Origin of the sequence: Peteryoungia wuzhouensis (assembly GCF_003205195.1) — a bacterium.
Classification (GTDB): Bacteria; Pseudomonadota; Alphaproteobacteria; order Rhizobiales; family Rhizobiaceae; genus Allorhizobium; species Allorhizobium wuzhouense.
In genome coordinates this window covers 57672-114946 of sequence record NZ_QJRY01000010.1, presented here as the reverse complement: position 1 = coordinate 114946, position 57275 = coordinate 57672, and the positions used below count along the sequence as shown (strand labels likewise).

The 57275-nt window shown below is 60.2% G+C and carries 54 protein-coding genes and 2 pseudogenes (2 of these 56 cut by a window edge); 28 read left to right on the top strand and 28 right to left on the bottom strand.

Features of this window, described 5'->3' with window-relative positions:
* The 6 genes and pseudogenes from DMY87_RS22135 to DMY87_RS22110 form a co-directional block, all read right to left on the bottom strand.
* Positions 1–886 carry the 5' portion of an ABC transporter substrate-binding protein gene (locus DMY87_RS22135; RefSeq protein WP_110793802.1) on the bottom strand. It extends 458 nt beyond the left edge of the window, so only the first 886 of its 1344 coding nucleotides appear in the window; its start codon is at positions 884–886; its stop codon lies off the left edge, out of view.
* Between the two features lie 97 nt (positions 887–983).
* Positions 984–2051 carry a branched-chain amino acid ABC transporter permease gene (locus tag DMY87_RS22130; protein WP_110793801.1) on the bottom strand — a complete coding sequence of 356 codons (1068 nt, stop codon included), beginning with the start codon at positions 2049–2051 and terminating at the stop codon, positions 984–986.
* Between the two features lie 4 nt (positions 2052–2055).
* Positions 2056–2937 (bottom strand): branched-chain amino acid ABC transporter permease, encoded by an 882-nt coding sequence (locus tag DMY87_RS22125; protein ID WP_110793800.1) that lies wholly within the window; start codon positions 2935–2937, stop codon positions 2056–2058.
* Positions 2938–2947: 10 nt separating this feature from the next.
* Positions 2948–3724, bottom strand: a complete 777-nt coding sequence (locus DMY87_RS22120; protein WP_110793799.1) for an ABC transporter ATP-binding protein — start codon at positions 3722–3724, stop codon at positions 2948–2950.
* Complete coding sequence (locus DMY87_RS22115) at positions 3721–5145, bottom strand: LLM class flavin-dependent oxidoreductase (protein ID WP_110793798.1); 1425 nt, start codon at positions 5143–5145, stop codon at positions 3721–3723. The genes DMY87_RS22120 and DMY87_RS22115 overlap by 4 nt, the downstream gene beginning before the upstream one ends.
* A gap of 366 nt (positions 5146–5511) precedes the next feature.
* Positions 5512–5753 (bottom strand): annotated as a pseudogene (locus DMY87_RS22110) (PLP-dependent transferase); the annotation flags it as partial.
* 205 nt (positions 5754–5958) lie between these two features.
* On the opposite strand from DMY87_RS22110, the gene DMY87_RS22105 reads away from it, so the two are divergent.
* The 9 genes and pseudogenes from DMY87_RS22105 to speB all read left to right on the top strand — a co-directional run bounded on the left by DMY87_RS22105 (position 5959) and on the right by speB (position 13575).
* Complete coding sequence (locus DMY87_RS22105) at positions 5959–6924, top strand: aliphatic sulfonate ABC transporter substrate-binding protein (RefSeq protein WP_110793797.1); 966 nt, start codon at positions 5959–5961, stop codon at positions 6922–6924.
* A gap of 13 nt (positions 6925–6937) precedes the next feature.
* Positions 6938–7774 carry an ABC transporter permease gene (locus DMY87_RS22100; protein ID WP_110793796.1) on the top strand — a complete coding sequence of 279 codons (837 nt, stop codon included), beginning with the start codon at positions 6938–6940 and terminating at the stop codon, positions 7772–7774.
* 1 nt (position 7775) lies between these two features.
* The gene (locus tag DMY87_RS22095) at positions 7776–8534 is read left to right on the top strand and encodes an ABC transporter ATP-binding protein (RefSeq protein ID WP_110793795.1); all 759 of its coding nucleotides are present in this window, start codon (positions 7776–7778) and stop codon (positions 8532–8534) included.
* A gap of 160 nt (positions 8535–8694) precedes the next feature.
* The gene (locus tag DMY87_RS22090; protein WP_110793794.1) at positions 8695–8892 is read left to right on the top strand and encodes a hypothetical protein; all 198 of its coding nucleotides are present in this window, start codon (positions 8695–8697) and stop codon (positions 8890–8892) included.
* Positions 8893–8900: 8 nt separating this feature from the next.
* Positions 8901–9038, top strand: a complete 138-nt coding sequence (locus DMY87_RS24310; RefSeq protein ID WP_165826419.1) for a hypothetical protein — start codon at positions 8901–8903, stop codon at positions 9036–9038.
* A 45-nt stretch (positions 9039–9083) separates the two neighbouring features.
* Positions 9084–10517 (top strand): FAD/NAD(P)-binding protein, encoded by a 1434-nt coding sequence (locus DMY87_RS22085; protein ID WP_110793793.1) that lies wholly within the window; start codon positions 9084–9086, stop codon positions 10515–10517.
* A 144-nt stretch (positions 10518–10661) separates the two neighbouring features.
* Complete coding sequence (gene ssuD, locus DMY87_RS22080; protein WP_165826423.1) at positions 10662–11831, top strand: FMNH2-dependent alkanesulfonate monooxygenase; 1170 nt, start codon at positions 10662–10664, stop codon at positions 11829–11831.
* 42 nt (positions 11832–11873) lie between these two features.
* A complete protein-coding gene (locus DMY87_RS22075; protein ID WP_110793791.1) occupies positions 11874–12416 on the top strand; it encodes a flavin reductase family protein in 543 nt (180 codons plus the stop codon).
* Positions 12417–12608: 192 nt separating this feature from the next.
* Positions 12609–13575 (top strand): annotated as a pseudogene (speB, locus tag DMY87_RS24670) (agmatinase).
* 6 nt (positions 13576–13581) lie between these two features.
* Here speB and DMY87_RS22065 read toward each other — a convergent pair.
* From DMY87_RS22065 to DMY87_RS22050, 4 genes are all read right to left on the bottom strand, one after another.
* Positions 13582–14439 (bottom strand): ABC transporter permease subunit, encoded by an 858-nt coding sequence (locus DMY87_RS22065; RefSeq protein WP_110793790.1) that lies wholly within the window; start codon positions 14437–14439, stop codon positions 13582–13584.
* A complete protein-coding gene (locus tag DMY87_RS22060; RefSeq protein WP_110793789.1) occupies positions 14436–15227 on the bottom strand; it encodes a taurine ABC transporter ATP-binding protein in 792 nt (263 codons plus the stop codon). Before DMY87_RS22060 ends, DMY87_RS22065 begins: the two co-directional genes overlap by 4 nt.
* Positions 15228–15301: 74 nt before the next feature.
* Positions 15302–16315: a taurine ABC transporter substrate-binding protein gene (tauA, locus tag DMY87_RS22055; protein ID WP_110793788.1), complete on the bottom strand. Its 1014-nt coding sequence runs from the start codon at positions 16313–16315 to the stop codon at positions 15302–15304.
* 673 nt (positions 16316–16988) lie between these two features.
* A complete protein-coding gene (locus DMY87_RS22050; protein ID WP_110793787.1) occupies positions 16989–17888 on the bottom strand; it encodes a LysR family transcriptional regulator in 900 nt (299 codons plus the stop codon).
* Between the two features lie 100 nt (positions 17889–17988).
* Here DMY87_RS22050 and DMY87_RS22045 point away from each other — a divergent pair, with 100 nt between their 5' ends.
* From DMY87_RS22045 to DMY87_RS22030, 4 genes are read left to right on the top strand one after another with little or no spacing between them, the layout of a single operon-like run.
* Positions 17989–19092 (top strand): 4-oxalomesaconate tautomerase, encoded by a 1104-nt coding sequence (locus DMY87_RS22045; RefSeq protein ID WP_110793786.1) that lies wholly within the window; start codon positions 17989–17991, stop codon positions 19090–19092.
* A 31-nt stretch (positions 19093–19123) separates the two neighbouring features.
* Positions 19124–20104 (top strand): Bug family tripartite tricarboxylate transporter substrate binding protein, encoded by a 981-nt coding sequence (locus tag DMY87_RS22040; protein ID WP_110793785.1) that lies wholly within the window; start codon positions 19124–19126, stop codon positions 20102–20104.
* A 1-nt stretch (position 20105) separates the two neighbouring features.
* Positions 20106–20627 (top strand): tripartite tricarboxylate transporter TctB family protein, encoded by a 522-nt coding sequence (locus DMY87_RS22035; protein ID WP_110793784.1) that lies wholly within the window; start codon positions 20106–20108, stop codon positions 20625–20627.
* A gap of 1 nt (position 20628) precedes the next feature.
* Complete coding sequence (locus DMY87_RS22030; RefSeq protein WP_110793783.1) at positions 20629–22134, top strand: tripartite tricarboxylate transporter permease; 1506 nt, start codon at positions 20629–20631, stop codon at positions 22132–22134.
* Between the two features lie 199 nt (positions 22135–22333).
* Here the strand turns inward: DMY87_RS22030 and DMY87_RS22025 are convergent, their stop codons facing one another.
* From DMY87_RS22025 to DMY87_RS22015, 3 genes are all read right to left on the bottom strand, one after another.
* Entirely contained in the window at positions 22334–25525 is a 3192-nt protein-coding gene (locus tag DMY87_RS22025; protein ID WP_110793782.1) for an efflux RND transporter permease subunit, read from the bottom strand.
* A gap of 125 nt (positions 25526–25650) precedes the next feature.
* Positions 25651–26844 carry an efflux RND transporter periplasmic adaptor subunit gene (locus DMY87_RS22020; protein WP_110793781.1) on the bottom strand — a complete coding sequence of 398 codons (1194 nt, stop codon included), beginning with the start codon at positions 26842–26844 and terminating at the stop codon, positions 25651–25653.
* Between the two features lie 50 nt (positions 26845–26894).
* On the bottom strand, positions 26895–27692 hold the full coding sequence (locus DMY87_RS22015) for an alpha/beta hydrolase fold domain-containing protein (RefSeq protein ID WP_110793780.1): 798 nt from the start codon (positions 27690–27692) through the stop codon (positions 26895–26897).
* Positions 27693–27829: 137 nt separating this feature from the next.
* On the opposite strand from DMY87_RS22015, the gene DMY87_RS22010 reads away from it, so the two are divergent.
* The gene (locus DMY87_RS22010) at positions 27830–28741 is read left to right on the top strand and encodes a LysR family transcriptional regulator (RefSeq protein ID WP_110793779.1); all 912 of its coding nucleotides are present in this window, start codon (positions 27830–27832) and stop codon (positions 28739–28741) included.
* 163 nt (positions 28742–28904) lie between these two features.
* Here the strand turns inward: DMY87_RS22010 and DMY87_RS22005 are convergent, their stop codons facing one another.
* The 6 genes from DMY87_RS22005 to mepA form a co-directional block, all read right to left on the bottom strand.
* On the bottom strand, positions 28905–29540 hold the full coding sequence (locus tag DMY87_RS22005; RefSeq protein ID WP_110793778.1) for a 2,3-bisphosphoglycerate-dependent phosphoglycerate mutase: 636 nt from the start codon (positions 29538–29540) through the stop codon (positions 28905–28907).
* 21 nt (positions 29541–29561) lie between these two features.
* A complete protein-coding gene (gene dapB / locus DMY87_RS22000) occupies positions 29562–30386 on the bottom strand; it encodes a 4-hydroxy-tetrahydrodipicolinate reductase (protein WP_425353523.1) in 825 nt (274 codons plus the stop codon).
* A gap of 2 nt (positions 30387–30388) precedes the next feature.
* Positions 30389–32185: an ABC transporter ATP-binding protein gene (locus tag DMY87_RS21995; RefSeq protein ID WP_110793777.1), complete on the bottom strand. Its 1797-nt coding sequence runs from the start codon at positions 32183–32185 to the stop codon at positions 30389–30391.
* A 98-nt stretch (positions 32186–32283) separates the two neighbouring features.
* Entirely contained in the window at positions 32284–33327 is a 1044-nt protein-coding gene (locus tag DMY87_RS21990; protein WP_110793776.1) for a glucokinase, read from the bottom strand.
* Between the two features lie 27 nt (positions 33328–33354).
* Positions 33355–33735 carry a methylglyoxal synthase gene (locus DMY87_RS21985; RefSeq protein ID WP_110793775.1) on the bottom strand — a complete coding sequence of 127 codons (381 nt, stop codon included), beginning with the start codon at positions 33733–33735 and terminating at the stop codon, positions 33355–33357.
* 85 nt (positions 33736–33820) lie between these two features.
* Positions 33821–34882, bottom strand: coding sequence for a penicillin-insensitive murein endopeptidase (mepA, locus tag DMY87_RS21980; RefSeq protein WP_110793774.1), 1062 nt, complete (start codon positions 34880–34882; stop codon positions 33821–33823).
* A gap of 211 nt (positions 34883–35093) precedes the next feature.
* Here mepA and DMY87_RS21975 point away from each other — a divergent pair, with 211 nt between their 5' ends.
* The 9 genes from DMY87_RS21975 (at position 35094) to DMY87_RS24305 (ending at position 44543) form a co-directional block, all read left to right on the top strand.
* A complete protein-coding gene (locus DMY87_RS21975) occupies positions 35094–36944 on the top strand; it encodes an extracellular solute-binding protein (RefSeq protein ID WP_110793773.1) in 1851 nt (616 codons plus the stop codon).
* 133 nt (positions 36945–37077) lie between these two features.
* The gene (locus tag DMY87_RS21970; protein ID WP_110793772.1) at positions 37078–38172 is read left to right on the top strand and encodes a microcin C ABC transporter permease YejB; all 1095 of its coding nucleotides are present in this window, start codon (positions 37078–37080) and stop codon (positions 38170–38172) included.
* Positions 38172–39308, top strand: a complete 1137-nt coding sequence (locus DMY87_RS21965; RefSeq protein WP_110793771.1) for an ABC transporter permease — start codon at positions 38172–38174, stop codon at positions 39306–39308. The genes DMY87_RS21970 and DMY87_RS21965 overlap by 1 nt, the downstream gene beginning before the upstream one ends.
* Positions 39305–40942 (top strand): ABC transporter ATP-binding protein, encoded by a 1638-nt coding sequence (locus tag DMY87_RS21960; RefSeq protein WP_110793770.1) that lies wholly within the window; start codon positions 39305–39307, stop codon positions 40940–40942. The genes DMY87_RS21965 and DMY87_RS21960 overlap by 4 nt, the downstream gene beginning before the upstream one ends.
* Before the next feature lie 12 nt (positions 40943–40954).
* On the top strand, positions 40955–41917 hold the full coding sequence (locus DMY87_RS21955) for a 2-hydroxyacid dehydrogenase (protein ID WP_110793769.1): 963 nt from the start codon (positions 40955–40957) through the stop codon (positions 41915–41917).
* Positions 41918–42012: 95 nt separating this feature from the next.
* The gene (locus tag DMY87_RS21950; protein WP_110793768.1) at positions 42013–42309 is read left to right on the top strand and encodes a hypothetical protein; all 297 of its coding nucleotides are present in this window, start codon (positions 42013–42015) and stop codon (positions 42307–42309) included.
* 116 nt (positions 42310–42425) lie between these two features.
* Complete coding sequence (gene pncB, locus DMY87_RS21945; RefSeq protein ID WP_110793767.1) at positions 42426–43730, top strand: nicotinate phosphoribosyltransferase; 1305 nt, start codon at positions 42426–42428, stop codon at positions 43728–43730.
* Between the two features lie 99 nt (positions 43731–43829).
* Positions 43830–44294, top strand: coding sequence for an SRPBCC family protein (locus DMY87_RS21940; RefSeq protein ID WP_110793766.1), 465 nt, complete (start codon positions 43830–43832; stop codon positions 44292–44294).
* Between the two features lie 87 nt (positions 44295–44381).
* Positions 44382–44543 (top strand): hypothetical protein, encoded by a 162-nt coding sequence (locus DMY87_RS24305; protein ID WP_165826415.1) that lies wholly within the window; start codon positions 44382–44384, stop codon positions 44541–44543.
* 18 nt (positions 44544–44561) lie between these two features.
* Here DMY87_RS24305 and DMY87_RS21935 read toward each other — a convergent pair whose 3' ends face one another.
* From DMY87_RS21935 to DMY87_RS21895, 9 genes are all read right to left on the bottom strand, one after another.
* Entirely contained in the window at positions 44562–45548 is a 987-nt protein-coding gene (locus DMY87_RS21935) for a type II secretion system F family protein (RefSeq protein ID WP_110793765.1), read from the bottom strand.
* A gap of 12 nt (positions 45549–45560) precedes the next feature.
* Entirely contained in the window at positions 45561–46565 is a 1005-nt protein-coding gene (locus DMY87_RS21930; RefSeq protein WP_110793764.1) for a type II secretion system F family protein, read from the bottom strand.
* 4 nt (positions 46566–46569) lie between these two features.
* Entirely contained in the window at positions 46570–48054 is a 1485-nt protein-coding gene (locus tag DMY87_RS21925; protein WP_110793763.1) for a TadA family conjugal transfer-associated ATPase, read from the bottom strand.
* 26 nt (positions 48055–48080) lie between these two features.
* The gene (locus DMY87_RS21920) at positions 48081–49370 is read right to left on the bottom strand and encodes a CpaE/TadZ family protein (protein WP_110793762.1); all 1290 of its coding nucleotides are present in this window, start codon (positions 49368–49370) and stop codon (positions 48081–48083) included.
* Between the two features lie 34 nt (positions 49371–49404).
* The gene (locus DMY87_RS21915; RefSeq protein WP_110793761.1) at positions 49405–50127 is read right to left on the bottom strand and encodes a CpaD family pilus assembly protein; all 723 of its coding nucleotides are present in this window, start codon (positions 50125–50127) and stop codon (positions 49405–49407) included.
* A 19-nt stretch (positions 50128–50146) separates the two neighbouring features.
* On the bottom strand, positions 50147–51703 hold the full coding sequence (locus DMY87_RS21910) for a type II and III secretion system protein family protein (protein ID WP_425353522.1): 1557 nt from the start codon (positions 51701–51703) through the stop codon (positions 50147–50149).
* 14 nt (positions 51704–51717) lie between these two features.
* Entirely contained in the window at positions 51718–52533 is an 816-nt protein-coding gene (gene cpaB, locus DMY87_RS21905; protein ID WP_110793760.1) for a Flp pilus assembly protein CpaB, read from the bottom strand.
* A 113-nt stretch (positions 52534–52646) separates the two neighbouring features.
* Positions 52647–53159: an A24 family peptidase gene (locus tag DMY87_RS21900; RefSeq protein ID WP_110793759.1), complete on the bottom strand. Its 513-nt coding sequence runs from the start codon at positions 53157–53159 to the stop codon at positions 52647–52649.
* A gap of 128 nt (positions 53160–53287) precedes the next feature.
* Positions 53288–53470 carry a Flp family type IVb pilin gene (locus DMY87_RS21895; RefSeq protein WP_110793758.1) on the bottom strand — a complete coding sequence of 61 codons (183 nt, stop codon included), beginning with the start codon at positions 53468–53470 and terminating at the stop codon, positions 53288–53290.
* A gap of 530 nt (positions 53471–54000) precedes the next feature.
* Between DMY87_RS21895 and DMY87_RS21885 the strand changes: the two genes are divergently transcribed.
* The 5 genes from DMY87_RS21885 to DMY87_RS21865 all read left to right on the top strand — a co-directional run.
* Positions 54001–54348, top strand: coding sequence for a pilus assembly protein N-terminal domain-containing protein (locus tag DMY87_RS21885; RefSeq protein WP_110793821.1), 348 nt, complete (start codon positions 54001–54003; stop codon positions 54346–54348).
* Between the two features lie 154 nt (positions 54349–54502).
* A complete protein-coding gene (locus tag DMY87_RS21880; RefSeq protein WP_245409009.1) occupies positions 54503–55093 on the top strand; it encodes a TadE/TadG family type IV pilus assembly protein in 591 nt (196 codons plus the stop codon).
* Positions 55090–55707, top strand: a complete 618-nt coding sequence (locus DMY87_RS21875) for a TadE/TadG family type IV pilus assembly protein (RefSeq protein ID WP_110793755.1) — start codon at positions 55090–55092, stop codon at positions 55705–55707. Before DMY87_RS21880 ends, DMY87_RS21875 begins: the two co-directional genes overlap by 4 nt.
* Before the next feature lie 89 nt (positions 55708–55796).
* The gene (locus DMY87_RS21870; RefSeq protein WP_110793820.1) at positions 55797–57017 is read left to right on the top strand and encodes a phosphopentomutase; all 1221 of its coding nucleotides are present in this window, start codon (positions 55797–55799) and stop codon (positions 57015–57017) included.
* A protein-coding gene (locus DMY87_RS21865) for an adenosine deaminase (RefSeq protein WP_110793754.1) crosses the window boundary here: on the top strand, positions 57014–57275 show its 5' portion. 707 nt of this gene lie beyond the right edge of the window; the window shows 262 of its 969 coding nt (coding positions 1–262); the start codon lies at positions 57014–57016; its stop codon lies beyond the right edge, outside the window. Before DMY87_RS21870 ends, DMY87_RS21865 begins: the two co-directional genes overlap by 4 nt.

Here is a 57275-nt window from a genome sequence, read left to right as displayed (position 1 = left end):
TGCCCGGCGGGAAGACGGAGACGGCGAGGTAACCCTTGGCGGCAGCGCCTGCCGGACGGGCATCGTCTTCCGAACCACTCCAGATGTCGCCGATGATGCGATCAACGGGGAAGCCGACACGGGCTGCCGTCTTGATCGCAACCGGTGTCATGACGCCCCAGCCACGCAGGAAGACCCAGTCGGCGCCAGCGCGACGGATCTGCTGCCACTGCGACTGCTGCTGCTCGCCCGGATGCGGAACCGGGATCTGGATGTCCTCGAAGCCGTATTTCTTCGACAGGATGGAGAGCGGTTCGATGGTGTCGCGGCCATAGCCGGAGTCGTGATAGAGGGTCGCGATCTTCACGCCCTTGAGCTTGTCGTAGCCGCCGGCCTGAGAAGCAATGTAATCGACGATGATCTGTGCTTCGCTCCAGTAGTCGAAGACGAGCGGGAACTGGTAGGGGAAGACGCGACCATCGGTGGCGATGTTCTGGCCGCCGCCGGGGCTGACGATCGGAACCTTGTCGATCCGCGCCTTGTCGGTGAGGGCCACGTCGAGACCGCTCGAATGCGGATAGATCGCAGCCGTCAGGGCGCCGTTGAAGCCGTTCTTGTAGCGCTCATAGCATTCGATGCCGCGCTCGATCGTATAGGCGGTTTCGCATTCCTGGATGAGGATCTTGACCCCGTTCACGCCACCTTCGACTTCGTTGACATAACGGAGATAGTCGATGTTGCCCGCGCCGAAGGGAATGAAGGACGGTGCATAAGGGCCGGTGCGATAGGTGAAGAGGGGATAGAGCTGCTGACCGGTCGCGTCCTCGGCCTGGGCCGGGACGATCAAGGCTGTGGCTGCGACGATGGCGCTGGCGGCCAGCGCGATTGTCTTTCGAAAGACGGACATGGGGGAACCCTTCCTGGTTGACGTTGCGTTGTTGAATGCAGGCATTCATGCGCCGGGCGACGGTTGTCATCGCGTGCCCGAGGTGTTGCAGACCTTGTTAGGTGGCCAAGCGTCGGCGCAGAGCGTCGAGGCCCCTTCTTATCCAGGCGGACAAGCCGTCCGGCTCCTTGATGAGGATGAAGATGATGATCACGCCGAAGATGACGCGCTGCAGGTTGGTGATTGCGCCCTGGTCGCCGAGATAGGCGATGTCGGAGGCGAGCACGAGATTGTCGAGCAGGATCGGCGTGAGCACGATGAAGGCTGCACCGAGGAAGTTTCCGAAGATCGTTGCCGTGCCGCCGATCAGCACAATGAAGAGGATCTGAAACGACTTGTCGAGGTTGTAGGTATATGCATCCGCTGTGCCGAGATAGGCAAAGCCCCAGAGCACGCCGGTGATCCCGAGGAAGAAGGAGCTTACGGCATAGGCCTGCAACTTGCGCCGGACCACACGAATGCCGAGCACGGCGGCGGCCGTTTCCTGGTCACGGATCGCCGTCCATTCCCGTCCCAACCGGCTCTTCACCACGAGAAATGCAAGACCGATCAGGATGGCGGTGACCGTCACCACGAGCAGATAGCGACCGGTGGCGGACTGAAGGTCGTAACCGAGGAATTCCAGCCGTGGTGCCGAGATCGTCAGTGACTGGCTGCCGTTCGAGAACCAGGGATAGTTGGTGAACAGCCACTGGAAGAAGAACTGGGCGCCGAGTGTCGATGCGCCGAGATAGAAGCCCTTGATGCGCAGGGCCGGCAGACCGAAGAAGGTACCGGCCACGGCAGCGATCAGGCCGGCCAGCAGAAGGACGACGGGCAAAGGCAGGTCCGGTGCGCGCAGGATCAGGTTGTAGGCGGAAAAGACGCCGATCGACATGAAGGCGGCCGAGCCGAGGGACACCAATCCAGCATATCCTTGCAAGAGGTTCAGCGAGATACCCGCCAGACCCATGACGATGGTCGGAATGATGATCGAGCTCAGCCAGTAATCGGTTGCGATGGCCGGAACCAGGCCAAAGGCGACGAGAATACCGACGAGGACGAGTGCCACCCGCCAGAGAGCGGCTTTCGAACCGGTATCGATGACGGGGACGAGCTTCGGCGTTGTATCTTGCACCGTGGACATGGGATCAGACCCTTTCGATGTCGCGGTCGCCGAACAGGCCGGCGGGGCGCACGAGGAGGAAGGCGACGGCGAGGATGTAGGCGAACCAGGTCGATACGCTGCCGTTGACGATGGGGCCGAGATAGGTGTCGGCCAGCGCTTCGCCGGCGCCGACAATCAGGCCGCCGACGATCGCGCCGGGGATTGATGAGAAGCCGCCGATGATAAGGACAGGAAGGGCTTTCAGGGTGACCAGCGAGAGCGAGAACTGAACCCCTTGGCGCGCGCCCCACAGCAGACCAGCAACGAGCGCAACGACGCCTGCGACACTCCACACGATCCGCCAGATGGCGGGCAGACGGATGCCGATCGACTGGGCTGCAAGGGTGTCATCGGCGACGGTGCGCAGGGAGATGCCCATCCGGGTCTTGCTGAAGACGAAGGCAAGCACGGCGACGAGTGCGACAACGATCAGGGAGGCCGTGATGTCGAAACTGCTGATGAAGATCCCGCCGTAATCCTGGGCGATGTCCTCTATGCCGAGGTCGAGCATATGCACATCGGTGCCGAGGAAGAACTGGGCAGCACCGTCGATGACGAAGGAGAGACCGAGCGTCGCCATGAACAGTGTCAGCGGGTCCCGGTTTCGCAAGGGGCGCAGAACGGTCGCCTCGATCGCCACCGCGAGCAGGATCATCAGCAAGGAGGTTGCCAGGATGGCGACCCAGAAGTTCAGGCCGTTCTCGACCAGGGTGACGAAAACCAGCGCCGCGAGGAAGACCATCGCCCCCTGAGCGAAGTTGAACACGCCGGAGGCCTTGTAGATCAACACGAAGCCGATCGCGACCAGTCCGTACATCAGCCCGGCGAAGAGGCCGGCGATGAGCGTTTCGAGAAAATAGCTCATGATGGCGTCCTCAATGAACCGTGCCGAGATAGGCGGCGATGACGTCTGGATCGTTGCGCACCTCGTCCGGCGTGCCGTCGGCCACCTTGCGGCCGTAGTCGAGGACGACGACATGGTCTGCGAGACCCAGCACGATACCCACGTCATGCTCGATGAGGACGATCGTCGTGCCGAAGGACTTGTTCAGCTCAGAGATGATCCGGCTCATCGCCTTCTTCTCATCCTGGTTCATGCCGGCCATGGGCTCGTCGAGCAGCAGCAATTTGGGTTCGGACACCAGCGCGCGGGCCAGATCGACCCGCTTCTGGGTGCCATAGGACAGCGTGGAGACCACGCGGTCCCGATCCTTCTCCAGGCCAAGAAACGCGATGATGCGGTCGGCGCGCTCGGCAAAGCTGCGCCGCTCGTCCCGGTCGCGACCGAAGCGGAAGACGTTTTCGACAAAGGTCGCGCGACCGTGGCGGGAGAGGCCGGCGAGTACATTTTCGCGTACCGTCAGGCGGCGGAAAAGCGCATTGTGCTGGAATGTCCGGCCGATGCCGAGCCGGGCGGCAAGCCCTGGCTTGATCGCCTCGAAATGAGTGCCGTCGAGAACGACGTCGCCGGCATCGGCCCGGTAGATGCCGCTGATGACGTTGAGCAGAGAGCTCTTTCCCGTGCCATTGGGACCGATCAGGGCGCAGATCTTGCCCTTTTCCACCGAAAAGCTCAGTGCGTTCAACGCTTTCACGCCACGAAAGGACAGGGAGACCTGGTTGAGTTCCAGAAGGTTGCTCACGCCGGTCATCCCTTCACTGTCTTGAGGACAGGGGCATCGCCGCGAGCGGCGGCCTCACGGCGCTTGACAGCTTCGATATCGCGGTAACCGTCCGCCGGGTGGTTCTGCGGCAGATAGGGACCATCGCCGAAGAGTTTTTCCCTGAGGGTGCCGGGCTTGTAGGCGGTTGGATAGACACCACGGCGCTGCAGTTCCGGGACAATGAAATCGACGACATCCTCGAAGCTGTCCGGCGTGACCGCGTAGGCGAGATTGAAGCCGTCGACATCGGTGTCGTCGACCCATTCCTGCAGGATGTAGGCAATGCGGCTTGGAGAACCGACGATCACGGGTCCGAGCCCGCCGATCCCACCGAATTGTGCCAGTTCGTCGATGGTCCAGGCCTTGTCGCCGCCGGCGAGATGCTCGACCACCGACTGGATCGCGTTGGTCTCAACCTTCTTGACAAGATCGGTGGGCGCATACTGGCCGAAGTCGATGCCGCTCCAGCCGGACATGAAGACAAGCGAGCCATCCCGCGATACGTAGCTCTGGTATTCCTTGAACTTCGCCTCGGCCTTCTCGTCGGTCTCATCGGTGATGATGGTGAGGAGGGTGTAGATCAGGACCTTCTTCGGATCACGGCCGGCCGCCGCCGCCCGCTCGCGGATTTCCGAAACATAAGCCTTCAGCACAGACTTGGTGGGGGCTGCCACGAAAACGCATTCGGCGTGCTCGGCGGCGAAGGCCTTGCCCGGCCCTGAGGCGCCTGCCTGATAGAGGACTGGCGTCCGCTGCGGCGAGGGCTCGGTCAGGCCATAGCCGGGGACGTCGAAATACTTGCCCTTGTGGGCGATCTCGTGAACCTTCTCCGGATGGGTGAAGACGCGGTTTTCGCGGTCGCGAACCACAGCCCCTTCTTCCCAGGAGCCTTCCAGCAGCTTGTAGAGCACCTCGACATATTCGGCAGCGACGTCGTAGCGGTTGTCGTGCCGACGCAGGCCACCTTCGCCGATGTTCTTGGCACCACTCTCGAGATAGGAGGTGACGATATTCCAACCGATCCGGCCCTTGGAATGGTGGTCGGCGGTCGCAATGCGCCGGGCGAATGTGTAGGGGTGCTCGAAGGATGTCGATGCGGTGATCCCGATGCCGAGATGTTCGGTGGCGAGCGCAATCGGTGCCGCCAACTGCAGCGGGTCGTTCACCGGTAACTGCGCTGCCTGATGAATGGCGTGGTAGTTCGACCCCTTGTAGACATCGTAATAGCCGATCACGTCGGCAATGAAGATGCCATCGAAGATGCCACGCTCAAGCGTGCGTGCCAGATCCTGCCAGTAATCCAGGTCCTTGTATTTCCAGGATTTGTCCCGCGGATGCGCCCATAGGCCCGGCGATTGATGGCCGACGCAATTCATGTCGAATGCGTTGAAGCGGATAGGCTTGGTCATGACGCGTCCCCTGTCAAACTCTGGCGGTGCCTGAAGCTAGGGACTGTTTGATCGTCAATACAGAAATTCTATCATATTTATATACAATAAGTGGGAACAAAAACGCCCTGCCGGTTCATTTGGCGAAAAAGTCCATATGGCGACGGCCGGTCGGAACCAACAAGCCGGCAGCCAAGAGCCGTGGAACGCTGCGACCGCGCGGTCGCTTTGCTGCGATCGGCAATCGGAGAATTCGGGTTTAGCAATCCAGCTCAATCTCGTCATCCGTCAGAACCGGTGGGATCGGCGCGTACATTGGCTATGGCAGCAAACAAAGACGGAGCGGCCAGATGGCCGCCCCGCTTCCGATGGTTGTGTTTGCGGCTGTTATTCTGACGCGGCCTTGAGGCCGTGAGCGGCGGCCAGGCCACGTTCGAGATCGGCCAGGATGTCGTCGATAGGCTCGATGCCCACCGAGGGGCGGACATAGCCCGGCGTAACCCCGGTTTTCAGCTGGATTCTATGGTCAACTGCGAATGAGTGGTCGAGGCCGGGTGGATGGCGAGGCTGCGGGCATCGCCGATATTGGCGACATGGTGGTGTAGTTCCAACGCATCAATGAAGCGACGTCAGGCCTCTAAGGGGGGGCTGCCCTGGCGGGTTTCGTCAGGGCAGGTCGGACTTCTGGACGTTTGGTTTTGGAAACGGCGCGTATAAGCTTCTGAGGATGCCGAGGTATTTATTCCAAGTACCGCTGTTAAATTAGAACGAGCCCCCTTCATATTGTCCATTGAATTTATAGATTGAATTCCATCAATTTTGATGGAGAGACGAATGAAATCGCTACTCGGTGTTGCCCTTGGTGCCCTGATGTCAGCCACTGCGCTTGGTCAGGCTTTCGCTGCCGACCTGTCCGAAATTCGCATCGATTGGGCGACCTATAATCCTGTCAGCCTGATCCTCAAGAAGGACGGTCTTCTCGAAAAGGAATTCGAAAAGGACGGTATCAAGATCACCTGGGTGCAGTCGGCAGGTTCCAACAAGGCTCTGGAATTCCTCAGCGCATCTTCGATCGATTTCGGCTCGACGGCTGGTGCTGCAGCCCTGATCGGCCGGGTCAACGGCAATCCGATCAAGTCGATCTACGTGTATTCGCGGCCTGAATGGACCGCGCTGGTGACCCGCAAGGATACGGGCATCACGTCGGTTGCCGACCTCAAAGGCAAGTCGATTGCCGTGACCCGCGGAACCGATCCGCACATCTTCCTGGTGCGAGCGCTTGCCGAAGCAGGCCTCTCCGAAAAGGATGTGACCCTCGTCCTGCTGCAGCATGCGGATGGCAAACTCGCCCTACAGCGCGGCGATGTCGATGCCTGGGCCGGTCTCGATCCGCTCATGGCCTCGGCGGAAGTCGAAAATGGCGATGTGCTGTTCCATCGCAAGCCGGAGAACAATAGCTGGGGCATCCTGAACGTGCGCGAAGACTTCGCCCAGGAGCATCCGGAGATCGTGTCGCGCGTGCTTGCCGCCTATGAGGCGGCCCGCAAGGAAGCCATCGCCGATCCGGCAGCTTTGGAGGCTGCGCTCGTCGAGGCGACCAAACTTCCTGAAGCCGTCATCGAGCGCCAGCTCGAGCGCACGGACCTCAGCCATTCACGCATCGGCACTGACCAGCAGGCAACGATTGAGGCTGCCGGGCTTGCGCTGCAGGCGGCCGGGGTTCTGAAGCCCGAGGTCGATATCAAGGCTGTCGCCGGCGAACTCGTCGACCCGTCCTTCGGTAACGGTCTCAGCCAGTAATCGGACGGAACTCATGGCGATCCTCGACACCGCGCCGTCGGTCCAAGTGAGCACGAAGATCGAGAGGCCGGGCAACCGCCTCTCGATTGTTGCGCATCCTGCCGCCGGGCTCCTTGTTCCCTGTCTGCTTCTGCTGCTGTGGGAGATGCTGGTCAGAACCGGTGTCGTCGGTGGTCGGCTGATGCCGGCGCCGTCACAGATCTTCCAGACAGTCTATGCGCTTGCCGTGACGGGCGAACTTGCCGGCCATGTCGGGATCACTCTGTGGCGCGTGGCCGTCGGTTTCGCCGGTGGCGCCGTTGTCGGCACGGTGCTGGGTGCTCTGACGGGTTATTCTCCGCTGCTGCGTCGGCTCCTGGATCCTAGCCTCCAGGCCCTTCGCGCTATCCCGTCGATTGCATGGGTGCCGCTGTTCATCCTCTGGTTCGGGATCTTCGAGGCCTCCAAGGTTGCGCTGATTGCGGTCGGCGTGTTCTTTCCCGTCTATCTCGGGGTGTATGGCGCGGTGCAGGGGGTGGACCGCAAGATCGTTGAAGTCGGTCGCGTGTTCCGTCTGTCCGGCTTCGAATTGGTCCGGCGGATTCTCCTGCCCTCGGTGCTGCCGGATTACATCCTGTCACTGCGTGCAGGGCTGGGTCTCGGCTGGATGTTTGTCGTCGCTGCCGAATTCATGGGGGCCTCGCAGGGGCTCGGCTATCTCCTGGTCGACGGCCAGCAATTGGGCAAGCCGGACCAGATCCTCGCTGCCATCCTGGTCTTCGCGATCGCCGGCAAACTGACGGATAGCCTGTTGCTCCTGGTCTCGGCCCGCTTCGTTCGCTGGCAAGACAACCATATGCGAGGACGCTGAGATGCTCGAGCTTCGCCATCTCGCCAAAATCTATCCGAACGGGGTGCATGCCCTGGAGGATTTCTCCTTGAGTGTCGGGCAAGGGGAGGTCGTCGCCATCATCGGTGGCTCCGGTTGTGGCAAGAGCACGCTGCTGCGTGTCATCGCCGGGCTTGAGGTTCCATCCCGTGGCGAGATCCGGCTTGGCGAGCAGGCGCTTGTCGAGCCGGACGCGCGGGTCAATATCGTCTTCCAGGAGCCGCGGCTGTTTCCGTGGCTGACAGTGGCCGACAATATCGGCTTCGGTCTTCGGCACCTCGACCGATCGGTGCGCGATGCGCAGGTCGAGGCGGCCTTGGCACGGATCGGGCTCCCGGGGTATGGCGGGCGTTGGGTGCGGGAGCTTTCCGGTGGGCAGACACAGCGGGTGGCGCTTGCGCGCGCGCTTGTGACCCATCCGAGCGTGCTGCTTCTGGACGAACCCTTCTCGGCGCTCGACGCCATGACCCGGGCCGGTCTGCAGGATCACCTCTCGGACCTCTGGCAGGAAAACGGCACGACCATGCTGCTTGTCACCCATGACATTGAGGAAGCCGTTGTTCTCGCCGACCGGATTGTCGTGATGCGGCCCTGGCCGGGGCGAATTCTCGATGTGGTCGACGTGCCGCTGCCGCGCCGCCGGGACCGCAATTCCAGCGATTTCGGAGAACTCAAAAGGCATCTGTCCACGCTTCTGGAAACCTCAATGGGGTCACAACAGTCGGTGTTGGCTCAGGCTTGAGTTTCGAAGCTGGACGGAAAGTGCCATTTAAGCCGATCATGCCGAACCAAATTTGCCGAAAGCGTGGTGAATATAGAATACTAATTTGGTAGATTAAGTTGACTGGAGCGCCAGTCGCGGCAAAACTGTGACGGTAACCGCTGAGAAGGAGGCACATGACATGCCCATTGGCTTCAATCTTTTTTCGTTTGATTTCTTCGAAGCATTTCGGCGCGGCCAGCAGGATGCGGCATCGTTCGATCCGGACCGCGACGCTCCGTCGAGCAGTCGTTCGGATGAAAATTCCGATGATGACGATGCCCGTCGCCGCGCCGCCGATCAGGCCTTCTGGGGCCTGGGCTATTTCCCCGTCCTGTGAGGTCGACCATGGCCTATGTCGGTTATCCGTCGAAGCGAGCGGTTTCAGCCAATTCACCAAAGCGCTGGGGCGTGGATGGGGTGGCAGGTAAAGTCGCGCTCGCAGCGTCGCTGCTTTTCGTAGCGATCGCCATCCTTGGCCTTTGATCGCATGCACCGCTCGGCACACGGCCGGCGAGATGGAAAATCAGAATGAGTAAACCTTCCCAGCCGTTGATCGTCGCGATCATCGGAGGCGGTTTTACCGGTGCAGCGGTCGCCGCACATTTGTTCGAAGGGGATTTCCCCGTGTCTGACGTCAAGGTCGTCGTGGCTGAACCACGTGACCAGATCGGCAGGGGGCTTGCCTATGGCGCCACCGATCCCGCCCATCGGATCAATGTGCCTGCTGGCAAGATGACATTGTTTCCAGATCGGTCGGAGGATTTCAGCCTCTATCTCGATGGCCCTGCCAATGGAGATCACGACCCCGGCCTGATCGCCGCTGACGGCCTTGCTTACCCCAAACGATCGGTTTTCGGGGATTATGTGCATGCGCGTCTGCGACCTCTGCTGGATGCGGCGCGCGTAGAGCACTGGCAATCGGCGATCGTGTCTCTCGTGCCGGAAGGTCGCCAATGGCGCCTCACAGGAACTGATGGGAAGACGCTGGTCGCCGACCTCGTTGTCCTTGCGGTCAGCCATCCGGCGCCGGCCCTGCCGAGAACACTTCTTCCCTTGAAGGATGATCCGAAGCTTATTGCGGACGGCACTGTTCCAAATGCGCTCGATGCGGTGTCGCCTGATGACCGCGTGTTGATTGTCGGTAATGGCCTGACCTCTGCCGATATGGTGGCCTCCCTACAGCGTCTGGGGCATCGCGGCGCAATAACATCCATTTCCCGGCGAGGTCTACGCTCGCGCGGACATGGTCCTGTCGGTCAGGAAGCGTTCGGCGATTTCGTTTCTAAGCCATCTGTTCGTGCCAGTGCGCTTCTGTCGCGCATCCGCAGAGCGATCCGCGAGGCTGAAGTCCAGGGACTTAGCTGGCACAGCGTGCTTGACGCTGTCCGGATCCAGGGGCAGCAGATCTGGCCGAGCCTGACACTTGCGGAGAAGCGGCGTATCGTCCGCCATGTAAGACCTTTCTGGGATGTGCATCGTTTTCGGATCGCACCGCAGGTGGAGGCTGTCATCGACGATGCGATTGCGTCCGGCCGCATGACAAGTCTGGCCGCCGCCCTCAAATCCGTCACCCGCAGCGGCGATGCATTCCAGGTGGTGCTGCAGCCCCGGCGCGGTGCGGCGCCGGTGTCCATCGAGGTTGATGCGATCATCGTCACCACGGGACCTGCGCATGGCGACGTTCTCGACAGCCAACCGCTTCTCCTGTCTCTGAAAAATGCCGACCTCTTGCAGCCTTGCCCCACAGGCCTGGGTATTGCCTGTGATGTTCATGCCCGTGCACTGTCCGCCGATCCGACCACTCCGGGCCTGCTCATCGCCGGGCCTCTCGCGCGGGGCACATTTGGGGAATTGATGGGGCTTCCGCAGGTGACTGAACACGCCGTGCTCGTGGCGCAGCAAATCAAGGATAGCCTTGCGCGCCATCGCGCCGGAGGGCCAATCCTGTCGCGGGCTTCCTGACGGGGGCTCGCTGTGCCCGGACCGAGAACCGATCTTTTTGGTCACGTCGGATAGTTAGAATAATATTCCTTATAAAAACTATAGATATTATTAAACTCGAGCCAGTTTGAGGGCGGGCGATCGCCCTTGTTTTACAGGAATGGAATCATGACAACTGCGAAGCCCCTGGACTTTCTCTGGTTCATCCCATCTTCCGGGGATGGTGCCTATCTCGGATCCGACGATCTCAGCCGTCCGGCCGATCCGGGATATTTTCGCGAGATTGCCAAGGCGGCCGATCGTCTGGGCTATTCCGGCGTCCTCATCCCGACGGGTGTCGCCTGCGAGGAGTCTTTCATTCTCGCCGCCGATCTTGCTGCCCATACCGAGCGGCTGAAATATCTCGTCGCCATTCGTCCTGGCACCGCGTCACCGGCCTATTATGCACGCCTCGCTTCGACCCTTGATCGGGTCTCGAACGGGCGCCTTCTGCTCAATATCGTCGTTGGCGGCAGCGCGCAGGAACTTGCCGGCGACGGCATCTTCCTGCCGCATGACGAGCGTTACGACCATGCGCAGGAATTCTTTGAAGTCTTCAACTCGCTGATCCAGACCGGCAAGGCCCACCTGGACGGCAAATACATCAAGGCGCACAACGCCCAGCTTGGCTTGCCGCCCGTGCAGCAGCCGCGACCGCCGCTCTATTTCGGTGGCTCGTCGGATGCGGCCATCGAATTCTCGGGTGGCATCACCGACAAATATCTGACCTGGGGTGAGCCGCCGGAGCAGGTTGCGGAGAAGATCGCCAAGGTTCGCAAGGCGGCCGGCCCGCATGGAAAGGACGTCACCTTCGGCATTCGCTTGCACTTCATCGTCCGGGAAACCGACGACGAAGCTTGGGAGGCCGCTGACCGCTTGATCTCGAAGCTCTCCGACGAGACAATTGCGGCTGCACAGGAAGTGTTTGCCAAGAGCTCGGACTCGGTCGGGCAGGCGCGCATGGTCGCTTTGCATCAGGGTCGCCGCGACAAGCTTGAAGTTTCGCCGAACCTCTGGGCCGGTATCGGTCTGGTTCGTTCTGGCGCCGGAACCGCGCTGGTCGGTTCGCCGAAGACAGTGGCCAAACGCCTGCGCGAATATCAGGACCTGGGCATCGATACCGTGATCGCGTCCGGCTATCCGCATCTGGAAGAGGCCTATCGTGTCTCCGAACTCCTGTTCCCGGAACTGGGTCTGCCTGGTCCGCATGACCAGCTTCGCTCGACATTCGGCGAGCGCAAGGTTTTCGGCGGTGGCGGTCATGGCGGCAACGTCAAGACGGCATCCGCCTCGTGACCTTGTCACCGATTTCTCAGCCAATGGCCTGGACACGTTACAATGACCTATAACACCGGACAGCTGGTGAACTTGAGAGCGGATCAAACGAGCGAACCGGCTGGTGATGTCGACCCGCAAGCTTTGAAGGCTGCGCTCCGGCAATTGGCCGGCGGCGTTTCCATCATTACGACGGGCTCCGGCAGCGACCGCACCGGCGCGACAGTGACGTCTGCAACGGCGCTGTCGGTTCATCCGCCACGAATGCTTGTCTCGCTCAACAAGACGTCGTCAACATGGCCGGTCCTGCAGAGGCACGGCAGCTTCGGCGTCAATATCGTCGGCGCGCGACACCAGCAACTGGCCAATCAGTTTGCCGGCGTGGGCGGGCTGAAGGGTGAAGAGCGCTACCAGGGCGCCTCGTGGATCAACCTCTTGTCCGGAGCGCCGATCCTCTCGGATGCCGTTGCCGGCATCGATTGTGAAGTCGAAGAGGCGATCGAGCGCCATAGTCACGTGATCATCATCGGACGTGTGGTGGCAATCCATGCGGGCGAGGGCGTTTCGCTCGCTTATGTGAATGGCGGCTATCACGCCCTCGATTGATTGCATGCCTCTTGATCGCCGGGCTCGTCCCGGCGGTTTGCTTTTTGTGGTTGGCTGCGCCACTACCCCCGTTCGCGCCTGATTGCAGATATATCGACGCGTTGCGCTTACCCCCTGCGGCGCAGACAGGGCGTGATCTTCCTCTGATGCGAAGACCTGCCGTCTCCATCCCTGCCTCTCCAAGGAACTTTGATGACCGAGACTTTCCTGCCCGTCGACGCCATGCAGATGCCGCGTTTCGCGGGCATCGCCACGTTCATGCGGCTGCGACATGTCGATCCAGCCGATCCGTTGATCGACGAGGTGGATATCGGCCTGCTCGGTATCCCCTGGGATGGCGGCACGACCAACCGGCCGGGTGCGCGGCATGGGCCACGACAGGTGCGCGATGCCTCGACCATGACCCGCCGTATTCACCCGATTTCCCGCGTTGCGCCGTTTTCGGCGCGCAATGTCGCAGATCTCGGCGACGTGCCGGTCAATCCGGCAGACATTGCGGATACGCTTGAGCTCATCTTCCATTTCCTCGAGGACCTGCGGGCGCGGTCCGTCAGGCCGCTCAGCGTCGGGGGCGACACCTGATCAGTTACGCGGTGTTGCGCTCTATCGGCCGGGAGCGACCAGTCGGTCTCATCCAGTTCGATGCGTATACTGATCTGTTCGATTCCTATTTCAACGGTCCAAATACACCCATGGAACGCCCTTTCGCCGCGCGATCGAGGAGGGCTATGTCGACCCGCGTCGCATGGTGCAGATCGGCATTCGCGGCGCGATGTTCAACGACGACGATATTGTTTGGGGCGAAAGCCAGGGCGTGCGCATCATCCGGATCGAAGAGGTCGCGCAGCGCGGCATTGACGACGTCATGGCCGAGGCACGGCAGATCGTCGGCACGGAGCCGACCTATGTAACCTTCGATATCGATTGCGTCGATCCGGCCTTTGCGCCGGGAACCGGGACCCCTGAGGTCGGCGGCTTTACCAGCCGCGAAGCGCAGCGGCTGGTTCGTCATCTGGACGGGCTGAACCTTGTTGGCGCGGATCTCGTCGAGGTCGCGCCGCCGTTCGATCCGACCGGCGCGACCGCTTGGCTTGGCGCATCGCTTCTGTTCGAACTGCTCTGCGCTCTCTCGCAATCTCCTTCGACGAAAAAGGGCTAAGGCGTTTCAGGCCTTGCCCTTCCACGGAACCAGCAAGCGTTCGACCAGCCGCACGGCAAAGCCGAAGCCGAAGGCACAGACCGAGATAATGGCAATGCCGACGAACACCACGTCGGTGGCCAGAAACTGCGCGGCCGACATGATCAGGAAGCCGATGCCGCGTGTCGAGGCAATCAGTTCCGCCGCAACCAGTGTGCCCCAGCCGATGCCGACGGCAATGCGCACGCCCGTGAGGATTTCCGGCAAGGCGCTCGGGACGACGATATGGGCGAAGAGCTGCCAGCGGTTGGCGCCGAGCGCCCGTGCCGCATTGGCGCGCTCCACCGAGACCGAGCGCACACCGGCCTGGGCCGAGAGGCAGATCGGGGCAAACATCGCGAGGAACAGAACGGCGACCTTCGATGTCTCGCCAATGCCGAGCCAGATGATCATCAGCGGCAGGTAGGAGAGCGGGGGCAGGGGCCAGTAGAACTCGATCGGTGTGTCGAGAATGCCCTTGGCCCAGCGGTTGAGCCCCATCAGCAGGCCGATCGGGATTGCGGTGAGAAGGGCAAGGGCTGCGGCAAGACCGATGCGGAAGAGGCTGGCCCCGATATGCTCACCAAGCGTCGCGCCGGCATAGCCGTTTTCGTAGATTACGCCGAACTGGTGCAGCACTTCGCCGGGACGCGGCAGGAAGAGGCTGGGTGCCAAGTGCAGTGCCGTCGCGCCCCACCAGATGAAGATCAGGACGAAGGCCGTGGCGATGCTGATTGCGGTGGTGCGTTTGCCGTCAAGCCCGAAGCCCGCCATGCGCACGGTCTTTGGCCGGGAAGGTGGCGCCCGTTCAATTTTGGTCGTGGTTTCCAGTTCGATGGCCGTCATGCCGCGATCTCCACTTTCTGATGGTCCTTGTGGAGGATCTCGCGGATCTCCTCACGGATTTCGCCAAACTCTGGGGCGAGGTTGATAGCGCGCACGTCGCCGGTTGCGATGAAACGGTTGACGAAGTCCAGTTCGTAGCGGGCAACGACCCGGCCGGGCCGCGGCGACATCACGACCACCTGGGTTCCGAGAAAAAGTGCCTCCTCGATCGAGTGGGTGATGAAGAAGATACGCTTGCGGGTGCGGTGCCAGACCTCGATCAGCAGCTCCTGCATCTTCTCGCGGGTCAGGCTGTCGAGCGCACCGAAAGGCTCGTCCATCAGCAGGATGTCGGGTTCGGTGGCCAGCGCCCTGGCAATGCCCACGCGCTGGCGCATGCCGCCGGAGAGCTCGTACGGAAAGCTTTTGGCGAAGTCCTTCAGACCAACGAGATCCAGAAGCTCCTCCGCCCGGTCCCGCCGTTCGGCGCGGCCGATGCCGGCGAACTTCAACCCCAGCGCCACGTTGTCGGCGACGTTCGACCAGGGGAGCAGCGTGTCCTTCTGGAAAACCACGCCGCGATCGGCACCCGGCCCCTTGATCTCGCGGCCATTCAGGCTGATCGACCCTTCCGACAGGGGCAGGAAACCGGCGATTGCGTTCAGCAGCGTGGACTTGCCACAGCCGGAAGCGCCGAGCGCCACGACGAAGTCGCCATCGGGAATGTCGAGGTTGACCCGGTCCAGCGCATGCACGGGCTTTTCACCCCGGCCTTCGAAATAGACAGTCGCGTTTTGAATTTTCAGCATTTTTTCTCCCCTCAAACGAGGATCACGCCGGCTTTTGGGAACCGGCGTGATCGAGCTTGTCATGCGTCTGTCGGTTACTGTGTGGCCTTCAGGGCGTCGGGCGTAACGAAGGCGGCATAGCTCGGCAGGACGTCGGAAATTTTGCCCTGGTCCTTCAGGAACTGCGATGTGTCCTTGAGGATCTTGGCCGCACCCGAATTCTCACCACCGCCGAGCCAGGCGTCCGACGCCTGGACGTCCGGGGTCAGCAGGTTGAGGTTGTTGAGTGCTGCTGCCTGCTGTTCCGGCGTGCCGCCGAGCAGGGTGGAGAGCGCCTTGGCATTCTCGCTTTCAGGACCCCAGGCTGCCTCGTTGCTGGCAAAGGAGGTGTAGTACTTGTTGATGACCGAGGAGAACTTGGTCAGGAAGTCGGGATTTTCATCAGCGAACGAGCCGGTCGCGACCCAGGCGGTGAAGGTCGGTGCGCCCTTTTCCGCGACTTCCTTGGCGGTGATCAGCGCCTTGCCGTTCTTCTTCAGTTCGGTCAGTGCCGGATCCCAGACGAAGCCGCCATCAATGTCGCCACGGTTGTAGGCGGCAACAATTTCGGGCTGCGGGATCGCTAGAACCTGAACGTCCTTTTCCGTCAGGCCGAGCGACTTGATCAGCTGGAGAAGCTGGTAGTGGTCGGTGGAAACAGGGGCGGCTGCGAGCTTCTTGCCCTTGAGGTCGTTGAGCGTTTCAATGCCGGAGCCGTTGCGGACCACCAGCGCTTCGTCGATGCCCGAGATCGAGGACAGGTAGAAGGCGCGGACATCGAGGCCGCGCGAGGTGGCGGAGGCGAAGGGGCTGGAGCCGACATAACCGACCTGAACGTCGCCAGAGGCGATGGCCGCGAAGATCTCGGCACCCGAGTTGAAGCGACGGAAGTCGATTTCATAGCCGGTAGCCGTGGCGAATTCGCCGTTTGCAATGGCAACCGAGGATGGCAGCGCGTCCGTCTGATACGCCACGACGACCTTCTTGTCGGCAGCCTGCACCACAAGCGCCGAGGCCGCCACGCCGATGGTTGCTGCAATGGCAGCGGCAAACAATGTCTTGATCGTCATCTCATAACCTTCTGGCAAAGCGCCATTTCTTTAGGGTTGCTCGGATGACGAAAGCATAGGTGACGGGGTGAGAATTGGCAGGAATGCCGATCTATAGAATTCTGTCGCATGACAAATTCTTCTAGAAATCCATAAAAACTATGGAAAAATGCCGTGGCGCTTTTTCCTCCTGTCCGTTAAGGTGGTGTCTCTGTCCTCAATCGGTGTTGGGCGGGACCGCGCAGATTGCGCTACGCCACACTGCATCGGACTTACACCTGTGACCGTGGGCGGCCTGTCTCATCATCGGTTCAATGATAGCTCTTGTTCCACGACGTGTTCGTTCACCAAGCAGAAAGCATAGCTTACCCCGATTCCGGTCTGCCGTGGTTTGCTATAGCAGAGGCATTGGTACGAACTCATCCAGAGGCACCTATTTTACAGGTCTCCGTGCAATCAGGTCCCCATAACCAACGAAACTTGAATCTGCTGCCACTTAAGTCGTTTCATCGAAAGCTCCTCCGAATAAGAGTCGACGAGCTTCTTGCGTTTATGCTCCGTGTCTCGACCAGGATCGGCGCATATGCACCTGCATCACGCCGCCTGCCTTCGCTCTTGCGCACGGAAAGTCCTGCCTTCTGACGTTTAACTTCGCGAAAGCGCGCCCGCTGAAGAACAGACTTGTCCATTGGCGTCAGCAATCCGTCCATTCCTGGATCAGCATCTCGCGAAAACGGATTGCGGCCGGCGATAGGCGGCCGCCACGGCGTTCGACGAGGCCGATCGTGCGGCTCACCAGGGGGCCTGTCAGCGGCACTGTGGCAATCACCGGGTGCTCCACCTGCGGTGTGGCGAGCTTCGGCATCACTGATATGCCAAGTCCGGCCTCCACCAGACCAAGAGAAGTCGAGAGATGGTTGACCTCATAGAACCAGTTGAGTTGCACCTGGGCGGTGGTCAGCGCCCGGTCCAGGACGGCGCGATTGCCGCTGGTCTTGCTGACGCCAATCAGCGGATGTCCGGCGAGATCTGCCCAGGTGAGCGATTTCGCGGTGGCGAGCGGGTGGTCGCGGCGGCATGCCAGGACGAACGGGTCTTCGATCAGTGGGGTGAAATTCAGATCTGCGCGGGCGGCACCAGTGATGTTGATGCCGAACTCGACCTCGCCGTTCGCCACCGCATCGAGCCCCTCGTTTGCTGACAGATCGAGAATGCGGAACCGAATTCCCGGGAATTTCTCGTTGAAAGACTGCACAACCCTGGGAAGAAAGTAAAACGCCGCTGTCGGGACTGATGCGATGGTCACCTGCGCGCGGTGACGTCCGCCAAGATCGCTGATCGAAAGGATGGAATCCTCGAATTCGTCCACAAGGCGGCGCACAAGGGGTAAAAGTTCGCGTCCGACCTGCGTCGGCGCGACATGCCGTGTCGTCCGCTCGATGAGCTGTGTACCCACCGCCTCTTCCAGCCCCTTGATGCGTCTTGAAAGCGCAGGTTGTGATAGATTGAGCTGTCGGGCGGCTTCGTTGAACGAGCCGAGGTCAAGCACGGCGAGAAATGCCTTGAGGTCAAGAAATTCGAAATTATTCCGCATAGTGGAATAATCGCGCAATTCTTTGCATTTCACAACTGATTTGTGACGTGACAACTCTCCTCTCGCGGTTGGCCAAGACCGGCCTGGAGGAAGATACGGAATGAACGATTTGATCAGGATACCCTGCGTAATGATGCGCGGGGGAACGTCGAAGGGCCCCTTTTTTCTGTCCCGCGATCTTCCGGTGGATGCGGTGGAACGCGATCGTCTTCTGCTGGAGATCATGGGCTCTGGCCACCCGTTGCAGATCGACGGGATCGGCGGCGGCAATCCTCTGAGCAGCAAGGTCGCGATCGTGGGTCCGCCGTCCCGTCCGGATGCCGACGTGGATTATCTGTTCGCGCAGGTGAAGGTCCTGGAAATGACCGTCGACACGGCGCCGAACTGCGGCAACATGCTCTCGGCCGTGGCTCCATTCGCGATCGAGGCGGGGCTCGTTTCGGCTGAAATGGGGGAGACCCTTATCCGGGTTCATAATGTCAACACAGGCAAGATCATCGATGCGCGGGTGCGCACGCCAGAGGGCAGGATGGTCTATCAGGGCGAAGCGCAGATCGACGGTGTTCCCGGTACTGCAGCGCCCGTTTACCTCGCTTTCCGCAATGCCATCGGCGCCAAGACGGGCAAGCTCTTGCCGACTGGCAACGCCGTAGACAGCGTGCTGGGTGTCGATGCGACCCTCGTAGACGGCGCGACGCCACTGGTGGTGCTGCGCGCCTCGGATTTTGGTCTTACCGGGTCCGAACCGGCCGCCGTTCTCGATCAAAACAGTGATTTCATGACGAGGCTCGAAAGTATCAGACGGGAAGCGGGCCGCATGATGGGCCTTGGCGATGTGAGCCAGTCCGTCCTGCCAAAGCCGCTCCTGATCGGCGCCCCGCGGGGTGAGGGCGACCTTGCCGTCCGCTACTTCACGCCTGCGAGCTGCCACACGGCACTCGCGACCACAGGCGCGGTCAGCCTCGGACTTGCCGCCACCATCCCGACGAGCCTCGTCGGGCAGCACTTTCCCAACATGACCTTGCCGATATCTCTGGCTTGGGAGCATCCGACTGGCCTTCTGCGCATCCGCATAGAGAAAGCCCAGGGAGACAACAGTCCAACGGTCTCTGTGATGAGAACCAGCCGACGGCTGTTTGAAGGTGCGGCGCTTGTCCGCAAACGCGATCCGATGGGGGTAGACCATCGCGTCGTTTCGAAGTGAATGCCATACTTGACTCGGGAGGAGATCAGAAATGCCTATCACAATCACACGCCGCCTCGTGCTTTCTCTGTGCAGCACGGCCCTTGCACTATCCGTAGCAGGACCCGGCCTGGCCCAGGACGCCTATCCATCCAAACCGATCACGCTGGTCGTATCCTATGCCGCCGGCGGCGGGACCGATGCAATCGCACGCGTCTTTGCCGCTCGCCTCGAAAAGGCGCTTGACGGCCGCGTCATCGTCGAGAACCGGCCAGGTGCGGCGGCCAATATCGGCACGGAGGTGACCGCCTCCGCCGACCCGGACGGCTATACGCTCCTCATCGGAAACCAGGGACCGATGGTGGTAAACCCCCACATCTTCAATCTGAAGGCAGATCCGGCAGAAGCGCTCGACCCGATCGCCATGATCGCTGATGCTTCTCTCGTCGTCGTCGTCGGTCCGCGTCTTCAGGTCAATTCGCTCGGCGAACTGATCGAAGCCGCAAAAACCAAGGAACTGGTATACGGTTCCGCCGGAAATGCGTCGGCCAGCCATCTCGGGGCCCTTTTGCTCGGCCAGACGGCCGGCATCAAGGTCAAGCATGTTCCCTATAAGGGAGCGGGCCCAGCCGTGAACGACCTCGTTGGCGGCCACATCGATTTCATGGTCACCACGATCCCCTCCGCCGTCGGCCTCATCGAAAGCGGCACGCTGAAGGCGCTTGCTGTGACCGGCGACAAGCGGTTCGAAACGCTGCCTGATGTTCCGACTGCGATCGAGGCCGGGCTTGCTGGCTATACAGCGTCCGCCTGGTATGGCCTTGTCGGTCCCAAGGGCATGCCGGCTGAGGTCAAGGCAAAGCTCGAAGCGGCAACCGCAGAGACGCTCGGCGATGCCGAGGTACTTGGCAAGCTGAAGAATGACGGCGCTGTCCCATCCAGCATGGGTGCTCAGGCCTTTGCCGATTTTATGGCCAAGGAGCGCACCCGTTGGGGTGAGGTGGTGAAGGCCGCCGGCATCAAGGTCGAATAACATGCAGGACATCTCGACACACACTGACCTGCCAGCCAAAAACGGCTGGCAGGGGCGGGAAAGGATTGCCGGGCTTGTCCTTCTGGCTCTCGGCGGCCTTGGCCTGTGGGGTGGGGCTGACCTGCCCTTCATGACCAGCGATGGCGTCGGATCAGGCCTTATGCCCCGTGTCCTCTCGCTCATGATCGTCGGGCTCGGAATTGTCCAGGTCGCTCTCAGCATCAAGGATCCTGGTCCGTCGACGGGTCACTGGGCAATACGGGAGACCATTCCCGTGGTCCTCGGCGTCATCCTGTTCGCCATCACGATCCGTGGTTATCACCTCGGTCCAGTCGCCATCCCGAGCCTCGGGATGGCGGTGGCCTGCCCGCTGGCGATCATCGCCTCTGGCCTTGCCGCCCGCGATTCCCGCCTTCCCGAGCTGCTCGTTTTCTCCGCCGTGCTGACGGCCTTCTGCATAGGGCTGTTCCGCTATGCGCTCGGCCTTTCGGTTCCCGTTGCGCCCTGGTTGCTAGGATACTGAGATGTTCGACGTTTTTACAAACCTGGGCCTCGGCCTTTCCGTCGCGCTGACGCTCAACAATGTGGCGCTGTGCTTCATCGGGTGTTTGATCGGTACTCTGGTCGGCGTGCTGCCCGGGGTTGGCCCGGTGGCAACGATCGCGATCCTTCTACCGGTGACCCTGTCACTCGATCCGACCGGCTCCCTCATCATGCTCGCCGGTATCTATTACGGTGCGCAATACGGTGGCTCAACGACTGCAATCCTGGTCAACATTCCCGGAGAAGCAACCGCTGTCGTGACCGCGATCGACGGTCACAAGATGGCGCAAAAGGGCCAGGCGGGCCTTGCACTTGGCCTCGCCGCCATCGGTTCCTTCATCGCCGGAACTATTGCCACCATTGTAATTGCCGCTCTCGGCGTCCCGATGACCCGAATGGGACTGCTCTTCGGTCCGGCGGAGTATTTCTCGCTGATGATCATGGGCCTCGTCTTTGCCGTCGTCTTGGCGCGCGGTTCACTGGTCAAGGCGATTGCGATGATCGTCGTCGGCATCCTGCTGTCGTGTGTCGGGGCAGATATGGAGACGGGGCGCGAGCGCCTGACCTTTGATCTCGGCATGCTGCACGACGGCATCGAATTTGTGGTCCTTGCCATGGGGATCTTCGGCTTCGGCGAGATCTTCAAGAACCTGGCAGATCCGGAAACGCGGGATGTCGTGAGGAACCAGATCGGTCGGCTCTGGCCGACACTCGGTGAACTGCGCGAAAATCTCGCCCCCATCATGCGCGGCACGGTCCTTGGCTCCGTGCTGGGCGTTTTGCCGGGCAACGGCGCAATTCTTGGCCCCTTTGCCAGTTATGCCGTCGAGAAGCGTCTTTCCAAGCGGCCGCAGGATTTCGGCCACGGGGCACCGGCCGCAGTCGCCGGTCCGGAAAGCGCCAACAATGCCGGCGCGCAGACCTCCTTCATACCGCTGCTCACCCTCGGCCTGCCGCCCAATGCGGTAATGGCGCTGATGGTCGGTGCGATGATGATCCAGGGCATCGTCCCGGGTCCGCAGGTGATCGAGCGCAATCCGGAACTCTTCTGGGGCCTGGTTGCCTCGATGTGGATCGGCAACCTGATGCTTGTCATCATCAACCTGCCACTGATTGGCCTCTGGGTGAAGCTGTTGCGTGTTCCCTATCGCCTGCTCTTCCCCGCCATCGTCTGCTTCTGCTGCATTGGCCTGTACTCGATCGCAAACGATGCTGCCCAGGTGATGATGGCCGCCTTCTTCGGCTTCATCGGCTATGCACTGTACAAGCTCGACTTTGAAGCCGCGCCGCTTGCACTTGGCTTCGTGCTCGGACGGTTGCTCGAAGAGAAGCTTCGCCAGTCGCTGATCATCTCGGATGGCAATCCGCTGGCCTTTGTCCAGTCGCCGCTTTCCGCCACCCTTCTGGCAGTCGGCATGATGGCCCTGATCGTTGCCGTTTCACCCTCCATGAGACGCGGCCGCGAGGATGTCTTCAAGGACGCATGACGTAAATGACCGCAGCGGGCCGAATGGTCCGCTGCGGTCTTCATCGACGTGGTGATGGTGCGACGACAAACGAACGGCTTCGCAACATCTTTACCGTCACAAAAGCAAGAACGAAAAACCATCCGCACCCTGTGCTGTCTGCGCCGGCTCTGATCTTGTCTGTCCTTTGGGGCGCCCCATCAGTCAGTCGTTTCTCAGTCTAGAGACGAGCATCAGGCGCTACCGGCTGTAGAGCAGGCATCGCGTCGTGCTGCACAAGTGGGCGGTTGCCCGCCAACCTTCTCAGCACGACGTAGAAAACCGGTGTCATGAAGATGCCGAAGAACGTCACCCCGATCATGCCGGAAAATACGGCCAGGCCCATGGCCGCACGCATCTCCGATCCGGCCCCCGTCGACAGAACGAGCGGAACCACGCCCATGATGAAGGCCATCGATGTCATCAGGATGGGGCGCAGGCGCAGACGACTTGCCTCAATGGCCGCCTGAACCGGGGTTCGTCCCTCGAATTCGAGTTCGCGGGCGAACTCCACGATCAGGATGGCATTTTTCGCCGAGAGCCCGACAAGGACGACAAGACCGATCTGGGTGAAGATGTTGTTGTCGCCGCCTGTCCACCAGACTCCGGCAAGAGCTGCCAACACGCCCATCGGGACAATCATGATGATCGCTATCGGCAGCGTCAGGCTCTCATACTGGGCAGCCAGCACGAGAAAGACGAGCAACAGCGCGAGCGGAAAGACCACGATGGTCGAATTGCCGGCCAGGATCTGCTGGTAGGTCAGGTCCGTCCATTCGTAAGCGATGCCAGTTGGCAGCGTTTCCGCCGCGATCCGGTCAATCGCGGCCTGGGCCTGGCCGGACGAGAAGCCGGGCGCTGGGCCGCCATTGATATCTGCGGCGAGAAAGCCATTGTAGCGCGTCGTGCGTTCTGGCCCGGTCGTCCCGTCCACCTTGAGTAAGGCGGAAAGCGGGATCATTTCCCCCGTCCGTGAACGAACCTGCAACTGGCCGATATCCTCCGGCTTGGCGCGGAAGGCAGAATCGGCCTGGACACGCACGCTGTAGGTCCGACCAAACGAGTTGAAGTCGTTCACATAGAGCGAGCCCAGATAGATCTGCAGCGTCTCGAAGACGTCAGTCACGCTGACGCCCAGTTGCTGTGCCCGAGATCTGTCGAGATCGGCATAGAGCTGCGGCACGTTCACCTGGAAGCTCGAAAAGAGCCCGGCGAGTTCCGGTGTCTGATAGGCCTTTCCGAGGAAGGCTTTTGTCGCTTCATCGAGTGCGGCATAACCAAGGCCTGCCCGATCTTCCAGTTGAAGCTTGAAGCCGCCTGTCGACCCCAACCCGTTGACCGGCGGTGGCGGAAACATCGCGATGAAGGCGTCCTGGATCCCGGCGAACTTCTGGTTCAGCTGCATGGCGATCGCGCCGCCGGACAGTTCCGGCGTGGTGCGCTCCTCGAAGTCGTCCAGTACGGCAAACACGATCCCGGAATTCGAACCGATGGTGAAGCCATTGATGGACAGTCCGGGGAAGGCGATGGCATGGGCAACGCCCGGCTGCTCCATGGCGATCGCGCTCATCCGCTTGATGACGGACTCGGTGCGGTCGAGCGTGGCACCGTCAGGCAGCTGTGCAAAGCCGATCAGATATTGTTTGTCCTGCGCCGGCACGAAGCCGCCGGGCACGGCATTGAATACCGCATATGTCGCGCCGACGAGCAGCAGATACACACCGACGACCAGCGACTTGCGCGAGACGAGCCCCCCGACGCTGCGGCCGTAACCGCGCGAGGCGGCGCCGAAGAATCGGTTGAAACCACGAAAGAACCAGCCGAACAGCCCGTCCATCACGCGTGTCAGCCAATCCTTCGGAGCGTCGTGCCCCTTGAGAAGAAGTGCAGCAAGTGCCGGCGACAAGGTCAGTGAATTGATCGCCGAAATCACGGTCGAGATTGCGATGGTCAGTGCAAACTGCCGGTAGAACTGGCCAGAAAGTCCGCTGATGAAGGCGAGTGGCACGAAGACCGCGACCAGGACCAGGGCAATGGCGATAATAGGGCCCGACACCTCGCGCATGGCCTGGTAGGTCGCCTCACGGGGACTGAGCCCCTTCTCGATGTTGCGCTCGACGTTTTCGACAACGACAATCGCGTCATCGACCACGATGCCGATTGCGAGCACCAGACCAAAGAGGGTGAGCGCATTGATGGAAAAGCCAAAGGCATACATCACTGCGAAGGTACCGATGATCGACACAGGCACGGCGAGCAGCGGGATGATCGAAGCGCGCCATGTCTGCAGGAAGACGATGACCACGAGTACGACCAGCGCGATGGCCTCAAGCAGGGTGTCTACAACCTTTTCGATCGACGCACGGACGAACTTGGTCGTGTCATAGACGATCTCGTATTTGACGCCTTCCGGCATGGCCAGCTGCAACTGGTCCATCGTGGCATGGACATTGTCAGCGATCTCGATTGCGTTGGATCCAGGCGCCTGTAGCACGGCCACAGCGACGGCCGGTTGACCATCGAGCAGCGAGCGGAGCGTGTAGTCCGCCGCCCCCATTTCGATACGGGCAACATCCCGGAGACGGGTGATTTCGCCCTGTGTCCCGGTCTTCACAATGATATTGCCGAATTCCTCAGGCGTCCGAAGCCGCCCCTGCGCATTGACGTTGAGCTGCAGGCTGACATCGCCAGGCGTCGGAGACGCACCGATAATCCCGGCGGCGGCCTGCACATTCTGTTCCCGGATGGCATTGGTGATGTCGCTGGCGGCAAGCCCATGTTGAGCCGCTTTCTGCGGATCGATCCACACCCGCATGGCATAGTCGCCGGCGCCAAACACCTGCACCTGACCCACGCCTTCGATGCGGGTCAGCCGGTCCTTGATGTTGAGCGTCGCGTAGTTTCGCAGATAGGTCACGTCATAGCGGTCGGTGGTCGAGACCAGGTTCACCACCATGATGAAGTCCGGCGAACTCTTGACGGTGGTCACCCCGATCGCCCGCACTTCCGCAGGCAGGCGTGGCTCGGCCTGGGATACGCGGTTTTGGACCAGTTGCTGTGCCTTGTCCGGATCCGTGCCAAGCTTAAAGGTCACGGTCAGCGTCAGAACGCCGTCAGACGTCGCCTGGCTGTTCATGTAGAGCATGTCCTCGACACCGTTGATCTGCTCCTCAAGCGGCGTCGCCACTGTTTCGGAGATGACCACCGGGTTCGCGCCGGGATAGACGGCACGCACGACGATCGAAGGCGGCACGACCTCCGGATATTCGGAGATCGGCAAGGCGCGCATGCCGATCAAGCCTGCGACGACGATCAGGATCGACAGCACACCGGCAAACACCGGGCGGTCGACGAAAAAGCGGGAAATATTCATGTCAGCACCCTCTCCGGGATGAAAAACAGGACAGACGGGCTCATCCGGCGGGCGGGTGCGCACCGAGACGGTTCTTGTGATGAAGGGGAGACGCGGTGTGCCGTGGCACGCCGCGTCGGGATCATTTATTTGGCGATGGCAACATCGTCTGTTTTCTGCGGATCGACCAACGCGCCGGGGGCGATGCGCTGCAGGCCATTGACGACCACGCGTTCGCCGGCTTCCAGACCGCTTTCGACGATGCGTCCACCCTCGGAGATGCTCCCGACCACGATGGGTCGATAGGCCACCTTGTTGTCATCGCCGACGACGAAGACGAATTTCTTGTCCTGGTCGGTGCCGATGGCGCGCTCGCTGACGAGGATCTTGTTCGCAGCACGAGGCTGCCCCAGACGCACACGAACGAATTGGCCAGGCATCAGCCGCCCCCCCGGATTGTCGAACACCGCGCGCACGGCAACCGTACCGCTGGCGAGTTCCACCTCGTTCGAGATCAGTTGAAGTGTGCCTTTGATCGGTGTGCCCTGATCGGTAAGCGTTCCCATTTCCACTGGTATCTGTTCGATCGGCGGCAGTGCATCTCCGGAGCTGGGCAATTCTGCCAGTGCCTTGGCAACCGTCTCTTCACTGACACTGAACGCAGCATAGATCGGATCGACTGATACCAGGGTCGTCAGCGCAGGGGATGTCGAACCGGCGGCGACGAGGTTGCCCACAGTCATCTCCACCTTGCCAACTCGACCGGAGACCGGTGCACGGACATTGGTGTAGTCCAGCTCAAGCTGAGCGGCCCGCAACGCAGCTTCGGCGGTCGTCACCGCAGCCTGGGCTTCCGCCAGCGCGTTGCTGCGCTGGTCAAACTCGCTCTTCGAGATGCTGTTGCCGGCCGACAGCTTCCGCCCTCGCTCGAATTCCGTCGACGCGAGCTGAAGTCTGGCCTGTGCCGACGCGCGTTGGCCCTGTGCTCGGGTCACGGCTGCCTTGAAGGGTTCCGCATCGATCGTGAACAGAAGATCGCCTGCCTTGACCAGTGCGCCCTCGCGAAAATGGACGCCCTTAATTGCACCCGCAACGCGAGAGCGGATCTGCACACGTTCGATCGCTTCCAGCCGGCCGGAAAACTCCTCCCAGGAGCGGATCTCGCGATTTTTCAGCACGGCGACTGTGACCGGAATCGCGGAAGGTGGGGCCGCCGCTGTATCCGTTTCGGCCGCTGCGATCGTGCCCGGCAGTTGATAAACGAGCGCTGCGACAGAAATGGACGCAGCAAGTCCCAGGCCGGTGCCCATCAGGGCCCAGCGCTTCCATGTCGATGTCATGGTTATACTCCTTGATGCCCGATCAAAGGGCTAGTGATGTGTTCCCAAAATCATTGAACGCGCAGGTCCCGGATGAAATCCGAGAAATAGCGGCAAATGCTGTCCTCGTAGGATGGTGCTTGGTCCACCGCCCCACCATAGATCGAAGGCCAACCTGTTCCGGCGGCAAGGAGATGGCTGCGAACCATCACGCCCGACCGCTGTAGGCAATCCGCATAGGCCAGCGCTTCGTCGGCGAGAGGATCGTCCTTCGCCGACACGATGAGTGCAGGAGCCATTCCCGACAGGCGCGAGCATAGCCGAGGCGCGGCATACGGGTGGCACACGCCGCCGCTCAGATAGTGGTTCCACCCCTCAGACCAGCGCTGCCGCATACCGATCCCATCGGCCATCTGAAAGGACGCTGTCCCCATAAAGGGATCCAGAAGCGGAGAGAACAGCACCTGTCCATCCAGTTCCTCGGCAAAGTGATCGCGTGCCTTCAGCGCGACGCCGGCCGCGACACTCCCTCCCGATTCCTCACCACCAACGAAGAGCTGCGATTTTCTGTCGCCAAGCCCTGCGCGCTTCTTGGCGAGGTAGGAGAAGATCGAAAATCCAACTTCGAGTGGATGGGGAAAGACACCGCCCAACGGCCCGTTGTAATCAGGGACGACAACAATGGCACCTGTTTGGGCAATGCATCTTGCAACGGGGCATTCCTGCAGACCCGACTGCCGAAATGCACCACCATGAAAGTAGAGAACGACGGGCGGCCCCTTGGCGTAATCTGCACCTTGGTAGACACGCGCCGAAACGGGGCCGATGGCCACCTTTTCGAGCACCATATCTTTTGTTTCGACCGTCATCTCGCCACCTGATTCTCCCGAACCATCGAGAGACACAGAAATCTCTATCATTGATCGACAGTTGATGAGAAGTATGACAATGTGAGCTTCACTGTCCAGAAATTCGAACAATAATCAAATTTTACCACGAGGTATCCATGGATCAGTTATCAGCCATGCGTGCATTCGTGAGAGTGGTGGAGACGGGCAGCTTCACGCGCGCCTCCACGGCCATGGGCACACCGAAGGCCACGGTCAGCAACCTCATTCAGAATCTCGAAGCACATCTTCAGACAAAACTGCTGAACAGGACCACACGCCGTGTGATGGTCACAACAGACGGCGCCCTCTACTACGAGAGAGCGGTTCAGATCGTTGCAGAAATCGACGAACTGGACGGCAGTCTTTCGCGTTCGCGCACCAACCCCGCCGGTCGTCTTCGTGTCGAGATGGCCGGCGCATTTGCGGATCTCCTTCTCATCCCGGCCCTGGCACAGTTTCACGCCCAGTACCCCGACATCCAGATCGATCTGGGCGTCGGGGACCGCACCGTGGACTACCTCGCGGAGAACGTCGACTGCGCCTTGCGGGCCGGGGTGCTTCGCGACCAGTCACTGATCGCCCGCAAAGTTGGCGAGATGGCCCTGATCGCTTGTGCGGCCCCTCGTTATCTTGAAGACTTCGGCATGCCCACTCATCCAAGGGAACTCGCCGACCGGCATCACTGCGTTAACTACTTCCTTGCAACGACCAACCGGACGATCCCATTCGATTTCATACGCGAGGGGGAGCGGATTGAGGTCAACACCCGCTACATCGTCTCGGTCAACGACGCCCGTACCTATCTCGCCGCAGCTTTGTCCGGACTCGGCGTTGCCCCACTTGCCCACTTCATGGCGATGGATGCTTTGAAACAGGGGCAGCTGGTTAGGGTCCTGCCTGAATGGCACATAGAACCGATACCCCTCTACATTGTCTATCCGCCGAACAGGCATCTCAGCAACAAGGTCCGGATCTTTGTCGATTGGATGGTTCAGCTTCTGGCAAGATCGCAACTGAAGCTCGACTGAGATGCTACCGCATGTCCGCTGGCGCCCTGATTTCCTGAGCAACATAAAGCGATAGCATGCAAAAATGGCCGGGAGAGGATTACCTCGGCCCGGCCACAGTTTAGCTGACTAAGTAGCTGTCAGCAAAGGCGCATGGCCTGTTGCCCAGGCGCAAGCAATGAACTCAATGGGCGGCAGACATGTCGCCGAGCACTTCCTTCGAAGCCACTGTCGAATCCGCGTTCAGCTTGTAGACCATGGGAACGCCGGTTGCGAGATTGACGCCGAGGATCTGCTCCTTGGTCAGCTTGTCCAGCACCATCACCAGCGACCGCAGCGAATTGCCGTGTGCGGCGACAAGCACCTTCTCGCCACGCAGCACGCGCGGCAGGATTTCGGTCAGGTAATAGGGCCACACGCGCGCGCCGGTGTCGCGCAGGCTTTCGCCACCCGGCGGCGGGATATCGTAGGAACGGCGCCAGATATGCACCTGTTCTTCGCCCCACTTGGCGCGGGCGTCATCCTTGTTGAGACCGGAGAGGTCACCATAGTCACGCTCGTTCAGCGCCTGGTCCTTGATCGTCTCAAGACCGGTCTGGCCGACGTTTTCCAGAATGATGTTGCAGGTTTTCTGCGCACGCGTGAGGACCGACGTGAAGGCCACGTCGAACTTCATGCCGTAGTCGGCCAGCGCCTTGCCGCCGGCATTGGCTTCCTGCACACCGAGCTCGGTGAGATCCGGATCACGCCAGCCGGTAAACAGGTTTTTCAGGTTCCAGTCGCTCTGGCCATGGCGCACGAGCACGAGGGTACCGGTCATCGACAATTCCTCTCTTGACGATCAGGGGGTGGAGTTGAGCCCGAGCACGTCGAGCATGGTGTAACGGCCGGGTTTCTTGTCGAACGCCCAGACGGCGGCCTTCAGGGCGCCGCGGGCAAACAGCGAACGGTCGCCGGCACTGTGAGAAAGTGTGATGATCTCACCTTCGCCCGCAAACAGCACGGAGTGTTCGCCGATCACGGAACCGCCACGCAGCGTTGCAAAACCGATCGAGCCCTCTTCGCGTGCACCGGTATGGCCGTCGCGTACCCGAACGGAGTGGCTGGTCAAATCGACGCCACGTCCCTCCGCTGCCGCCTGCCCCAGCAGGAGTGCCGTGCCGGAGGGTGCGTCGACCTTGTGCTTGTGGTGCATCTCCAGGACTTCGATGTCCCAGTCGGCGGCTTCGAGCGCTCGCGCAGCCTGCTTGATCAAGACAGACAAAAGGTTCACGCCGAGGCTCATATTGCCGGATTTCACCACACGTGCATGACGCGCCGCCGCATCGATCTTGTCTTCGTGCTCCGGCAGGCAACCCGTCGTTCCGATGACGTGCACGATCCGTGCCTGTGCTGCGAGTGCGGCAAATTCCACGGTTGAGGCCGGCGAGGTAAAGTCGATAACACCATCGGCATGCAGGAAAGCGGCAAGTGGATCGTCGGTGATGGCAACGCCCAGAGTGCCCGCCCCCGCAAGGTCGCCGGCATCCTTGCCCAGCGCTGCTGAACCCGCACGCTCGACGGCAGCATGAAGCACCACGCCCGGCGTCTGGCTGATCAGATTGATGAGTGTACGCCCCATGCGCCCGGCGGCACCGACGACGACGAGCTTGATTGGGGCATTCATGATCATAGGTCCTGCAAGGTGTCGCGACCGCTGGGAACGGCCTGGAGATTGTTCAGGCGAGCGTAAAGTCCGCTTGGCCGCTGTGCAAGGCTCTCATGTGTGCCTTCTTCGACCACTTGGCCGGCCTGCATCACAATGATCTTGTCGGCCTTGATAACGGTCGAAAGCCGATGCGCGATGACGATCACAGTGCGCCCGACCATGGCCGCTTCCAGCGCCTGCTGGACGGCAGCTTCCGATTCCGTATCGAGAGCCGAGGTTGCCTCGTCGAGAAGCAGAATCGGTGCATTCCGAACCAGGGCACGCGCGATCGACAGCCGCTGCCGCTGACCGCCGGAGAGCGTCAGCCCGTTCTCGCCAACCGGCGTGTCATAACCCATCGGTTGCGACAGGATGAAGTCGTGCGCGTTCGCAAGCCTTGCCGCATCCTCGATCTCGCTATCTGTCGCGTCCGGACGGCCGTAGCGGATATTGTCGCGGATCGTACCTTCGAAGAGGTAGGGCTGTTGTGAGACATAAGCCAAATGGTGGCGCAGCGAGGATTTGGTGACATCGGCAATGTTCTGCCCGTCGATCAGGATCTCGCCGTCGGCCGGATCGTAAAAGCGCGGGACGAGTGTGATGACGGTTGATTTGCCGGCCCCGGAAGGCCCGACAAGCGCCGTGGTCTTTCCACCTTCGGCAACGAAGCTGAGGTTGCGCAGAACCGGTCCGCTGCCGGTGTAGGCAAAGTTGACGTTGCGGAACTCGATCTTGGCCTCGCGAACAACCAGCTCGCCAGCACCTGCTTTGTCGCGCTGATGCGTCTGCATGTCGAGGATCTCGTAGATCATCTTGGCGTTGACTGCGGCGCGTTCCATCTGCACCTGCAGCTTGGCCAGTCGCTTAGCCGGCTCATAAGCCAGGAGGAGAGCGGTAATGAACGAGAAGAATGCGCCTGGCAGCACGCCGCCATAGATGGCCTGGAAGGCCGCATATGCCATGACGCCGGCAACGGAGAGGCCGGCCAGCGATTCCGTCAGCGGCCCATTGCGCTCGCTGAGGCGGGCGATCCGGTTTGAGCGTCGCTCGGCCGCATCGATTGTCGACTGGATCTTTTCCTCGAGCTGCGCCTCCATCGTGAAGGCCTTGACGATGGAAATACCCTGCACGGTCTCCTGCATGGCGCCAAGCACATGCGAGTTCAGGATAACAGCTTCGCGTGTGGCGCTGCGCAACCGCTTGGACAGATAGCGCAGTCCGAAGAGCAGGGGCGGCGCTACCGTGAACACGATAAGTGAAAGCACCACATCCTGGACGAACATCACCCCGATCAGCGACACCAGTGTCACCAGATCGCGGGCAAGGGATGTCACGGTCAGATTGAGCACGTCGCGAACGCCGTTGATGTTCTGGTTGATCTGGGCGGAAAGACGCGCAGAGCGGGCTTCATTGAAGTAGCCGACAGACAGTGTCATCAAATGCGCAAACAGGCGCCGCTGATAGCTCGCAACGATGTTGTTGCCGATTTTGGCGAGCGTGACGGCCTGGCCGTAACCGGCAAAGCCGCGAATGACGAAGGCGGCAAAGATGGAGCCGCAGATGCTCCAGATCAGGTCAGCACGACGGTTGGCAAAGGCCTCGTTGATGACCGATTCCATGATCCACGCCGTAAAGGCGGTTGTCATGGCCACGGTCAGAAGGCAGGCGATGGCAAAGGCATAGGCGCCCAAATGCTCACGGCCATTTTCTGCCACGACACGGCGCAAGACGGCAGTGATGCTGTCATTGTCCAGCGTTTCGTTGGAAGTGCCTGTCAAGAGAGGTGTCCTGTGCTGTTGCTCCGGGCAAAGCCCTTATAGGGCCGCCGCTCTATAGCCAGTTGCAGCACATTTGACCATAGTGCCCGCAGAGCAGCCTATCGGCGCCAGTGCCGGCCCTCGGTCGCCAGTCCGAAATCGGACGGAGCCCTCGCAAATGCCGCCAGCCCATGTAGGGCCGCCTGCGGATGTGTCACCACGAAGGTCGGGATTGCGTGCAGCAGGCCCTGATGTGGCGCCTTGTCCTCGAAGGCCGCACGAAATTCGCCGCTCTGAAGTGCGGGCAGGATTTTCGGCGAGATGCCCCCGGCAAGGAAGACTCCGCCCTTTGCCATGAAAATCAGGGCCAGATCGCCCGCAACGCGGCCCAGATAGGTGGCAAACAGGCTGAGTGCCTCGCCAGCCAGCGCATCAGCGCCGGATATTCCGGCCGCAGAGACTTCCGCCGGCTCTTCATAGCGCGGCGTGCGATTTCCCTCGGCCTTGCACAAGGCCCGATAGATGTTCATGAGCCCACGGCCCGAAAGCAGTTCTTCGGCCGAAATCCGCCCGAGCGCAACATTCGGATCATGGACCGGCGTCAGATGGGGCCAAATGGCGTAGTCGCGTTCCGTGCGAGGCCCGACATCGACATGTCCGCCTTCGCCTGGCACCGGAAACCAGGTGTCTCGTGCCCGCACCAGCCCCGCGACACCAAGCCCCGTTCCTGGCCCCAGCACGACGCGCGAGCCGAGAGGCGCCTCGCTCAGAGAGCCGAGCGGCTGCCGGTCGGCTTCACCTAGCGTCGCTGCCGCGAGCGCTTGTGCCTCGAAATCGTTCAGCAGCAGCACTTCGTCAAAACCCAGTTCCGCCATCAGTACCTTCGGCCTGACCACCCACGGGCAGTTGGTCAAAGGCACCTCGTCACCCTTGATCGGACCAGCCAGCGCGAGGATCAGCGACCGCGGCTTATGGCTTGTCTCGGCGAGCACGCAGGTCCGGATCGCCTCGTCGATCGTGGCGAAATCCTTGTTGACGACATTCGGAAAACCAATCGCGTCGCCGCTGTCATCGAGCAGGATCGAAAACCGGGCATTCGTGCCGCCGATGTCGCCGACCAGGATCGGAAAGGGAAGGGTGTCGTCGCGCTGTGTCTTGGCCATGGTCTGTCCGGTCTTGGCCCCCGCTGCTCAGGCAGCCAGGGTCTGCATCAGGATGTCGGCGGTCGCGAGATTGAGCGCCATCGGGATGTCGTAAACGGTCGCGAGCCGCATCAGTGCCTTCACATCCACATCATGCGGCATCGGAGTCAAGGGGTCGACGAGGAACACCAGCATGTCGACCTCGCCGGTGGCGATGAGGGCGCCGATCTGCTGGTCTCCACCGAGGGGACCGCTTTTCAGGCGGGTCACATTGAGGTCGGGCGCGGCCTCCTGGATGCGGCCGCCCGTGGTTCCGGTCGCCACGATCCGCCATTGCAGAAGCTTCGACCGATGGCGGCGGGCAAACTCCGCCATATCGTCTTTTTTCTGGTCGTGGGCGATCAGGGCGATGCAAGGGGTGCTGGTCATGACGGGATCGGCAGCTCTTTTAAATCGATTTGATACCCTCTACCGCAGTGGCCTTCGCTTGAAAAGCCACCCGGTAACTTGCAGTTCAGAGCCCGCTCGGACGTGCGGGCGGAACGGGAACCTCCGCCGGAAGCTCGAAAGGTGTCGCAATAGCCTGGGCAGGGGCGACAAAGGCCGATGCAGAGGTGGCCGGCATGGCGCCGCCCCTCGGCTGGTAGGTGGCCTCCAACTCGCTGCCGGGTCCCTTAGCATGCAGGATCGCGCTACAGGCCTTGGGCAGATCGTCAAGCTGCGTTGCCCGCGGTTTCGGTGCGGGCTTGGCGTTCGGATCCTTCTTCGGCGCTGCCCAGGGCTCCTTCGTGAACCACCACGCCAGCGACTGGTCGCAGCCATCGCCTGGCGCAACGGGCGCTTGCGGTTTGCAGCCCGATGCCCCTTCCGGGCAGCGTATGCGGATATGGAAATGCTCGTCGTGACCGTAAATGGGCCGGATCTTCCCGAGAACCGCACGATCGCCAGTCCATGTTTCGCAGAGCTTCTTCTTGATCGCGGGATTGACGAAGACCCGTTCCACCTGCGGATAGCTCGCGGCCTTCACAACCACCTGGGCATGCACATTCGTCCAGCGACGCTTGTCCACCGTCAGGAACTTGCTCTTGTCGAGCATTGAGGTGAACGGCATGTCCTCACGCTGGCTTGCCGTCAGCGGCTGCGCCGGTTTCGGCGTAAACCAGATATCGGCATCGAGCCCGACCTGGTGGGAGGCGTGGCCCGACAGCATCGGTCCGCCGCGCGGCTGCGAGATATCGCCAATCAGGATGCCGGATCCCCAGCCCAACTGGGCGGCATCCTGGGAAAACCGCTCCAAGAGCGCAATCATCTGCGGATGTCCCCAGCGCCTGTTTCGCGACAGCCGCATGGCCTGCCATGTGGGGCCATCTGTCGGAATGGCCACGGCCCCCGCAATACAGCCCTTGGCATAGGAGCCATAGGGGGAGGGCGCCGCCCGCGTCGGCAATGTTACCCCGCCGAACAATTCCTTGGCCGGCGTGTCCTGAGCCTGAACGACATCAACGGCGGAAGCGGATATGGCTCCCAGAAACATCAGGGCTGCGGCAAGCAAGCGGCCGGCTTTGGACGATGACATCAACGATATTTCCTAGCGGTTTGACGATCCGGCTGCCCGGATGAATCACGTGAGCGATGGTACCGTGAAACAGGATTCTGGTGAAACTGCGAACGCAGCCAATTTCAAATCCTCATTTTCAAATCCCCCGTTTCAAATCTATGTCACCATGCCTGTATTTCTGAGGCATTTGTCCTATTCTCCTGCCAACCAAATGAACGGGGAATTGGGCATGGCTTTGAAGTGGCGATTTCTGAACTGGCTGATGGTCGCGGGCATTGCGGTAAGCACAGCAAGTGCTGTCGCCCAAGAGCCGGCAGCTCCGTTCCGGCATGCCCTGTCAATTGTGGGTGGCATCAAGTATCCGCCCGGATTTGCCCGTTTCGACTACGTAAACCCTACGGCGCCCAAAGCCGGAGACATCAATCTCTCCGCATCCGGCACCTTCGACAGTTTCAACCCCGTTCTCGACAAAGGTGAACTTGCGGCCGGATTGTCCCCCCGATTGTCACTGGTGACCGAAACACTGTTGAAGCCATCCATGGATGAGGTGGATGCCGTCTATGGCCTGCTTGCCGAGGCGGTGTCTTACCCACCGGATTACGCCTCCGCTACGTTCCGTCTGCGGGCAGAAGCAAAATGGGCCGACGGCATGCCCGTGACCCCGGAAGACGTGATCTTCAGTTTCGAAAAGTTCAAGGACCTCAATCCGCTCTACACGACCTACTACGCGCATGTGCTGAAGGCAGAGAAGACCGGCGAGCGTGAGGTGACATTCACCTTCGACGAGAAAAACAATCGTGAACTGCCGATCATTGTCGGGGAATTGGATATCGTTCCCAAGCACTGGTGGACGGCCAATGGGCCAGACGGAAAACCACGCGACATTTCGCGAACCACGCTCGAGCCAATCATGGGGTCCGGGCCATACCGCATCGCCTCATTCACCCCGGGCTCCAAGGTTGTCTATGAATTGCGAGATGACTACTGGGGCAAAAACCTGAACGTCAACATTGGCTACAACAATTTCAGAACGCAGACCTATACCTACTTCGCGGATCTGGATGTCGAGTTCGAGGCTTTCCGCTCTGGAGCGATCGACTATTGGGCCGAAAACTCCGCGATGCGCTGGGCGCGGTCTTATGATTTTCCCGCCGTCACAGACGGCCGTGTGAAACGGCAGGTGCTTGACAACGAGTACAAGACATCAGGTGTGCTCGTCGGCTTCATCCCCAATATGCGCCGCGAGATGTTCAAGGATGCCCGCGTCCGCAAGGCACTGAATTATGCGTTCGATTTCGAAGAGCTGAACAGGACGATTTTCTTCGATCAATACAAACGGATAGACAGCTACTTCTACGGCTCGGAGCTGGCATCGCAGGGCGTGCCCGAGGGCAAGGAGCTCCACATATTGAAGTCGCTGGGCCCCGATGTCGCGCCGGAAGTTTTGACACGGCCATACACGAACCCCGTCGGAGGCGACGGCACCAAACTGCGCGAGAACCTCAGAGCTGCGCTCGCTCTTCTCAAGGAGGCCGGTTACGAACTGCGCGGCGGAAAGATGACCTTCGCTGCCACGGGAAAACCGCTGCAGTTCGAAATTCTGCTGAATGGGCCGACCATCGAGCGCGTCGCTCTCCCTTTCGCGGACAATCTCAAGAAGATCGGCATACAGGTCTCCGTCAGGACGGTGGATTCCGCCCAATATACCAATCGCGTCCGCAGCTTCGACTACGACATGATCTATCTTGGATGGGCGCAGAGCCTCAATCCTGGCAACGAACAGCGGGACTATTGGGGTTCGCGGTCGGTCAATCAGCAGGGGTCACGCAACTATGCCGGCATTTCCGACCCCGCAATCGACAAGCTGATCGACCAGATCATTTTTGCCAAGGATCGTGAGACCCTGATCCCCACGGTCAAGGCCCTGGATCGGCTGTTGCTGGCGGGCAGCTATACAGTGCCGAGCTATACCCTTCGTTCGTCGCGGATCGCCTATTGGGACAAGTTCGAGCATGCCGAATTGCCGACATATGGGATCGGCTTTCCATCCATCTGGTGGTCAAAGCAGGTGCAAAACTAATCGAGGGGACTTCTGTCGAGAAGCCGGTTATTTAGGAAACGATAGGCGAATCGCTTTGCAGGAGGGCCGACGGATTGGCTGACGGACAGGAACAGTGGTTTGAACGCGGCGATGCGTCCGCGATGGGCGTTCCATGACCGCATATATCTTCCGCCGGCTTCTGCTGATGATCCCGACAATCATCGGCATCATGGGCATCTCGTTTATCGTCATCCAGTTTGCGCCCGGCGGTCCGGTTGAGCAGGTCATTGCTCAGCTGAGCGGCCAGGGAGACAGCGCCGATGCGCGGCTGTCCGGTGGCGGAGACATGCTGAACCAGCAGGTCGGCACGGAGGAAGGCGGCTCGCGCTATCGTGGCGCCCAGGGTCTCGATCCGGAGCTGATCGCCAAGCTCGAGAAGCAGTTCGGTTTCGACAAACCGCCGCTTGAACGCTTCGTCGAGATGATGTGGAACTACATCCGCTTCGATTTCGGCGAGAGTTTTTTCCGCAACACCTCGGTGATCGATCTGATCATTGAGAAGATGCCGGTCTCCATCTCATTGGGCGTATGGGTTCTCCTGATCTCCTATGCCATCTCCATCCCCCTCGGCATCAAGAAGGCAGTGTCAGACGGCTCGCGCTTCGATATCTGGACCTCCGGTGTCATCGTCATCGGTTATGCCGTGCCGGGCTTCCTCTTCGGCATCCTTCTCATCGTTCTTTTCGCCGGCGGCTCTTTCTTCGACTGGTTTCCACTCCGGGGTCTCACATCAGACAATTTCGCGGAATTGTCATGGTGGCAGAAGATTTTGGACTACTTCTGGCACCTGACCCTTCCGCTGACCGCGCTCCTGCTGTCGGCCTTTGCCACCACGACACTGCTCACGAAGAATTCCTTCATCGACGAAATCAAGAAGCAATATGTCGTGACCGCCCGCGCCAAGGGCCTGGCCGAGCGCCAGGTTCTCTACGGCCACGTCTTCCGCAACGCCATGCTGATCGTGATCGCCGGTCTGCCGGGCGCGTTCATCTCCGCCTTCTTCACCGGGTCGCTCTTGATCGAGAACATCTTCTCGCTCGATGGTCTCGGCCGCCTGGGCTATCTCGCCGTCGTCAACCGTGATTACCCGATCGTGTTTGCAACGCTGTACATCTTCTCCTTGATGGGGCTTGTCGTCGGTCTGATTTCCGACCTGATCTACACTTGGATCGATCCGCGCATCGATTTCGACAGGAGGGATGTCTGATGTCCGCTGTCGAAACGACGGCCGTCGTTCCGCCGAAGAAGACCTGGCTCACGCCCACCAGCCGCCGTCGCCTCGAAAACTTCAAGGCGAACCGTCGCGGATACTGGTCCTTCTGGATCTTCATGGTCCTGTTCGTGCTCAGCATGTTCGCCGAGTTCATCGCCAATGACAGGCCGATCATCGCCTCCTACAAGGGCGAGATCCTCTTCCCCGTGGTCGTCGATTACCCGGAAGAAAAGTTTGGCGGCTTCCTTGCGGTAACCGACTATCGCTCTCCCTTCATCGCCGATGAGATCAACGCCAATGGCTGGATGATCTGGCCGCCGATCCGCTATTCTTATCGCACGGTCAATTCCGAGGTTCCGCACTCGGCCCCGACCGCGCCCTTCTGGTTGATGGACAAGGAAGAGCGCTGCGCCGCTTATCCGCTGAAGGCGGAGGATTCGAACTGCGTGCTCGGAAACATGAACTGGCTTGGCACCGATGACCAGGCCCGCGACGTCATGGCGCGCATGATCTACGGTTTCCGTATTTCGATCCTCTTTGGCCTCGCGCTTACGCTTGCTTCAGCCGCGATCGGGGTCACGGCCGGTGCCGTGCAGGGCTATTTCGGCGGCTGGACCGACCTCCTGATGCAGCGCTTCATAGAGATCTGGTCGTCCATGCCGGTGCTCTACATTTTGCTCATCATCGCGGCGATCCTGCCGCCCGGCTTCTTTGTCCTGCTGGGCATCATGTTGCTGTTCTCCTGGGTTGGCTTCGTCGGGATCGTTCGCGCCGAATTCCTCCGTGCCCGCAATTTTGAATACGTCAATGCCGCCCGTGCGCTTGGCGTCGGCAATGGCACGATCATGTTCCGCCATCTGCTGCCGAACGCCATGGTGGCCACCTTGACCTTCCTGCCCTTTATCCTCTCAGGCTCGATCACGACGCTCACCTCGCTCGATTTCCTCGGCTTCGGCATGCCGCCAGGTTCCCCTTCGCTCGGCGAACTGATCGCGCAAGGCAAACGCAACCTGCAGGCCCCCTGGCTCGGGCTGACGGCCTTCTTCACCATGTCGATCATGCTCTCGTTGCTGATCTTCGTCGGCGAAGCTGTTCGTGACGCGTTCGACCCGAGGAAGACATTCCGATGAACGATGAGATGAAGCCTCTCCTGTCCGTGCGCGATCTGTCCGTCGCTTTCCACCAGGGCGGTCGCGAGAGCCTGGCGGTCGATCGGGTCTCATTCGATATCAAACGCGGTGAGATCGTCGCGCTGGTTGGCGAATCTGGTTCCGGCAAGTCGGTGTCGGCAGCATCGATCTTGAAACTGCTGCCTTATCCCTCCGCCAGCCATCCCTCGGGCGAAATCCTGTTCGATGGCCGCGACCTGATGACGGCCAACGAAGCGGATCTGCGTGCGGTACGCGGCAACGACATCACCATGATCTTCCAGGAGCCGATGACCTCGCTCAACCCGCTGCATACGATTGAGAGGCAGGTCAGCGAAATTCTCGGTCTGCATCAGGGGCTGACAGGAGCAGTCGCCCGCGCCCGCGTACTGGAACTTCTGCATCAGGTCGGAATTCGTGAACCGGAAAAGCGCCTTTCTGCCTTTCCGCATGAGCTTTCGGGCGGTCAACGCCAGCGCGTGATGATTGCCATGGCGCTCGCCAATCGTCCCAAGCTCCTGATCGCCGACGAGCCGACGACGGCCCTCGACGTCACCGTCCAGGCCCAGATCCTGGAACTCCTCGGACGCCTCAAGTCCGAGCACGGCATGTCCATGCTCTTCATCACCCATGATCTCGGCATCGTCCGCAAATTTGCCGATCGCGTCTGTGTAATGACCAAGGGCAAGATCGTCGAGGCGGGTCCCGTCGAAGAGATCTTCGAGCGGCCGCAGCATGCCTATACGAAGAAGTTGCTCGCTTCCGAGCCGCGCGGCGAACCGCCAACGCTGGACGAGACAAAGCCCGTCGTCATGCAGGGCGAAGATATCCGGGTCTGGTTCCCAATCAAGGCCGGCTTCCTGCGTCGTACCGTCGACCATGTGAAGGCCGTTGATGGCGTCGATCTGACGCTCAGGGCCGGCCAGACGCTTGGTGTCGTCGGTGAATCCGGCTCCGGCAAGACCACGCTCGGTCTCGCCCTCTCGCGGCTGATCTCGTCGAAAGGCCGCATCAGCTTCATCGGCAAGGATATCCACGCCTTCTCCTATCGCGAGATGCGGCCTCTGCGCGATCGCTTGCAGATCGTTTTCCAGGATCCTTTTGGCTCCCTCAGTCCCCGCATGTCGGTGGGTGAAATCATCGCCGAGGGCCTCAAGGTTCACGAACGGCACCTGTCATCGGAGGAGCGTGACAGTCGCGTCGTTTGGGCGCTCGAAGAGGTCGGACTCGATCCCGCCACCCGCTGGCGCTATCCGCACGAATTCTCCGGTGGCCAGCGCCAGCGCATTGCGATCGCCCGCGCCATGGTGCTGAAGCCACGATTTGTGATGCTCGATGAGCCGACCTCCGCACTCGACATGACCGTTCAGGCCCAGGTCGTTGACCTCCTGCGTGACCTTCAGGCGAAGCATGATCTGGCCTATCTCTTCATCAGCCACGATCTGAAAGTGGTAAAAGCACTCGCCAACGAACTGATCGTCATGCGCGGCGGCAAGGTGGTCGAAAAGGGCCCTGCCGCAGAAGTCTTCGCCGCCCCCAAGGCCGATTACACGCGCGCCCTGATGGCCGCCGCCTTCAATCTGGAAGCCGTCGAGGCCGGCGGCATCCGTCAGTAACGGAAGACAGACATGACAGAGAAAAGCCCCATCATCATCGATCTCCGGTTTGACCGTGACAGCGTCCTGCGCGCTTTGCCTGAAGCATTTCCTGGTCGTCCCGTGATCGACATGGGTGATCCCGAAAATCGCAGCCGGGATTTGTCGCAGGCGGCCTATGCCGTAGTCTGGAAGCCCGATCCGGATCTGTTCAGGCGTGCGAGCGGTCTGAAGGCGATCTTTTCCGGTGGCGCCGGCGTTGACCACATTCTTTCAAACTATCAACTGCCGGATCTGCCGATTGTTCGGTTTGTCGATCGCAGCCTGACGGACCGCATGAGCGAATGGGTGGTTTGGCAATGCCTGTACCACCTCCGCAACGGATCGATCTATACGGAGCAGCAGCGCTCTCGCATCTGGCGCGAAATCGCCGAGCAGCCCGAGGCCCGCGATGTAACAGTGGGAATTATGGGTCTCGGCGTCCTCGGTGCCGATGCTGCGGCAAAACTGAAAGTCATGGGCTTCCAGGTCATCGGATGGTCCCGCAGCAAAAAGCATATTGCTGGCGTGGAGACATTCGACGCTTCCGGTCTGGAAGCGTTTCTCGCACAGACCGATATCCTCGTCGGCCTCTTGCCGCTGACGGAGGATACACGGGGAATCTATGACAGGGCTCTGTTTTCCAAGCTGTCGCGCACCGGGGTGCTGGGTGGCCCCATATTTCTCAACGCCGGGCGCGGCGGAAGCCAGAAGGAAGAGGAGCTTGCCGCCTGCCTCGCCGACGGCACACTGAAGGCGGCGTCGCTCGATGTCTTCGTGAAGGAGCCACTGGACCGCAACAGCCCGCTCTGGGCCATGCCCAATGTGCTGATGACGCCTCACGCGGCCGCTTCATCAGACGTTCGAGCTCTCTTTCGCCATGTCGAGGAACAGATAGGCAGGCTGGAACGCGGAGAGCCCCTGCAGTTCGTCGTTGACAGGACTTCTGGATACTGACGGGCCTGATCCGTCGGAACAATCGCTGCCTCCTTCCGTTTGCTAAAGAACGGGGCGCCTCGACGGCGCCCTGACCATTCAGCAGGGAGTGAGCCATGAGCAGCAGAACCGACCTTCCAGATGCCACGGACCGCCGGACCCGTGGTCTTAAACCCGAGCCCCTGACCCCCACCGAAGCGCGCCAGGGCTTCCGCGGCAAGCCGGTCCTGATCGTGCTTCTCGCAGGCCTCGTCTTGGCTATGCTCGTCTGGATCCCGGCTGAATGGTGGGGCAATTCGATTGCTCCGAACAATCCGGCAAACGAGCCGACGACTGAGACGGCGCCTGCGCCGAATGCTGGCGAGACAGGCTCGCAGAATATGCCGCAGTCAAATCCCACACCCGGCCAGTGATGGGATCCCATGACTGGACAACTCATTCTTGATTGCCGATAACATGCAGCAGAAGCGGTCGCACGTGGCGACCGCTGATCGCGGCCACGTGCCGCTGATCGGTAAGGCAGCGGCCAATGACCAAGACTGACATTGCAACCAGGGTTTACAATCACGCCTGGAAGCTTGATCCAATCATTCGCAGCCTGATCGATACGGACTTTTACAAGCTTCTGATGCTCCAGATGATCTGGAAGCTCTATCCCAACGTGCACGCCACTTTCACGCTCATCAATCGCACGACGTCCGTCCGACTCGCCGATGAAATTGACGAGCAGGAATTGCGAGACCAGCTCGACCATGTGCGGGCGCTGCGTCTGACCAAGAAGGAAATGATCTGGCTTGCCGGCAATACCTTCTACGGCCGGGCGCAGATCTTTGAACCCGAATTCCTGGCCTGGCTCGGCAATCTTCAACTCCCGGAATACGAGCTGACGAAACGTGATGGGCAGTACGAACTGACCTTCCATGGTCCATGGATGGAGACGACACTGTGGGAAATTCCGGCACTCGCAATCATCAATGAACTGCGTTCTCGCGCGGCTATGCGTTCGCTCGGCTACTTTACCCTCGATGTTCTCTATGCGCGCGCCAAGGCCAAGATGTGGTCCAAGGTCGAGCGATTGAAGGAACTGCCGGGCCTACGAATTTCCGATTTCGGCACCCGCCGGCGTCACAGCTTTCTGTGGCAGCGCTGGTGCGTCGAAGCGCTGAAGGAAGGCATTGGCCCCGCCTTCACGGGTACCAGCAACGTATTGCTCGCTATGGATTCTGATCTCGAAGCGGTTGGTACCAATGCCCATGAACTGCCGATGGTGGTCGCGGCCCTTGCCCGCAATAACGAAGAACTCGCCGCAGCACCGTATCGCGTCCTCAAGGACTGGAACCGCCTCTACGGCGGCAATCTTCTGATCGTTTTGCCCGACGCTTTCGGCACGACCGCATTTCTGCGGGACGCCCCGGAATGGGTGGCAGACTGGACCGGTTTCCGTCCGGATAGCGCTCCGCCAATTGAAGGTGGCGAAAAGATCATCGAGTGGTGGCAGAAGATGGGCCGCGATCCTCGCAAGAAATTGCTGATCTTCTCGGACGGACTCGACGTTGACGCGATCGTTGACACCTACCGCCACTTTGCGGGCCGCGTGCGCATGAGTTTCGGTTGGGGTACCAACCTCACCAATGACTTTGCAGGGTGCGCACCCGTCGAGATTGATGGCCTGAAGCCGATCTCGATCGTCTGCAAGGTCTCGGAAGCAAATGGCCGGCCGGCGGTGAAGCTGTCTGATAATCCGCGCAAGGCAACCGGCGAACCAGCGGAAGTCGAGCGCTATCTGCGTTTCTTCGGATCGCAGGACCGCATCGAACAGGCTGTTCTGGTCTAGGCGCCCTCCATCCTCCTTTAGGGCGCTTGCATCTATGGCCTGCGCCATGCTCTCTTGGGGACGGCGGGAGGGAGCCCGTCTGGCAAGGGAGGATTGACCATGGACATGCAAGGCTCAGAGCGGATCGAAGCGCCCGTCGACGCCGTATGGAAGGCGCTGAACGATCCCGACGTCCTGCGACAGGCAATTCCAGGCTGCGAGAGCCTTGAGAAGACCTCGGATACGACGATGGTGGCCAAGGTGGTCCTGAAGATCGGGCCGATCAAGGCGAAGTTCGAAGGGGCGGTGGAGCTGCAGAACCTCAATCCGCCGCAGTCCTATACCATTTCGGGGGAAGGTAAGGGCGGTCTTGCCGGTTTTGCCAAGGGAGGTGCCGATGTCTCGCTCGAAAGCGACGGCCCCTCCGCCACTGTCCTGACCTACGTCGTGAAAGCCGAGGTTGGCGGCAAGATTGCGCAACTCGGCAGCCGTCTGATTGAGTCCACGTCGAAGAAGCTGGCGGCGGAGTTCTTCTCCAATTTCAGCGCTGCAGTCGGCGCAGAGAATTCACAAGCCTCGGCATAATGCGTGCTGCAGGCATCGCGTGACAGTTTTGCGCAAGCATGTCACCTCACTCTGGTTCCAGCCGAAATGATTCGGCCAGAAGGGGACATGATGATGAACGAGGGACCGGATCAATATTTTGATCAGCAGGACATGGCCGTGAAGCTGATGCTCATCGAGAACAATTCCGACGAACTGACCGACATTCTGGTGGAAGCACTTCAGGATGCGCTCAAGCTGCTGGACGAGGAATTCTCCACCGTCCACTGATCTTTGTCGACCGGTTTATCAGAACCGGTCGGACACCTGGATGCCGGCTGGGCCGAGGATGACGGCTACGAGCACGGGCAGGAAGAACAGGATCATTGGCACAGTCAGCTTCGGCGGCAGTGCGGCGGCCTTTTTCTCAGCCTCGTTCATGCGCTCGTCGCGGCCTTCCTGGGCGAGTACACGCAGAGCCTGCGCGACCGGCGTGCCGTAACGGTCTGCCTGGATCAGGGCCTGCACGACATTCTTCACGCTGTCCAGCTGTGTTCGCGTACCGAGATTTTCCAGAGCCTGTCGGCGATCCGGCAGGAATGACAACTCGGCGGTCGTCAGCACCATTTCTTCAGCCAGTTCCGGCGATTGATCGCCGATTTCTTCCGACACACGGCGCATGGCCGCCTCGAGAGAAATCCCCGCTTCGACGCAGATGAGCATCAGGTCCAGTGCGTCCGGCCAGGCCCGGCGTATCGAGTGCTGGCGTTTCGAGATCCGGTTCGACACGTAGATATTCGGTAGGTAGAAGCCGACATAGCCACCGACAATGGTGGCGAAGAGCCGGATCGGCAAACCCTTGTCCGCAAGATTTCCGAGCACGAAGATCCAGAATGCCGTGAGGAGCAGCGTTGCGAAGGGCAATAGGAACCGGGCAACGAGAAAGATGTTCAAGGCATTCTGTGAGCGCAGGCCGGCGGCTTTCAGCTTGTCGACTGTCTTGTCGTCGACCAGTGCCTTTCGCAGGTTGAAGCGCTCTACGATCTGGCGAACGGACTGGTTGTTGTTGGCTCGAAGGCTCGTTCGGCTCTGAGCGGCCTCGGAGTTCATTTTGGCGCGCTCGCGTGCCCGGATCAGATCGCGTTCGGTTGATACGGCGCGCATGCGCTTGTTCAGGTCACCCTTCTCGAAATAGGGCATGACCAGCGTGTAGAAGGTGCCGAATACGGCGAGCGCCACCAGCAGCGCCACGATCAGCGCGGGATTGACGAATTGGGCAGCCCAGTCTTCGGTCATACCGTTCCGTCCCTAAATGTCGAAGTTGATCATGTTGCGCATCACCACGAGGCCGATGCTCATCCAGACTGCCGAGCAGCCGAGGATCAGATGTCCTCGGGTGTCGGTGAAGAGGATCATGATGTATTGTGGTGATGTGAGATAAACCAGAAAGGCGACGATGAAGGGCAATGCGCCGATGATCGCCGCAGAGGCCTTTGCCTCCATGGACAGCGCCTGCACCTTGGCCTTCATCTTCTTGCGATCACGCAACACGCGAGACAGATTGGACAGGGCCTCCGAAAGGTTGCCGCCGGCTTGGCCTTGGATCGCGATGACGATCGCGAAGAAGCTGATTTCGGACAAAGGCATGGTCATGTGCATGCGAGCGATCGAATCGGGCACGCTCAACCCGAGCTGCTGAGATTCGACGACGCGCCGGAACTCGGTCTTGACCGGTTCCTGTCCATCCGAAGCAATCATGCGAATTGCATCATTGAGGGGAAGACCCGATCGGATGGATCGGACCATTACGTCGAGCGAGTTTGGAAACTCCTCCAGAAACTGCTTCTGGCGACGTTTGACCAGGAAATTGATGATCCATCTGGGCAGGCCCAGCGCCGAGACGAAGGTCAGGCCGAGCATGACGAGAGGTGGCATGCCCGCAATCAGGGTCATCAAAAGTACCACGACGCCGAGCGCTGCACTGAACATGTAGAACTGGACCGGAGTGATCGACAGTCCAGTCTGGGCAATCCGCGATTTCAGGCTCGTCTCGTTTGCCTTCTTCGATTTCTCCTGCTGCTTCTTTTCGAGCTCCTTGAGCGAATCCTGGACCGACTTTCGGCGCTTCGAGATTTCCTGGACCCGGTCTCTGGCGGCCTTGATCTGGCCCATGTCGGTCTCGGCTGATTTGACCCGATTGATCCGGTTTGCCGTCTTCTTTTCGGTCTCCATGCGGTTGTAGAGGAGACCATAGGCGACCGCTGCCGTGGAAACCGCGACCAGCAGAACAATGCCGAGTATGGTCGCGTTCATTGGCTCAGATCCCCTTCGACTTCTGTTCCATGGTGTCAAGAGCGGCAGCCAGACGACGATCCTCGTTGTAGTAACGGGCGCGGTCCCAGAAATGTGGCTTGCCGATACCGGTCGACATGTGGCGGCCGATAATCTTGCCGTTGGCGTCTTCGCCGTCCATTTCGTAACGCATCAGATCCTGCGTGATGATCACGTCACCTTCCATCCCGATCACCTCGGTGATGTGGGTGATGCGGCGCGAACCATCGCGCAGGCGGGCGGCCTGGATGATGACGTCGATCGAGCCGGAGATGATTTCACGCACGGTCTTGGCCGGAAGCGAGAAGCCGCCCATGGCGATCATGGATTCCATACGGCTCAGGCATTCACGTGGCGTATTGGCGTGGATCGTGCCCATGGATCCGTCGTGACCGGTGTTCATCGCCTGGAGAAGGTCGAAAACCTCCGGTCCACGCACTTCACCAACGATGATACGTTCGGGTCGCATACGCAGGCAGTTCTTGACGAGATCGCGCATCGTGATCTCGCCTTCACCTTCGATGTTCGGCGGGCGTGTTTCCAGACGCACCACATGCGGCTGCTGCAGCTGCAGTTCGGCCGTATCTTCGCAGGTGATGATGCGCTCGTCGCTGTCGATGAATCCTGTCAGGCAGTTGAGGAGCGTCGTCTTGCCCGAACCGGTACCGCCGGAGATGACGACGTTGCAGCGGACGCGGCCGATGATCTGCAGGACTTCCGCGCCCTCTGGCGTAATCGCACCGAACTTGACGAGCTGCGCGAGGTTCAGCTTGTCCTTCTTGAACTTACGGATGGTGAGCGCCGGCCCGTCGATCGCCAACGGCGGTGCGATGACGTTGACACGCGAGCCGTCGGGCAGGCGGGCGTCGCAAATCGGGCTCGATTCATCGACGCGCCGACCGACCTGGCTGACGATGCGCTGGCAGATCGATAGAAGCTGGGAATTGTCGCGAAACCGGATTTCCGACTCGATCGTCTTGCCGCCGACTTCGATGAAGGTCTGGCCGGCACCGTTGACCATGATGTCGGCGATGTCGTCGCGCGCCAGCAACGGTTCGAGCGGGCCATAGCCGAGAACGTCGTTGCAGATATCATCGAGCAGCTCTTCCTGCTCGGAGATCGACATCGCGAAGTTCTTGATCGTGATGATGTCGTTGACGATGTCGCGAATTTCTTCGCGCGCACTTTCGCCGTCGAGCTTTGCCAGCTGCGACAGGTCGATGGTATCGATGAGCGCGGAGAAGACCTTGCTCTTCGTGTCGTAATAATCGTCGGTCCGGGGCGCCTTCTTGCGGGCAGCACCCGGCATCGACGGGGGTGTCACCTGCAAACGGGTGCTGGCCTCGGGGCTACCGGGTTCGATCAGGCTCGTGTTTGAGCGCGCCGCAGGCGCGGCAGCCGCAGGCGCCGGTATCGTACCGGTAACCGAGCCTCCCTTGCCGAAACCGTCGTTTCCGCGTTTGCCAAACATGAGCGCTACCTATTCCTGTCCGAGGTCTATTTCTTCCGCAGCTTTTCAAGCAGCGATCCGAGGCCGGGCCGCTTCGGCTTCTTGATCGCAGCTCGTCCCGTGACGAGATGTGCAAGCTGGCTGAATGTCTCCGCAGTTGGCGATTTGGAATCCATTTCCGGGATCATGCGGCCGCTGTTTGCGGCACCGCCGAACAGCTGTGCATCAAAGGGGATGATGGCCACCGGTTGGAGCTCAAGCGGTTCGAAGAAGTCCTGCGGAGAGATCTCTGGACGCTTGGGCATTCCGACCTGATTCAGCACCAGATGCGGCGGCTTGTCGTTCGGACGAAGCTTTTTCAGCGCATCCAGCATGTTCTTCATGTTGCGAAGATTGGCGAGGTCGGGCGCGCAGGTAATGACGACTTCATCGACATCCGCAAGCACGGCCCGGGTCCAGTCGGCCCAGGTATGCGGGAGGTCGAGAACGCTGATCGGCGCGCTGCGCTGAAGGAGGTCGAGGATCGGCTGGAAGGCGCCGCGCTCGTAGTCGTAGCCTCGGTCCAGTAGCGATGGTGCCGCCAGGAGCGAAAGGTTTTGTCCGCAATTGGTCAACAGGCGGTCGAGGAAGACTTCGTCCAGCCGCTCTGGCGAAAACACGGCTTCCGCCATGCCCTGGGCCGGATCCTGATCGAAGTCGATATTCGCCGTACCAAAGGGGAGGTCGAGGTCTGCCAGAACGGTTTCCGTTGAGAACAGGGAGGCAATGTCGAATGCGCAGTTGTGAGCGATCGTCGAAGAGCCGACGCCGCCTTTGGCTCCGATGAACGCGATGGTGCGGCCAAGCGGTTCTGCTTCTGGATCGACGAAGATCGAGGAAATGGCGCCCATGATATCCGCCATGGAGAACGGAGAGACGATATATTCCGAGATGCCGCTCCGGATGAGTTCGCGGTAGAGCGAGATATCGTTATGCCGGCCGATCACGATGACGCGGGAACTCGGGTCGCAGACTTCGGCAAGTGGTGCCAGTTCAGCCATCAATTCGCGCGGGCCTGACTCGGTTTCGAGAATGATCAGGTTCGGCGTCGGCGTTGAGGCGAACATGACCGCTGCTGCGGCGATGTTGCCGCGGGTGACCCGCAGGCTCACGCGTGCCATGCGGCGGTCGCCCGCGCATTGCTGCATCACCTCATGCACGCCCTCCGTGATGCAGAAGGCGTGAACGGATATGCGGGGCAGGGGACGAAGGGCCTCGACGTCGCCCGCGATAGATCGCTCGGCAGTGGCGTGGCCTCCGCTGGCGGTATCCTCGAATTCGTAGTCGATCGCGTTCATTCTGCTTTCCTGTCCTTCAGGGACGCGTTGCCGCTCACTTGGTCGACGTGTCGCTGCCTTGACGATAGAGACCGATTACCGTGGACCGGCGAGTCGCATCGATCGGGGCCATGGCGCGAGGTGTCATCAGATCCATCGGATTGGCGATTTGCGCCGCGAGATTGCTTTGCGTGGCGCAGCCGAAGTTGTGATAATTCTTGTTGGCCATGGTGTTGTTGGTCAGGTCTTCCGGCCATTCGCCGCAGGGATTTGTCATCGCGGTCATGGCCACGTAGCTCAGGCGAATGGGTGCGACGTCACCGCCGGCCTGCGCCTGGTAGCTTGTCTCGATGATTTTGCTCGATGCAACGCCACGCGTGGTCAACACGTCGCGGATCTGCTTACGAAGCACCGACGCTGCACCCGCGTTGGGAGAGCCTTGCGGCAGCATGATCTGGATCGTGCCAGAGGACGTTGACAGATACTCGTTGGCGAAGCCGCCGATCGAATCGCGAAGGCCATTGGTCAGCTTTCGGTCGCCGCTGGCAACCGGCACGTCGAGCGAATGCTCGACTTCGCTGAGCATGATGGGGTGCCGGGTCCGATAGTCGTCTGGAATGGCGGACGTCGACATTCCGTCCTTGTTGAGGTTGCCACATCCGGCAAGCACGAAGGGCGTGGCGAGGATCACGGCCGTCAGAGCAAGTCGCGGCAAGGTGCTGGTGAAGGCTGCCATGGTTTCCTGGCTTTCCCTGGATTGGAGCGTCGGAGTCTTCATGTGTCTCGTTGAACCTCGCTCACTTGTAGATGAAGCCGACCGCACCATGATACTGGCCGGCAGGAGCATTGCTTTCACGGCGGCCGTAGACCTTGTTCACCTTGTTCAGGAAGAAGGTTGCGCCATCCCCCTCGGGGTTGAAGTTGTCGTCGGGTCGCGACAGGGCGCTGCGGGCAACCGGGCGCACCAGATAGGGTGTCGCAATGATGACGAGTTCGGTCTCGTTGCGCTGGAAATCCTTGCTGCGGAAGAGTGCGCCAAGGATCGGCACCTTCGAGATACCTGGCAAGCCGCTCATCGCCTGTCGAATATTGTCCTGTACCAGGCCCGCAATCACGATGGAGCCGCCGGAGGGCAATTCCACGGTGGTCGACGCCTCGCGCTTGCGGATCGACATATAGGTGGAGCCGGGAATGCTCGGAGCCGTGTTCCCGGTCACCACATTCCCTTCCCAGGTCGGCTCTGAAACATTGGTCTCGATCTTGAGGCTGATGCGGCCGGGAGCGAGAACCACGGGGCGGAAGTTGAGTGCAATCCCGTAATCGACAGTGTCGGTCGTGCGGCTCAACGTCGCCTGACCTTTGTCGTCGACATTGATTTCCTGAGCGGCCGCCAGACGATATTCGCCGCCGACATAGAATTTCGCCGGTTCGCCGGAGATCGCGGTCAGACTGGGCTCGGCAAGGGTGCGCATGACACCAGCCTGTTCCATTGCGTTCACATAGGCACTGATGCCGACATTGCCGATCGTGCTGGATATCTTGGCGGTGCCCGTCGGGTCGATCGCGTTGCCGAGGTTCGATGGATTGGCATAGCTGATGCCATTTGCTCCATCCGAAATGCTGCCGGAGAATCCAAGCTGCTTGAGCACCTGGCGGCTGACTTCGGCGACCGTGACCTTCAGCGTTACCTGATCCTCACCCTCGATCTGCAGCAGGTTGACGATCTGTGACTGCTGGCGCTCTTCTGCATAGATGGCGACGTCGCCACCTTCCTGGCTGCTGGAAGCAGTCGTGTTGCGCGTCGTGGCTTCACCACCCTGAAGGAAAGCCTTGGCGAGGCTCTGTGCCCGAGCTGCGTCCTGCGGCGTGCGAACGCTACCGGTCAACACGATGTTGTCGGATACGATCTCGACCTTGATGTCGGATTCCGGGATGAAGCGGCGCAGATTGGCCTCAAGGCCCGCAATGTCACGTTCGATTTCGATATCGAGGCTGACGATTTCCTGGCCGTTGTCGCCAAAGATGAAGATATTGGTCTGTCCGACGGTCTTGCCGAACAGATAGATGCGCCGGGACGAACGGGTGACTGCGTCCGCCATGCTGGGATCCGCCACCAGGATATCATGCGCGTCGGCTGGCAGATCAACCACGAGAGCCTTGTTCAGACCCAATTTGACGGTGCGGCGTGTACCGGGGCCGGCATCGGTGATCCGCAGAACGCTTTGCTGAGCCGCATTGACGGTGCCTATGCCTAGGATCTGGGAGCCGAGAGGCGATGGAATGCCGGAAACGGTCATGGCCAGGGCCAATCCCCCGGTCAAGGAAACACGAAGTTTGTTGGTCGAGATTTTCACGATGTGTCCCCCACTCACTTCATGGAATCGGCGGCAGGGGCGGAAGATTTCACCACCTCGCCGGACTTGATGACCTGAATCGTCGGTTGGCCGTCACCGCCACTCAGCAGATAGTCGGCAGCGCTCGTATCTTCTTCCTGCGCGTCGGCGACCGAGCGCAGGGCGAGCGACAGACGATCGGCCATCTGCTGTGCAACCGCCATCACCTTTGTCTGGTCCGGGGTCAGTTCGAGCGTTGCGGTCGTGCCGATAACCGACTTGGAGCCATCGGGCGCTTCTTCGATCTGTTGGTCGACGGCGAGCACGCGTACGTTCGACAGGACGGTTTCGGTCAGGAAGTTGTTTTCGTCGCCCTTGCGGACCATGATCACATCGACCCGGTCGTTGGGCAGGATGAAGCCGCCGGCGCCCGTGGCAACCGAAATCTCGGTCGAAACGGCCCGTTTGCCGGAAGGCAGAAGAGCGGAGAGGATTCGCGATGACGAGTCGGCAATTTTTTCCCGCCGCAACGGTTCGCCTTCGAACAGCGGAAGGCGCACCACGGCACCTTGCAGTTCGGTCATCGCATCGGCGCGGGTTGACGAGGTGATGAAACCATCAACGACGCTGTCGGCGGGCCAAGGCATCCAACGCATGGCGCTTTCGTCAAGACGGGCGCCGACGGGGAGATTTTTCGCGGAAACGAGAACGTCAACAGTGGGCTGTTTCTCCACCGCGGCATTGTCCTGAACGATCACGGTTTGGTTGCCGCTCAGCCGCATGGCGAGGAGACCGGCCATACCGGCGGCCACGACGGCGACAGCGAGTATGATGAGACGGGCGGGTTTCATGATCGATCCTCGGGCGACGCAATAGGTTCTGCGCCAGAGAATGATCAGGAATTGGTGTACTTATGGTTAATGAGCTGCTTACTTTTGTGGTTAACGCAGAGTTTCTGCTGGCGTCAGCGGATACTCGCGATAGCTGCAACCATTAACGGGGAATCGGGGTAGGCCATCAGCCCGGCGGCTCCAATGGCGATTCCGTAGGGAACCTTCTTCTCGTGCATGAGTGTCTGAGGCAACCTAACACCCAGCGTAGCTAACTTATCCCAATTCGAACGCATCAGTACGATTGCTAACGTCACGAGACCACCGAGATAGCCAGTGAATGCTAAGAATTCGAACAAGGATATGTTGAACCCAAACCAGAGCGAAGCAGCGGTCAATAGCTTTGCATCCCCTCCGCCCATGACATTCAATGCGAACAATGCGAAGCAAACACAGAACACAACAACAGATGCGAGCAAGTGCAAGCCGAACTCGGTCAATGTCAGTCCGCAGAACGGCGCAACAAGCAAAAACGACCCGAGCAGCACGGCCGACACGCGGTTGGGTATCGTCATCTCCAAGAAGTCAGTCAGCGCCGCAATAGCCAAGCAGAGGGGCGGGACGACGAAGATAATTGCAGTAATCAACCTGAAATCTCCTGTGTCCAAACAAACTAGCCGGCAAGCCTTGCGAAATCGGAAACACGCCTGTCTCTTCGTACTGTGGAACACGAAAGCCGCCCGGAGGCGGCTTTCTTAGGCAGGTGAAAGAACGATTAGTTCTTGGAATTTGCGGTGGTCATCTTGGTCGACAGCGACTGGAACTGCGTGTTCAGAGCGTTGCCGAGGGTCGTCGCGCCGGTGATCAGGGCGACAGAAATCAGGGCGGCGATGAGGCCGTATTCGATGGCAGTTGCGCCGGACTCGTCCTTGACGAAACGTGCGAAAAGCTTGGTCATGTTATTCTCCTACTCCGCGAGGTTGATCAGCACTGCCGGCAACTGTTTCCGTTGCTCGGATGCCCTCAACCTAAATCGACCCCCTTGCCATCGACTTAAGAAAGACGGTTACCATCTCGTGAACGGGGCTTTGCAAGAAGTTTGGTAAACAAAGGTCTCGCGCTTTCAGTTGAATGCGTTCGATGACGGCTCGTTGGGGCGCGAATAGGGGCATCTGCGTGATCGCGATCAAGTTTTCCGCCTCGGTTCCGGGTATCTGGATGTCGGATTGGGTGGTTAAGTGCCAGCTCGAGAGGCCGCGAACACGGTCATCTGTATCAAATTGGACCGCACGTTCTGGGCCCCGCCGAAGTGTCGCAAGAATTGCAGACCAAATAAGAGAGCTGGAGCAGGTTTTGCGGCTTAACGCTTCATTCACCAAGGCATTCCATACTCCGCGCTCAAGCCCTCTCACGCGCGGAACATAACGCATGTCCAAGTTCGACCGTCGTTTCACTGCCCTTGCTGCCTTGCTGGCCCTGCTCGTGGCAATGGTCGTGTCCGTGCCGGCTGCTGCGGCCGATGATATTCTTCGTGTCTATATGAACAGTGCGCGAATCCTGAAGCTTGACCGCCCTGTCAGCAAGGTGATTGTCGGCAACTCCGAAGTCGCGGATGCGACGGTGGCAGATTCGAAGACGATAGTGCTGACCGGCCGCGCTTATGGCACGACGAACCTCGTTCTGCTTGATGCGGATGGCAACGCGATCGTCGATGAACGGATCCTCGTCTCGATCGATGAGTCCAATACAGTGCGAGTCTATAAGGCCACAGACCGCACGGTGCTGTCTTGCACGCCAAATTGCGAGCAGCATGCCCAGACAGGTTCGCCGCAATAGTCGGAAATGAATTTGCGTTTCTGCAATTGGATCAAGTGTAAAGAGTTCGGAAACGGAAAATCAATACTTGCCGCTTAGCTTCTGACCAACGTCTGGAACGGGTAGGGCTATGAGCGGCCAAGAAAAAGATCAGCGCGGTGCGAGATCACCCAGGATGCGGATGGGCCGCCTTTGGAAGCGTCTGGCGCGTTCGCGCGATGGAGCCGCTGCAATCGAGTTCGCCATTCTCTCGGTCCCGTACTTCCTCATCATCTTTGCAATCATTGAGACCTTTCTTGCATTTTCGGCTGAGCAGTTGGTGACGAATGCGGTCAACAAGCTCGGGCGGGATATCCGTACCGGACACATTACCTATGGCTTGAACCGCTCGACGGACAAGACCAAGGAACAGTTCAGGCAGTTATTCTGCGACGAGATCAGTATTCTCATCACTTGTTCTGCAACGGAAGTTGCGACGGCCGCAAAGCTCTATATCGACGCCCGAACATTTTCGAGCTTTGCAGCGATCCCCAAGACGATCCCGCGCATGAGCAATGCGGACTATTCCGATATCAATCCTGCGAGTTTTGCCTTCACGCCCGGCGGTCCGGACTCGATCAACATGCTGCGCGCCTATTACCGCTGGCAAGTCATCACCGATCTTATTCGTCCGTACATCACCACCATACGGCCCGCAGACGGTTCAATGCCAAGCGACTTCCTGATCGTGGCGACGACCGCTTTCAAGAACGAGAAATATCCATGAACAGGACCATTCTCGAAAATGCTTCTCCCGCATCGTCACGTGGCGTCCCTCGCTGCCGAGGGATCATCCTTCGCCTGCGTGCTATTTTAGCGGACAAGCAGGGTGTGGGTGGTGTCGAATTCGCTCTCGTTGCCCCGATGCTTCTGGTTCTCTATCTGATGTCGTTCGAGCTCACGATGGGCTTCAGTGCCGCCAAGAAGGCGTCAATGGCCAGCAGTGCGGTCGCGGACATCGTCGCGCGCGAAGAAAAGGTGACCAAAGCCTATCTGGTTACGATGTCCGACGTGGCAAAGGCGATTTTCGTGCCTTATCCACCAACGGATCTCCTCATCAAGGTCACGGCGATCAAGATAGACGGTACGAAGACAGCCAAGGTTGCGTGGTCATGGTCGTCTACCGGTGTCGCCCCTTATGCCGTTGGTACCTCCGCTCCTGTCCCTGCAAATCTCCTGATTGCGGATACCTTCTTGATCCGCAGCGAGCTCAGCGTTTCCCACGAAATGATGACCTATCTTCCGGGTATGGTCAGTGGCGGCACAAAAAGCCTCACTCTGTACCGCGAATTCTACTATCGCCAGCGACTGGGCGCGCAAATTACCTGCAGCGACTGCTGACCTCGCCCATTTGCCAAGCCTGAGTCCAGCCGCTAATGATGCAGGCTGACGCCGGCCATCGCATCATCTGGACCGGCCTTGGGTTTGGCATGGCACGCGCATTTCTATTCGTTCTCGATTCCTTCGGCATTGGCGGTGCACCGGACGCACCCGGATATGGCGACGATGGCTCCGATACCTTGGGGCATATCGCCGAATTCTGTGCGGCAGGAGCCGGTGATCGAAAAGGTCTGCGCCAGGGACCTCTCGTTCTGCCCAACATGTCGGCGCTCGGCCTCCTGACGGCCGCCAAACTGGCCACGGGCCGCCTGCCGGCAGGCATGCCTATCCCCGATCGCGTCTTTGGCCTGCACGGCGCCGCAAGCGAGGTGTCTCACGGCAAGGATACCCCCTCCGGTCATTGGGAAATCGCCGGCACCCCAGTCATGTTCGATTGGGGTTATTTTCCTGCGGGGGAGGAAGCATTTCCGGCCACTCTCGTCGAAGCGATCTGTCGTGAGGCAAACCTGCCGGGCATTCTCGGCAACTGCCATGCCTCCGGCACCGAAGTCATCGCCCGTTTCGGTGAGGAGCATATCCGCACCGGAAAGCCCATCTGCTATACCTCCTCGGATTCCGTCTTCCAGATCGCCGCCCACGAGACCCATTTCGGGCTTGAGCGCCTCTTGTCGCTGTGTCAGATCGTGCGCAAGTTGCTCGACCCGCTGAATATTGGCCGCGTTATCGCGCGTCCTTTCATCGGCGAAACCGTCCATAGCTTCGAGCGCACCGGCAACCGGCGTGACTATTCCGTGCTGCCACCAGAACCCACCCTGCTCGATCGACTGATCGACCAAGGACGGAAAGTGCATGCAGTGGGTAAGATCGCCGACATCTTTGCCCATCAGGGTGTCACTCGCATGATCAAGGCAAACGGCAACGCTGCGCTGATGGATGCGACATTGAAAACCATCGACGAAGCCGCAGACGGAGATCTCGTCTTCACCAATTTTGTCGATTTCGACATGCTTTATGGTCACCGCCGCGACGTGCCTGGTTATGCCGCAGCGCTCGAAGCCTTCGATCGCCGTCTGCCCGAGGTGCATCGCAAGCTGAAGCCCGGCGATATGGTGCTGATGACAGCCGACCATGGCTGCGATCCAACCTGGCGCGGCACCGACCATACGCGCGAGCGGGTCCCGATCATGTGTTTCGGCCCAGGCATACGTTCGCGCAACATCGGGCTTCGCTCCACGTATGCCGATATCGGCGAAACCATTGCGGCACATCTGGGTATCCCCCCTGGCCGCCACGGACGGAGTTTCCTGTGACAACAAAGCTGAAAAAGGCAGAGCTGCACTGCCATCTTGAGGGTGCAGCGCCTCCGGTACTCACCCTTGATCAGGCGCACAAATATGGCGTCGATCCTGCCACCTTCATGGATGGTGACCGCTACGCTTGGACGGATTTCGCCGAATTCATCAAGGCCTACGACAAGGTTGCGAGCCTCTTCCGTACGGAGGAGGACTATGCACTGCTGGCTGAGACATATCTGCGCGAACTGGCGTCTGTCGGCACCATCTACAGCG

Coding starts and splice junctions, on each gene's coding strand:
- DMY87_RS22075 (WP_110793791.1), top strand. CDS start 11,874: ATGACCTATAACACCGGACAGCTGGTGAACTTGAGAGCGGATCAAACG.
- DMY87_RS22105 (WP_110793797.1), top strand. CDS start 5,959: ATGAAATCGCTACTCGGTGTTGCCCTTGGTGCCCTGATGTCAGCCACT.
- DMY87_RS22025 (WP_110793782.1), bottom strand. CDS start 25,525: ATGAATATTTCCCGCTTTTTCGTCGACCGCCCGGTGTTTGCCGGTGTG.
- cpaB (WP_110793760.1), bottom strand. CDS start 52,533: ATGAAACCCGCCCGTCTCATCATACTCGCTGTCGCCGTCGTGGCCGCC.
- DMY87_RS21920 (WP_110793762.1), bottom strand. CDS start 49,370: ATGAACGCGATCGACTACGAATTCGAGGATACCGCCAGCGGAGGCCAC.
- DMY87_RS21960 (WP_110793770.1), top strand. CDS start 39,305: ATGAACGATGAGATGAAGCCTCTCCTGTCCGTGCGCGATCTGTCCGTC.
- DMY87_RS22115 (WP_110793798.1), bottom strand. CDS start 5,145: ATGACCAAGCCTATCCGCTTCAACGCATTCGACATGAATTGCGTCGGC.
- DMY87_RS22005 (WP_110793778.1), bottom strand. CDS start 29,540: ATGACCGGTACCCTCGTGCTCGTGCGCCATGGCCAGAGCGACTGGAAC.
- DMY87_RS21975 (WP_110793773.1), top strand. CDS start 35,094: ATGGCTTTGAAGTGGCGATTTCTGAACTGGCTGATGGTCGCGGGCATT.
- DMY87_RS22040 (WP_110793785.1), top strand. CDS start 19,124: ATGCCTATCACAATCACACGCCGCCTCGTGCTTTCTCTGTGCAGCACG.
- DMY87_RS21880 (WP_245409009.1), top strand. CDS start 54,503: ATGCGGATGGGCCGCCTTTGGAAGCGTCTGGCGCGTTCGCGCGATGGA.
- DMY87_RS22015 (WP_110793780.1), bottom strand. CDS start 27,692: ATGACGGTCGAAACAAAAGATATGGTGCTCGAAAAGGTGGCCATCGGC.
- DMY87_RS21950 (WP_110793768.1), top strand. CDS start 42,013: ATGAGCAGCAGAACCGACCTTCCAGATGCCACGGACCGCCGGACCCGT.
- DMY87_RS21990 (WP_110793776.1), bottom strand. CDS start 33,327: ATGGCCAAGACACAGCGCGACGACACCCTTCCCTTTCCGATCCTGGTC.
- DMY87_RS22065 (WP_110793790.1), bottom strand. CDS start 14,439: ATGACGGCCATCGAACTGGAAACCACGACCAAAATTGAACGGGCGCCA.
- DMY87_RS21885 (WP_110793821.1), top strand. CDS start 54,001: ATGGTCGTGTCCGTGCCGGCTGCTGCGGCCGATGATATTCTTCGTGTC.
- DMY87_RS22035 (WP_110793784.1), top strand. CDS start 20,106: ATGCAGGACATCTCGACACACACTGACCTGCCAGCCAAAAACGGCTGG.
- DMY87_RS22060 (WP_110793789.1), bottom strand. CDS start 15,227: ATGCTGAAAATTCAAAACGCGACTGTCTATTTCGAAGGCCGGGGTGAA.
- DMY87_RS21970 (WP_110793772.1), top strand. CDS start 37,078: ATGACCGCATATATCTTCCGCCGGCTTCTGCTGATGATCCCGACAATC.
- DMY87_RS21875 (WP_110793755.1), top strand. CDS start 55,090: ATGAACAGGACCATTCTCGAAAATGCTTCTCCCGCATCGTCACGTGGC.
- DMY87_RS22090 (WP_110793794.1), top strand. CDS start 8,695: ATGCCCATTGGCTTCAATCTTTTTTCGTTTGATTTCTTCGAAGCATTT.
- DMY87_RS21940 (WP_110793766.1), top strand. CDS start 43,830: ATGGACATGCAAGGCTCAGAGCGGATCGAAGCGCCCGTCGACGCCGTA.
- tauA (WP_110793788.1), bottom strand. CDS start 16,315: ATGACGATCAAGACATTGTTTGCCGCTGCCATTGCAGCAACCATCGGC.
- DMY87_RS21895 (WP_110793758.1), bottom strand. CDS start 53,470: ATGACCAAGCTTTTCGCACGTTTCGTCAAGGACGAGTCCGGCGCAACT.
- DMY87_RS22120 (WP_110793799.1), bottom strand. CDS start 3,724: ATGACCGGCGTGAGCAACCTTCTGGAACTCAACCAGGTCTCCCTGTCC.
- DMY87_RS22030 (WP_110793783.1), top strand. CDS start 20,629: ATGTTCGACGTTTTTACAAACCTGGGCCTCGGCCTTTCCGTCGCGCTG.
- DMY87_RS22130 (WP_110793801.1), bottom strand. CDS start 2,051: ATGTCCACGGTGCAAGATACAACGCCGAAGCTCGTCCCCGTCATCGAT.
- DMY87_RS24305 (WP_165826415.1), top strand. CDS start 44,382: ATGATGATGAACGAGGGACCGGATCAATATTTTGATCAGCAGGACATG.
- DMY87_RS22010 (WP_110793779.1), top strand. CDS start 27,830: ATGGATCAGTTATCAGCCATGCGTGCATTCGTGAGAGTGGTGGAGACG.
- DMY87_RS21955 (WP_110793769.1), top strand. CDS start 40,955: ATGACAGAGAAAAGCCCCATCATCATCGATCTCCGGTTTGACCGTGAC.
- DMY87_RS22020 (WP_110793781.1), bottom strand. CDS start 26,844: ATGACATCGACATGGAAGCGCTGGGCCCTGATGGGCACCGGCCTGGGA.
- DMY87_RS22100 (WP_110793796.1), top strand. CDS start 6,938: ATGGCGATCCTCGACACCGCGCCGTCGGTCCAAGTGAGCACGAAGATC.
- DMY87_RS21935 (WP_110793765.1), bottom strand. CDS start 45,548: ATGACCGAAGACTGGGCTGCCCAATTCGTCAATCCCGCGCTGATCGTG.
- DMY87_RS21925 (WP_110793763.1), bottom strand. CDS start 48,054: ATGTTTGGCAAACGCGGAAACGACGGTTTCGGCAAGGGAGGCTCGGTT.
- DMY87_RS21985 (WP_110793775.1), bottom strand. CDS start 33,735: ATGACCAGCACCCCTTGCATCGCCCTGATCGCCCACGACCAGAAAAAA.
- mepA (WP_110793774.1), bottom strand. CDS start 34,882: ATGTCATCGTCCAAAGCCGGCCGCTTGCTTGCCGCAGCCCTGATGTTT.
- dapB (WP_425353523.1), bottom strand. CDS start 30,386: ATGAATGCCCCAATCAAGCTCGTCGTCGTCGGTGCCGCCGGGCGCATG.
- DMY87_RS22045 (WP_110793786.1), top strand. CDS start 17,989: ATGAACGATTTGATCAGGATACCCTGCGTAATGATGCGCGGGGGAACG.
- DMY87_RS21965 (WP_110793771.1), top strand. CDS start 38,172: ATGTCCGCTGTCGAAACGACGGCCGTCGTTCCGCCGAAGAAGACCTGG.
- pncB (WP_110793767.1), top strand. CDS start 42,426: ATGACCAAGACTGACATTGCAACCAGGGTTTACAATCACGCCTGGAAG.
- DMY87_RS22085 (WP_110793793.1), top strand. CDS start 9,084: ATGAGTAAACCTTCCCAGCCGTTGATCGTCGCGATCATCGGAGGCGGT.
- DMY87_RS21930 (WP_110793764.1), bottom strand. CDS start 46,565: ATGAACGCGACCATACTCGGCATTGTTCTGCTGGTCGCGGTTTCCACG.
- DMY87_RS24310 (WP_165826419.1), top strand. CDS start 8,901: ATGGCCTATGTCGGTTATCCGTCGAAGCGAGCGGTTTCAGCCAATTCA.
- DMY87_RS21870 (WP_110793820.1), top strand. CDS start 55,797: ATGGCACGCGCATTTCTATTCGTTCTCGATTCCTTCGGCATTGGCGGT.
- DMY87_RS22095 (WP_110793795.1), top strand. CDS start 7,776: ATGCTCGAGCTTCGCCATCTCGCCAAAATCTATCCGAACGGGGTGCAT.
- DMY87_RS22050 (WP_110793787.1), bottom strand. CDS start 17,888: ATGCGGAATAATTTCGAATTTCTTGACCTCAAGGCATTTCTCGCCGTG.
- DMY87_RS21915 (WP_110793761.1), bottom strand. CDS start 50,127: ATGAAGACTCCGACGCTCCAATCCAGGGAAAGCCAGGAAACCATGGCA.
- DMY87_RS22125 (WP_110793800.1), bottom strand. CDS start 2,937: ATGAGCTATTTTCTCGAAACGCTCATCGCCGGCCTCTTCGCCGGGCTG.